The sequence below is a fragment of the Nodularia harveyana UHCC-0300 genome, assembly GCF_034931085.1.
Lineage (GTDB): Bacteria > Cyanobacteriota > Cyanobacteriia > Cyanobacteriales > Nostocaceae > Nodularia > Nodularia harveyana.
This window is the reverse complement of the sequence record NZ_JAYGHG010000008.1, coordinates 1-57,671: the sequence shown is the minus strand read 5'-3', so window position 1 is coordinate 57,671 and position 57,671 is coordinate 1. Positions and strand designations below refer to the sequence as shown.

Sequence of the window (57,671 nt, the reverse complement as noted above, 5' to 3'; positions counted from 1 at the left end):
GGGGGATTACCTTACGTGACTTAGAGCAATACGAAGAGGCTATGGAGAATTTTGAGGTAGCACTGCTTTTCGGTCAGCTAGAAGTAAATATTTGGGCAGAAAGGGGCAGAAACTATCATCTTTGGGGTGATTGGAATTGTGCGATCGCAGATTATCGTCGCGCCCTAAATCAACTCCCAAAACTAGCTCGCCAACCGGATATGTCTAGTTACCGATTGCGTTTACAACTAGAAAATTGGTTAAAAGAGCTGTTGTTTCCGGAAAACATCCACGACTAAAATAGCCAACCTAAAGGGGTTGGAGTATTTGAGTGAGAACAGGGAGAATTGGTAATTACCCAATGGTGCTGCATACAAAAATCCGTTATCTATAGGCCGTCACGCCAGTAAGCAAATGTGATTTTTCGATATATAGCAATAGCCAACAAGGTTAGGAAACAAACAGATAATTAGATAGTTTTAAGCCTGATCCCTGCTCCCGGCTATAAATTTTGAATATTGTTCTTAGGGTAATAAATCTAATACTTCAACTTCTTTACCATCTCGATTCACAAATACTACTGGAAGTTGATCAGGGTCAAATCTATAGGCTTGCTGCTGTCTAATACTCTGAGCTTGATGGGGGTCGAAGTTACGCTTAAATTCCTTTTGCAAATTATCGACTCGTGTTTCCATCAGCTTTACCTCAGTTCGGACTTCTCGTAACCTCTCTTGCTGTGTCAAGTGATAGGGAACAAGTTGCACTAGGGCAGATACTGCTGCTGTGGATATCGCCAAGTTAACCGCTATTTTTGCTGTGGTTTCCCAAGCCATAACCTGGTAAGAACGTTGACGAAGATGCCGTTTGGGTCTAGGAACAGCCCGGCGTTTTTTTATGGGTTGTAGCGGTGGTCTAGACGGTTGAATCGCGTTCATTATGCTAAAAAACCTTACTCATTGAATGGCAACATCATAGAAAGCACACTGATACTGTTAAAGCTTGATTTAGCTGCCATATTACTTCATTTTTAGCAAATTGCTACACGTATATTTTAAGTTAAAATTTAACAATATATACTTAAATAGCAGGTATGTAAAAGCTTTTGGCATCCAGTCGCCAGTATCCGCTTTGTCAGATGATTATGCTTCTCATAGCCAGTTGTAGTGATTATTGATGCCAATATTTTCTAACTCGCCATTTTTTAGCCTTGGAGTAGCGTTATATAGCTAAATACTCATCTGGCTTAACTTTCAACCTGAGAGCATCTTTGTATTTCTGCCAGAATTACGCCTATATAAACCGTAATTGACAGAAATGAATAGTTTTAAAATATACTAAAACTGGAGATTCAGAATATACAAAATAAATACAACAACCAGGACTAGCCTGATTGTTGCGTAAAAGTGGAGCGATGTTGAATATGCCCCACTTACCACGTCAGAACATGGGGTTATTTATAAAGTTCTGTGGCTAAACGCCAAGCCAGAATTCCGGGAATTAGGGCTACAGCTAGAGCAATGTACACTTGAGTGTCTGAGATAGGCACGGTTGGAACCCTCCTGAGCTAGAAATGAATATTGAACAGTTCGTTTACTACTTTTCACTGTTTTAGCAAGAATGTGGAATATCTTGTTACAAGATGCAACAAAAGCAGTGATTTACCAGTAGCTATTACTAATTTTGCGTTAAAAAAATTTATAAAACTATGAATTTTTATTTGGGGATCGATTTCGGCACATCTGGCGTTAGAGGTGTGGTGATTAATCAGGAAGGTTGCACCCAGGCAGAAATTAAGTATGCTTGGCCGTCTGAGGGTGTTTTTGACTTAGTAACGACTTGGGAGACCGCGTTATTTTGGCTGCTGAGACAAGTACCAGAACCATTGCGGCGGGAAATTGAGGCGATCGCCATTAATGGGACTTCATCCACCGTGCTGCTAACTGATGCTGCTGGTAAGCCTGTAGATGCACCTTTACTCTACAACGATGCACGGGGATCAGTTGTGCTAGAGCAGTTGAGAGATATTGCACCTCCTCATCATAATGTCTTGAGTGCAACTTCCAGCCTCGCCAAATTGTTGTGGATGATGGGACAACCGAGTTTTAAAAAAGCCAGATATTTTCTACATCAAGCCGATTGGTTAGGATTTCTACTACATGGCTATTTGGGAATTAGCGATTATCACAACGCTTTAAAGCTCGGCTATGACGTGGAACAGTTAAAATATCCCGCATGGCTAGAGAAACTGCAATTACCGATTCAGCTACCGAAAGTTTTAACTCCTGGTACTCCCATAGCCAAATTACGCCCGGAAATTGCCACTCAGTTTAATTTTCCCAATGATTGCTTAGTTTGTGCTGGGACAACTGATAGTATTGCGGCTTTTCTGGCTAGTGGGGCTAAATCACCAGGGGAAGCTGTGACTTCTTTGGGTTCAACCCTGGTAGTTAAATTATTGAGTCGGACTCGTGTGGAGGATTCACGATACGGTATTTACAGCCATCGTTTAGGTAATTTGTGGCTGACTGGGGGTGCTTCTAATACTGGGGGGGCGGTGCTAAAGCATTTTTTTAGTGCGGCTGAGTTGGAACGGTTAAGCGGCGAGATTGATGTTACTCAGACTAGTGGGTTAGATTATTATCCCTTGTTGCGGCCAGGCGATCGCTTTCCGATTAATGATCCCGATTTACCACCACGATTAGAACCACGTCCTGATGATCCTGTGGCGTTTTTACATGGTTTGCTAGAGGGTATGGCTAGGATTGAGGGGCGTGGGTATGATTTGTTGCAGGAAATGGGGGCGGATACTTTAACTCGTGTTTATACTGCTGGTGGTGGCGCGGGGAATAGTGCTTGGTCTGGGATTCGGGAAGGTGTTTTAGGGGTGTCTGTGGTTTCTTCGGTGCATACTGAGGCTGCTTTTGGTTCGGCTCTTTTGGCTATGCGGGGGGTGGATGGATTTGATTAACGAACCGCCAAGTCGCCAAGTTCGCCAAGAGAGGAGTTAGGAGGTGTGGATGATTCGTTTGATGCCTTCTTTGAGGAGGGGGACGTTAAAGTTGATCAGGAGGGCGAGTGGGTGTTTGGTCATTTTTAGGTAGGAGAGGACTTGGGCTTCGTGTATTGGGGCTAGGTTTTGGACAGCTTTCAATTCCACAATTAGACAATTGTCTATCAAAAAATCTAATCTCCCTGTACCTACTTCGTGACCTTTGTAATTTACTGTTACAGGCTTTTCAAATTCATGAGGTATCCCGCGCCTGAACAATTCTATAATCAACGCCTCCTTGTACACTTGCTCCAAAAACCCAGGCCCCAACAGTTGATGTACCTCAAGCGCCGCTCCAATCACAGCATAAGCCAGCCCATCTACTTCCTGACTTGGCTCCCCTCTCTTGGCGTACTTGGCGACTTGGCGGTTCGTTTTTTCCATCAACCCCTCTCCCCTATGGCAAAATTTACTAAAGTCCTTCCAAACTTAGTATTCCCAGCATGACCGCAAACATTACCAACCTCCCCAGCCTCTACGACCCATTTACCACCGAAGCCAAATGGCAAAAATTTTGGGAAGCAAACCAAGTCTACAAAGCCGATCCCAACCACCCCGGTGAACCTTACTGCATCGTCATTCCTCCTCCCAACGTCACCGGCAGTTTACACATGGGTCACGCCTTTGAGAGTGCCTTAATTGATACCCTCATCCGCTACCACCGCATGAAAGGACGCAACGCCCTCTGGTTACCCGGAACCGACCACGCCAGTATTGCTGTTCATACGATGTTGGAAAAGCAACTGAAAAAAGAGGGTAAAACTCGCTACGAACTGGGACGGGAACAATTCTTAGAACGCGCTTGGCAATGGAAAGCCGATTCTGAAGGTACGATTGTTAATCAGTTAAAACGCCTGGGTGTTTCCGTTGACTGGACAAGGGAACGGTTTACTTTAGATGCAGGTTTATCGAAAGCTGTTCTGGAAGCCTTTGTTAGTCTCTACGAGTCAGGTTTAATTTATCGTGGTGAATATTTAGTTAACTGGTGTCCGGCTTCTCAGTCTGCGGTGTCTGATGTGGAAGTGGATAATCAAGAAGTTGATGGGAATCTTTGGCATTTCCGCTACCCTCTCAGTGATAATTCTGGGTTTGTGGAAGTGGCGACGACTCGACCAGAAACGATGTTGGGTGATACAGGTGTAGCTGTTAATCCTAATGATGACAGATATAAACACTTGATTGGTAAAACCTTAACTTTACCAATTATGAATCGGGAAATTCCCATTATTGGTGATGAGTTTGTTGATCCCACCTTCGGTACTGGTTGCGTGAAAGTGACTCCAGCCCATGATCCCAATGATTTTGAAATGGGTAAACGTCACAATCTGCCGTCGATTAATATTATGAATAAGGACGGGACTCTCAATGAGAAGGCTGGGGAGTTCCAAGGACAAGACCGCTTTGTGGCTAGAAAAAATGTGGTTTCTCGCTTAGAAGCCGATGGTGTGCTGGTGAAGGTGGAGGATTATAAGCATACTGTTCCTTATAGCGATCGCGGTAAAGTCCCTGTTGAACCATTACTATCTACTCAGTGGTTTGTCAAAATTCGCCCGATGGCTGATAACGCCTTAGAATTTCTCGACAATCAAAATTCACCGGAGTTTGTCCCCCAACGTTGGAGTAAGGTTTATCGTGATTGGTTAGTCAAGTTAAAAGATTGGTGTATTTCTCGTCAATTGTGGTGGGGTCATCAAATTCCGGCTTGGTATGCTGTCAGTGAAACTGGTGGTGAAATTACTGATACTACTCCCTTTGTTGTCGCTAAATCAGCAGATGAGGCTTGGGAAAAAGCTAAATCACAGTTTGGTGCAGATGTCCAGCTAGAACAGGACCCAGATGTATTAGATACTTGGTTCTCTTCTGGACTGTGGCCGTTTTCGACTTTGGGCTGGCCTGAAGAAACCCAGGATTTAGCAACTTATTACCCTAACAGCACTTTGGTAACTGGCTTTGATATCATCTTTTTCTGGGTAGCTAGAATGACGATGATGGCGGGACACTTTACTGGGAAAATGCCATTTAATGATGTTTACATCCACGGGTTAGTGCTGGATGAAAATGGTCAGAAAATGTCAAAGACTAAAGGTAATGGCATTGACCCACTATTATTAATTGACAAGTATGGTACTGATGCGCTGCGTTATACCTTAGTCAAAGAAGTGGCGGGTGCGGGTCAAAATATCCGCTTGGAATACGATCGCAAAAAGGATGAATCTGCATCGGTGGAAGCATCCCGAAATTTCGCCAATAAGTTGTGGAATGCCGCCCGATTTGTAATGATGAATTTGGATGGACAAACCCCAGCCGCACTTGGTCAACCAATCCCTACAGAACTTAGCGATCGCTGGATAATTTCCCGTTATCATCAAGTAATCAAACAAACCAGTAAGGACATTGATAACTACGGTTTAGGGGAAGCCGCTAAAGGTCTGTATGAATTTATCTGGGGTGATTTTTGTGACTGGTATATTGAGTTAGTTAAATCCCGGTTACAAAAAGATGCAGATCCCGCCTCCCGCAAGGTCGCACAACAAATTTTGGGTTATGTTTTGGAAGGAATTTTAAAATTACTCCATCCTTTAATGCCTCATATTACTGAGGAAATTTGGCAAACTCTCACCCAACAACCTGCGGATTCTTTAGAAACTTTAGCTTTACAATCCTATCCTGAAGCCGATAATAACCTGATTAATCCAGAGTTGGAAACACATTTTGATCTACTTATTGGCACAATCCGCACAATTCGGAATTTACGCGCCGAGGCGGATATTAAGCCAGGGGTAAAAATTACAGCCAATTTGCAAACTGATAGTCCCCAAGAACAGCAAATCCTCACAGCAGGACAGGCTTACATTCAAGATTTGGCTAAGGTTGAGAATTTCACGATTGCTTGTACTGAGCGGAGCCGAAGTGCTGATGTTCAACAAGCCTCCGTTACCGAAGCAACCAGCCCTGAAGATGTGGAGAAAAAACCTCAGAGGGGTTTGAAAACCATTGGTTGGATAATTGTCGGGCTAGTTTTTGCCAGAATAGGTTTACTCACCGGAAGTACAATTTATCGAGTTCCTTTAGTGGGGACGTTCTTTGAAATAGTTGGTTTCGGTTATGCGTCTTGGTTTATTGTGCAAATTCTGCTGAAGGCTGAGGCTAGACAAAAGTTATTGTCTCAATATTTCCCGCAAAAGAATGAGCAAAAAATATTACCAACAGAAGCACCAGCAGCGCCAGAACCCGAAAATGCGATCGCCGGGGTTGTCGGTACTGTACAAGTAGTAATTCCCCTGAGTGGTGATGTCGTCGATATTGCTACTCTCCGTGCCAAACTAGAAAAAACCCTGAATAAAGCCGAAGCCGAGGCTAATTCTTTACGTGGGCGCTTAAGTAATCCCAAGTTTGTGGATAAAGCCCCAGCAGAAGTGGTCAAGGGTGCGAGAGAATCTTTAGCGGAAGCTGAAAAACAAGCCGAAATTTTACGCGATCGCCTACGTACCTTAGTATAGATGCAATGAGTAACAATTGATCTCAATCTTGTGGGGTGGGCATACTTCGACTAAGCTCAGTACAAGTCTTGCCCGCCCTTGTCTAAACTTAAAAAATACCTTGGCAATTACAATCAGCATCTAACACCATGCTATATCTAGCTAAAATATATAAATATCAGTTACGCTTATTAGCACGTCAGGAATCTGAAAACCTCTGGGTAGTGATGTCAGAAACAACTTTAATTCCTCTGGAAAAAGAAACTACCATGAGTGAAAAAGTTCTGGTTTTAGTGCAGCTTTCCCCTACAGGTAAAATTGAAAGTTTAGAAGATGCTAGCAGTTGGGTACTAAATTTAGTCCAAACCTACCTCACCACTGGAGTAACACCAGAACAGTTGCAAAAAGAAGCCGAACGCGCCGAAAGTTGGCGACAATCTCTAACTTTACAAAATCAAGAATTAGCCCGGCGTTCTTTAGAATTGGAAGCCCGACGAGAACAGATTCAAGCTTTAGAAGAAAGTCTTAAACGTCACAAAAATAATTCTCAGAAAAACTCAGATTAAGTTTTAGCTGGACTTCATTTTGGATTAAATCAAGCATTCTCTCAGGATATATAATCAGAGTAACAATACCACAATAGTAGCTAAAAGTTTCAGTGAATAACTCTAATCCCCAATCACAACCACATAAAGTAGACCCTGATTCTAACTCTGTGCAGAGTTATTTGAATATCTTGCAAGGGGTTATTGCACGGATGGCTAATAATAGTGCTAGCTGCAAAACTTGGTGTATTTCTCTGGTTTCAGCAACTTTAGTAGTATTAGCAGATAAGAATAAGCCTACTTATGCTTGGATATCTCTTATCCCCATACTGCTGTTCTTTTTACTCGACTCATATTATTTAGGACAAGAACGCAGCTTTCGGCAGATATATAATAATTTTGTGAACCATTTACATTCCGGTGAAGTGACTGTTAATCACCTTTTTAAGCTTACTCCACCAAAAGGGATGAATGTTGTCAGTTTATTATTCAAATCTAGTTTGTCTTTTTCTGTTTACCCGTTTTATTTAACATTATTAATCACGGTAATTATTGCTAGATATTTCATTCTATAATTCAGATACTTAGATCCCCGAATTTTTAAATAAGTGGGATATCTGATGTTTTTGCTCATTTCTCAATGAGAATTAAAAGTCGAGTTTATTTTTATTTATAGGAAGTAATTAAAAGCTTACAAATGTTCAATATTTTAGCAGTATCTCGATTTATAGCCATAGGACTACTATTTTATTCTTGAACAAACAGGTAGGGTGTGTTAGCGCAGCGTAACGCACCAAAGTCCAGCTAGTAGGGTGTGTGCATGGCTGGCGCTAGAGTGCAGCTTAACGCACCATTCATTATTAAGGCTTTGGTGCGTTACGGATTTCATCCTAACACACCCTACAAGATTGAAAAAAGGCACATTTGTATTTAAATTGGCTAGAATCATGAATAAAAGCATAGTGAGGCTATATTAGTGGCGGATTTGCGATTTCGAGTAGGACTTTCATTTCCTGGGGAAGCTAGAGATTTTGTAGAAAAAGTTGCTCAGGAATTAGCACTGGAATGGAGTAAACATAAAATTTTTTATGACAATTTTCATGAAGCTGAACTTGCCATACCAAATCTAGATATACACCTACAAAATATTTATCATAAGCAATGTGATTTAGTTGTTATTTTTATTGGTAAAGATTATGAAAGAAAAGATTGGTGTCGTTTAGAATGGCGGGCTATACGTGACTTGATAAAAACCAAAATTCAGAAATCACCATCAGCAATTATGCCAATTCGCATAGATAGTGGTGATGTCTCTGGTTTATTTTCAATTGACGGTTATATTGATATCAGAGGTCGAAAACCTCATGAAATTGCTTCTTTGATTAATCAGCGATTGAGTTCATTAGGATATTCCCATTCTTCATTCACTACGCCACCTCCTCCATCTCCTCCAGAAGAGATACCTGAATCTTCACCAGAATTACAGAAATTCGAGTTTAAATTTGCCAAATTAATAATAACTGAAGAAAAGAAATTAGGGAACGCCGATAAAATTCAGCGTAATGACTATTCAGGAAAAGCTGAAGGCTTCACAGAAGATTTAGGTCAGGGTGTAAAACTAGAAATGGTTAAGATTCCCGGTGGTACTTTTATGATGGGTGCTTCCAACAAGGAGGAAGGAAGCAGGGATAATGAACGCCCGGAACATCAAGTAACGGTTCCAGACTTTTATATGGGAAGATACCTAGTAACTCAAGCACAATGGGCAAGAGTGGCTGCATCTTTGCCACAAATTAATAGCAAATTAGATCCTCGACCATCTCATTTTAAAGGAAATGAAAATCTTCCTGTAGACAGTGTTTCCTGGGATGATGCAGTTGAGTTTTGTGCCAGACTGTCTAAAGCAACAGGTCGTGATTATCGACTACCCAGCGAAGCGGAATGGGAATATGCTTGTCGCGCTCACACCTATACACCTTTTCATTTTGGTGATGTAATTACAACTGAAGTGGCTAACTATAATGGTGAGTATAGCCCGAAAGGAGAGTATCGGCAAAAAACAACGCCTGTAGGCAGCTTTCCTCCTAATGCCTTTGGCTTGTATGATATGCACGGAAATCTGTGGGAATGGTGTTTAGATACCTGGCACAGTAATTATGATGGTGCGCCCAAGGATGGGAGTGCTTGGATTAATAATGATAATCAAGTTCTCCGGCTGCTGCGAGGTGGTTCGTGGCCTTACGATCCTGGATTCTGTCGTTCTGCCTCTCGCAACAACCTCTACCCAGACAACGCGTACAGCAATATCGGTTTTCGGGTTGTTTGTAGTAGTGAGGCGGCGAGGACTCTTTAGCCCTTTGCACTCTAACCCTCTGCTCTTTGCTCTTCTTCCTCTTTGCCCTCTCCTAGCGTAGTGAAAAGGAGCTATCAAATTATTTTTTTGAGCAGCATATACTCTTAGTATCTAAGATAGCAGATAAAATCTATTTTGTAAATAATACCTGAGCCATTTTTTGTAGGTTGGGTTAAGCGACAGCGCAACCCAACAAATGCGTTGGGTTTTATACTTCAACCCAACCTACGAATTAAGTATTGTAGGGTGCGTTAGGATAAAACCCGTAACGCACCGTTATTAAGGCTTTGGTGCTGTATTCTCCTCACTCTAGCGCCAGCCATGTCTAGACACCCTACCGGACTTTGGTGCTGTACTCTCCCCGCTCTAGATTCAGCCATGTCTAGACACCCTACTGGGCTTTGGTGCTGTACTCTCCCCGCTCTAGATTCAGCCATGTCTAGACACCCTACCGGACTTTGGTGCTGTACTCTCCCCGCTCTAGATTCAGCCATGTCTAGACACCCTACCGGGCTTTGGTGCGTTACGCTATCGCTAACACACCCTACTGGACTGACACAGCTAAAATATTGCATTATATTTCTCTTGTGGAACAGGCATATTGCCCGTTCTGGGGGGACCAGTAGCCCACCCCACAAGATTAGTCCAGGTGTTTGTTGCATCCAGCGAATCTTACGCTCTCGTAGCTAAAGAAGTCCTTGCAGATTTATCGCTGTTAATCTCTTCAGCTGCTAATAATTCCCGAATGAAATGCGCGATCGCTTTTTGTGTGAGACGATTGGTAACTTGCTGACCTAAACGGTGGACACCAGGATTAACTAACAATTGAGCCATTTGGGGTGCTAATTGCACTGGGTCAAAACCACGGGTTTCTCTGAGAATATTTAAAATATTTTTAATATGCTCTAGGGTTTGCTGTTGTTCAACTGTGGCTCTGGGGGTTTCGTTAATTGCTGTTAAACCGACTTGTTCTCGCAGAATATAAGTGAAATTGTGTAAAACATTTTTGCTGACAGCATTTAGTCCATTAACAAATTCATCTACCATTCTGTCCCGAATGAATGCACCACGATCCGATGAGAGAAAGTCTAATCCCTGGTTTAATACTAAATTGAAGTCGTAATCTTGATTTTTTTTAGCATTCTTTAACAGGTTTTCTAACCGATTCCACCTAAATTTTTCATCTTTAAAAAGTAAATTTTGCAGAGATGTTCTTAATTGTGGTGCTTGGTCGGTTAACAAGCGTTTAGCAACATAAGGATAGGCTTCGCTGAGGACTTTAAATTCTGGATCGATATATATGGCTATCCCTTCCAAAGTTACCAGGGAGCGAATAATTAAAGCGTAGTAGGGAGGAACGCGGAAAGGATATTCATACATTAAGGCTGAGAGTTCATCAGTGATGCTTTTGATGTTTAAGTCAGCAACACTGGCTCCTTGAGCATCGGCGAAGACTCTCGCAAAGGCGGGAATAATTGGTGTTAAATCTGTCTCTGGGGATAGAAAATCTAGCTTTACGTAGTCGTTGGCTAAACCTTCAAAGTCACGGTTAACTACGTGAACGATCGCCTCAATTAAACCATAACGCTGGGGTGGTTGTACCTCGCTCATCATTCCAAAGTCGAGATAAGCCAATTTTCCTTCTGGTGTGGCTAACAAGTTACCTGGGTGGGGGTCAGCGTGGAAAAATCCATGTTCTAGTAACTGGCGCAGTGAACATTGGACTCCGACTTCAATCAGATAACGAGCGTCTATACCTTGGGCGTTAATTTCGGCGGTTTGGGTTAATTTTGTGCCGTTAATCCACTCCATCGTCAATACGCGACGATTGGTATATTCCCAGTAAATTTTGGGAACGTAAATATCTTCTATATGACCATATAACTCAAAGAAGCGTTCGGCATTTTCTCCTTCATGAATATAATCCATCTCTTCAAAGATGCGATCGCCTAATTCATCGAGAATACCAACCAAATCACTGCGAATTTTCTTAACTCTATTTTGTACCCATGCAGCAAGTTGGCGCAAAATATACAAGTCAATGGTAATTCTTTCTCTGAGGTCGGGGCGCTGAACTTTAATAGCGACTTCCTCACCCGTTTTCAGTTTACCTTTATAAACCTGTCCCAAAGAAGCCGCCGCAATTGGCTGTAGCGAGATTTCAGCGTAAATATGTGGAGGTGCTGCGCCTAATTCTTCTTGAATAAATTGATAAGCAATTTCGTTGGGAAACGGTGGTAATTGGTCTTGTAATCTGGTTAATTCTTCTAAGTATGCAGGGGGAACCAAATCCGGTCTAGTGGATAAAGCCTGTCCAATTTTGATATAAGCAGGCCCCAGTTGGGTGAGTAGTTCTCGCAGTTGAACGGCGCGACGGTGGTCTTGTTTCACCACTACTCCTCGAACACTGTCCCACCACAACCCAAAGACAAAGGAAAAAGTGGGTCCCAAAACTGCAAAAATACGCTGCAAAACTGTCAGGGGTCGATGGCGATAATGTTCCCTGATTTCTTGGGGATCGTAAAGTATGGCCTCAGTCTCTAGGTGTGGCTGAGTTATGCGCTTTGGTGAACTAACAACCAAGGTTGATTGGCCATTTTCTGTTACTACTTCAGTCACTGGTGGTTTGTCCTCGGTTTTTGGGGAAGTCGGGGGGAGTGTCTTCACAATCATGGAGTCAGGCACTTTTCGCATTGACTATGTGAAGTATTGTAACAATAAGTTAGAGTACAAGCATCCATCATAGGGAAAAAAATTATGGTTTTATGACAACCAAAATTATGATTAGTCTTTATTTATAGCAGGGAGTGGCACTTCGGCTTACTTCGACTGCGCTCAGTACAAGTCGCTCAGTGTCCGGGAGTGGGTGATTGTGTACTAACCTCTTTGGTGCTTGCTCTAAATAATATCTTGATTCTCAACCTGAGCGTGGGATTTTGTCGGTAGGGTGACTTGAGGCATAAAAACCAAGTCTAGATTTCCGATGGAAAAGCGTTGTATCATCAAAATATGCACCAATAGTTGGTAACAAAAATATTGTGCTGAGTTTTGTGTAACTTAAAAGTCTCGGCATCTGCCCTCATGGAGAATTTGGCTTGATGTTGCTTTACCTGCGAATTGCAAATTTTGCCCTCATTGACCAACTGGAACTAGAATTTGGCGCGGGACTGAATGTTCTCACGGGTGAAACCGGCGCGGGAAAGTCAATTATCTTGGATGCGATTGATGCGGCTTTGGGTGGTAAAGTCTCTAGTCGAGTGATTCGTACTGGGACTAGTCGCTCTATGGTGGAGGCGACTTTTACATCTCATCCAGCTTTAACTGCTTGGTTGAGTGAACAGGAAATTGATTTAACTGAAGATAATTGTGTGGTGGTTAGCCGAGAAATTACGGCTACGGCTAGTAATATTCGCAGCCGGTCACGGGTGAATGGGGTGTTGGTAAATCGGCAAATTATGGGGGTTTTGCGCGATCGCCTGGTGGAAATTACCGCCCAAGGTCAAACTGTACAGGTGGGACAATCCGCCCAAGTCCGGGAATGGTTAGATGTCTACGGTGGTGACTCGTTACTACAACAGCGTCAAATTATCACTACGGCTTTTACTGCTTACCAACAAGCCCATCAGGTGTTAGAAAAACGCCGGACATCAGAAAGGGAACGTCTCCAGCAACTGGATTTACTCACCTATCAAATACAGGAATTAGGGGCTGCTAATCTCCACGATCCCCAAGAATGGGAACAACTGCTGCAAGAACGGGAACGCCTCAATCACGTGGTGGAACTGCAACAGATGAGTTACAAGGTGTATGAGTCCTTGTATCAAAATGATCATGAAACCCCAGCCGTTGCCGATTTATTGGGGGATAGCGAAGCCACTTTAACTGATATGGTGGAGTACGATTTCCAACTACAACCTCTGTTGGATTTGGTCAGGGATGCTCAAACGGCGATGATTGAGGTGGGCAGACAAATTAATGCTTATGGTGGTAGTTTGGAAGCTGATCCCCAACGATTGGAAGAAGTAGAAGAGCGGATTCAGGAATTGAAACAAATCTGTCGCAAGTATGGCCCGACTTTGACAGAAGCGATCGCCTACTACCAACGCATCCAAGGGGAATTAGCGGAACTGAATGATAGTGAATTATCTATTGAAAGTTTAGAACAACAGGAAACAGCCTGTTTTGTAGAATTAAATCAAGCTTGTGCAGAGTTAACAAAGTTGCGTCGTCAAACCGCCGCATATTTAGAATCTCAATTGCTGGGTGAATTGAAGCCTTTAGCGATGGAAAAGGTAAAGTTTCAGGTGGAGATAGCCGCAATTTCCCCCACAGCCACAGGTGCAGACAAAATTACCTTTATGTTTAGCCCGAATCCTGGGGAACCTCTGCAACCTTTAATTGCGATCGCCTCTGGTGGTGAAATGAGTCGGTTTTTACTAGCACTAAAAGCCTGTTTTTGTCAAGTGGATGCCGCCGAAACTATGGTATTTGATGAAATTGACGTGGGAGTTTCTGGGAGAGTTGCTCAGGCGATCGCCGAAAAGTTACATCAACTTAGTCAAAAAAACCAAGTATTATGTGTCACCCACCAGCCCTTAGTTGCAGCTATGGCGGACAGACATTTCCGTGTAGATAAACAAACAATTACTCAGGGTAATAATACTGAGCAGCGTACTGTGGTCAGAGTCACGAATTTAGAAAATCTCAGTCATCGCCGAGAAGAACTAGCCCAGTTAGCTGGGGGTAAATCTGCCACAGATGCGATCGCCTTTGCTGAGTCCTTATTATTACAAGCTGCCCATCATCGTCGCCAAGAAATAATTTAGCTCAAATTCTCCCCTCCTCGCTTGCGGGGAGGGGCTGGGGGTGGGGTTCACCTCCTGGTCATCAATCCCCTAGATTGTTCCACCAAGCGTATAAACTCAGCCCGATAGCCCTCTTCATCTTCTCCTCTGGCTTGACTTGCCAAATTCATCACCAAATCTAAATCTGCATTCCCCTTGTATTCAGAATCACGCAGTACCATGCCAAAAGTCGCCACCGCAGCCGCAAATCTCAGATTACGGGAGGGTGATTGGTTAGCTTTAAAGTCACGATCTGAGATAGTTTGGGTAATCAGTTGACTGGTGCTATCCTCTGGTAATTTATACCGGAGTTTTACCAACATCATTTCATTATCGGCTGGAGTAGTCACAGCAGGACGCTGATATCTTAACGAGTCCACCTCCGGGAGTTTTACATCACTATCCACACCAGTAGGAATCACCTCATACAGTGCAGTCACAGAATGACCAGACCCAATTTCCCCTGCATCTTTTTTATCGTCATTGAAATCTTGGTTTTGCAGTAGGCGGTTTTCATAGCCAATCAAGCGGTATCCTTGGACTTTAGCGGGATTAAACTCTACTTGAATTTTTACATCCTTAGCAATAGTAAACAGAGTTCCCCTAATGTCATGAACCAAGACTTTTTTCCCTTCTAATAAGGTATCAATATAGGCGTAATTGCCATTACCCTTATTAGCTAGTTGCTCCATTTTGCCATCTTTGTAGTTACCAGTCCCAAATCCCAGAACTGTGAGAAAAATTCCCTGATCTCGCTTCTGTTCAATTAATCTGGTCAACTCGCCATCACTGGAAATCCCGACGTTAAAATCTCCATCCGTAGCTAAAATTACGCGATTATTTCCAGACTTGAGGAAGCTTTCTTTAGCAATTTTGTAAGCTAATTCAATCCCCTGACCACCAGCAGTAGAACCCCCAGCTTCCAAGCGGTCAATGGCCGCCAAAATTTCTGCTTTTTCATCCCCAGAAGTAGCAGGTAAAACTAATCCCGCATTCCCAGAATAAACTACCAAACTTACCCGGTCTTGAGGACGCAGTTCATTCACTAATAATCTCAGCGACTGTTTGACCAAAGGTAATTTTGCGGGTTGGTTCATAGAACCAGAAACATCTATCAGAAATACTAAGTTACTGGCTGGTAAGTTTTCACTCTCCAAACGTTTACCTTGCAAACCTACCTGTACTAGCTTGTGTTGGGGATTCCAGGGAGCAGTAGTCACCTCGGTATTAACAGAAAAAGGGCGATTCCCTCTGGGTTGAGGATAATCGTAGCTAAAATAGTTAATCATTTCCTCTATCCGCACAGCATCTTTGGGTGGTAATTGTCCTTGAGTAATAAAGCGTCGCATATTACTGTAGGATGCTGTGTCTACATCTATGGAAAAGGTAGAAAGAGGTTCATCACTCACCCGATGAAAGGAATTATCCTCAATGCGGTTATAGTTCTCTGTGTTGAATGTAGTACCCGTTGGCGGTTCCGGTACGGGGGCGACCATGCGAGGTTCAATGTTGCTACTACGATTTTGGCGAGGACTACTTGAACTACCAAAAGCTTGATCTTGGGCAGATGTAGAGGAAGGCATACCAGAGGGTCGAACCTTAGAGACAGAGGGAGCTTGAATGGCTTCTCTAGTTGGGCTGGAAGTAAGATTACTATCAGCTTGTATCTCATTTATGGAGTTGTTGAGGGTTGCTAACTCTGATGTAAATTCCCTTTGTAAGCGTTGCAGAATTTTTTGGTCGGCTTCAGCAACTGTTGTAGAGTTAGTTGCGTCTAAACAACTATTCAAGACTGTAGCAAACTCTGTCCGGGTGATAGGAGAAGTGCCAAAGTTTTGGACGGTGACGACACAACTATAATTGTTTACTAATGCCTGGAGTGCTTGATAGTCGGGGTTATTAGGTAGAATGGATTTGTTGGCAGAACTTCTATTAGCTGGAATGGCAATTGTCCCAGACTGATGTAAAACAGCAAGTCCTACTGACGGTATTAACAAAAATAGTGCTAAAATACTAACTCGCTGCCACATTTTGGACGGAATGGGATAAGACATTGGTAAATCCTCACACTCAACTTGTTTTGTGATCTTTGCCCTGTTGCATTTACCCAGAATAGTCCTTAATAGCCTGATCTTTTATTACTGTTACAGTTTTGGTAACTGTAATAGATACAACGCTTCAACTACAAACTCACTTGCCAATATTGTCTTCGCTACTTTTACCCCTAAGTGGTTAACGCTGTTGAGCCGCAATAATTAATGCCATTAATTATTGTGTATATACTTACCTGCTGGGCATAAATATACTAGGAATTTACAAACCATCTTGCAGTTTTTTTTGTCTATTTCGGCTCAATCCCATGCTAAGTTCTTCAATTGTTATGTTTTTGATTATCACCCTAATTACTTTTGGGGCTTGGATATTGGGATTATCCATTCTCAGGACTCAAAAAATTCTCCAATTATTCAAGACAGAACCAGAAAGACTGAGTTGGCGAATCATGTTTTTCCTCATGATTTTTTTTCTGGGCGGTTATTTGTTATGCATCTATTTAACAGTTGGAAAGCTGATTGAATGGATACCATTGCTCACTGGCATGGTTTTCTTTTTTGGAGCATTATTTGTGTTTTTTAGCGTTACTATCTACTATCAAACACTGGAACGACTGTTTTTAGTACAGGAAAAATACCGCAAAGCTAAAGAAAAGGCAGAGTCAGCTTTATTTCAATTACAAGAAAATCAGCAAACTCAAATGCAATTAATTCAACGTGAAACTATGTTAGCCTTGGGAACAATGATTGCTGGTATTGCCCACGAAATTAATAATCCAGTGAGTTTTATTCATGGTAATTTAGAACATCTTCATCAGTACACCGATGACTTACTAAATATTCTAGAAATTTATGCTTCTGTATATCAAAATCCAGATATAAAAATTGTCCAAGCTATTGATAATAGCGACCTGACATTTATCAAGAGCGACTTGCCAAAGCTGCTAAATTCGATGGAAGTTGGCACAATTCGGATTGGAGAAATTGTACAATTGCTCTCAAATTTCTCACGTTTGAATGAAGCTGACTATAAAAAAGCTGACATACACGAGGGTATTGATAGTACACTCCTTATTTTGCAGCATCGGCTTAAATGTTCTTATGGTAAGAGTAAACCTATTGTAGTGATTAAGGAGTACGGGGAAATTCCTCCATTTTTTTGTAATCCTCGCTGCTTAAATCAAGTATTTTTAAATATAATTAATAATGCCATTGATGCATTGATTAAAAAAGCAAAAATTATTTATCCAACTACAGATACAACACCAACTATTTGGATTCGGACATTTAATTTTCAGGATAATCAAATCGTGATCTCAATTACTGATAATGGTTGTGGTATGAGTGACGAGATTTGCCAATCTATTTTTCAACCTTTTTTTACTACTAAGCCTACTGGTCAAGGAACTGGTTTAGGTTTATCTATTAGCTATCAAATTATCGTTGAGCAACATGGAGGTTCTATCAAATGTACTTCCATTCCTGACCAGGAAACCAAAATCGATATTAGACTTCCGATTAAACAAATATAAAATAACAATTTGGGCAATGTCTGGAAAATTATTACTTCCTGATAATATAAAAATACATAAATAAAATTGAGCCAGAAATCCATTTAACCTCTTCCCTTGCGGAGAGAAGTCACAAGTAGGTTTTCCCTCCGGGTGAGGTTCTATACAACTGGTAAAGCCACATTCTGCAAAATTGTCATTGGCCCTTGTTCCTTGATTGTCTGCATTTGTTGTTGATTCCGCACCAGCAACGCCCCTGCAAATCCCAAGGAGTTGATAGATATAGAATCAAAATGCTCGTGCGATCGCGGTACAATTAACATCCATTCTCTTGTAGCTAAAAGATTGTAAGCCCCAGATGCTCTATTATCCTCTAATGTTGCTAAATCTACAGCACTTAATAGGCTCTGATATAGCTCTAGTGTCGCTGCTGCGGCTTCTAAGGGGGAATTATTAAAATTTGGGTCTAACTTCCCTAAAGCATGAATAAAGGGCAATTCCGGTATAGTGGTTACAGAGTCGGTAAATTTTGCCGATTTAATTAGCGGTGCTATCGGTATTTCCACTGCGGAAGGTGTGAGTGGTAAGGGTACTATTTGCAGATGTTTATGTGGCTGACTTGCACCAGCAATTTTACCACCATTGTAAAATACTAAACCGTCAAACTCACTTAGACAGGCACACATCGCGGCAAAGTCTGCCAGGGTGAGTAGTGTTTCCTGTTCTTCAAAGGCGCGAGTAATAATTAGCAGATGATGGTCAACAACGTTAAATTTGTTCAATATAGAAACATGAGTCGGAGAAATATCTGCAACAAATAAATCTTCTTCGTAAGGAAGAAAGGGATTAGTTTTTTTACTTGGTGGCTGGGCGGTATCTTTGCGAGTAAGATTAGATAAAATTCTGACTAAAAATTTGATGCTATTCTGCTCGACAAATTCAAAATCTGTCGGTATTGATAGCAATGCTCCACATTCTAAGGCATATTTAGTCTGCTCTTGGATTCTATTCCATAAAGTACCAGGTCGCAGTGATATTTTACTCTGTGCTATTTCTATTTTTTTGCTCATGGTGAAGTGAATGATGATTTATATCTAGAAAGTTACTCTTTAAAAGAACATGAGTTCACCTAATTCTAGAAACAGTTCTTCAAACATATCATCCTCAGAATCTTCATCCGTATAACGCAGATTTACGGGTCCTGAGAGAAACTCTTTAATAGTGATTTTTTGCTCTCGAAAATCTTTGACAAAATCCCGAATGGCTTTAATAGTGTTAATTTCTGCTTCTACTTGTTCCGCCATCGTTCCAATGGGGTCTATTCCTAATTTTGTGGCTTTACGACAATCAGAAACCATCGCGCCTTCTGGGGTGTTTTTCACTTGGCGGAGTTCCTGTTTTAATGTCTCATATTGATTTTTGAGGATTTGATTTTGCTGTTCTACGCTCATGCATTGACGAGTTAAATCGTCTACGCTATCAAGATTAATATAGTTACCTATTTGATGTTGCTGTTCAATTTCCAACAGTCTAGCTAAATCACCATCTTGGTAGGCTTTATTGATTTCCTTCATGATTTCGGTATGATGCTTTTGAGTTTCGCTATCTTTTACCTTGTCTGGGTGAAATATTTCGGCTAAACTCAAGAATGTCTGACGAATTTTCCTAGCAGCATCTGATTTTTTATCAACAGAAAAGTCTGTCTCTTGTGGTGCGGCTCGATATTGATAATTTTCTTCTGTATGTGTATCTGAAAAGTTATCTTCCTGAGTATCATTTCCAAAGATTTCGTTTAAATCTATGTCTTCATCTTCCGGATCATGTTTGGGTTTGGGTGTGATAATTCTGGCTAACTGGAGTTGATAATAAATGGCTGTAATATCTTTTCTAGTCTGTTTACCCAATTTTCTGTGGGAGAAGATTTCATCAAATAGGGTATGAATTTCTCGGTCGATATCTATCAGGTTTTCAAATTTGGGATGACAGCGATTAAAGATATCTGTGGCGACGGAACGCATCTGTTCAACAAAATTGTTGAGTTCGGTGCGTTTTCTTTTAATTTGTTTCAATAGCCACTGATGTTCTTTGTCTAAAGTTTCTAGGCGGATATGGATAGATGAAAGCGCCAGTGATGTTGTGGTTGGGGACTGGGAGGAAGATGTGGATTTTCTGGGCATAAGAGAGGCCAGTTTGATTAAGTTGACATCTTATACAGATCCTACAGCGAAAACATTCAGTTAACTAACTTAATCTGTGCGATCGCATGGGTCACAATTGCGAGAAACTGAAAGCAGATGATTAAGAAAGGAAAACCAAACCCATGAGTTGGACTAAAGTTTTGTCTGCGGATGCGCTAGCGCCAGAAGGGAGACAGGTGGTAAAAGTTGGTACACGGAAAATTTTGCTGGTGAACCACGACAATCAGGTTTATGCTGTGGATAATACTTGTCCTCATTTAAAAATGCCGATGAAAAATGGCAAAATTACGGAAACCGGGGCGATTGTTTGTCCTATACATCGCAGTGCTTTTGACTTAGGTACTGGTGAGGTACAATCCTGGTGTCCTTGGCCGCCTGTTGTCGGTAAAGTTTTATCTAAGATTTCAGCAGAAAAGTCACTACCAGTATTCCCGGTGCGTGTAGAGGAAGGTAGTATTTGGATTGATGTAGAAGAATAGTCGTTGATGGTAAGCGATCGCTGTTGCTACTCTAACTTAAACTTAGGGCGATCGCTTACCCCTGTAGCCTGAATTCCAGTTGCTATAGTAAAAATGCCCAAATTATCAGTGGAGAATTAAATTATGCTGGAAAATCGAGACTATACCTTAATTATTGACAAAAGCGGGAGCATGGCTACCCCAGATCAAAAAGGTGGTAGAACTAGATGGGTCTCAGCACAAGAATCTACCTTAGCCTTAGCAAGTAAGTGTGAGCAATTTGACCCCGATGGTATCACTGTATATTTATTTTCCGGTAGATTCAAGCGCTATAACAATGTCACAGCAGCTAAGGTGACACAAATCTTTCAGGAAAATGACCCCTCTGGTTCTACAGACTTAGCAGGTGTCTTAAAACACGCCACTGATGACTACTTTCAACGCAAAATTACAGGTCAAACTAAGCCCAATGGCGAAATTATCTTGGTAGTTACAGATGGGGAACCGGATGACCGCAAAGCAGTAATGAAAGTAATAATTGAGGCTTCTCGCCGGATGGATGTCGATGAAGAACTTGGTATTTCTTTCATTCAAGTGGGGACAGATGCACAAGCTACGCGCTTTCTCAAGGTTTTAGATGATGATTTGCAAAGTGCTGGCGCAAAATTTGATATCTGCGACACCATTACAATGGAAGATATGGAAGATTTGAGTTTATCGGAAGTGCTACTCAATGCCATTATGGATTAGTATGGCTGGGCGGTAATGAAACAGATAAACACCGATTTCCACTAGGAACTTATTGACGCTGTGACTTACTAGTTTAAAACTATGGATTTTCTTGATAAGCTGCTAGATGAACTCAGAACTAAATATAATCCGACTAAACCCAAAGCATCACAACCACAGAGAAATGTAGCGCCATCTTTCATCTCCAAATCACCAAAATCTTTACCTTTAGAGGATAGTCTTTTGGCAGAAGTTAGGGCAGATTTTGCAGAACTAGATGCAAATGAAGAGTTAAGAAAACAGGAAGCATTAAAACGGGAAAAATTACGACAAGCCCAACTGAAATCTCAAAAATTGGTAGCTTTGCAATTAGAAGCCGAAACATGGTTAAAAACATTAGATCGGTTTTCTTCTGAAGGTCTGTGGTTTGCAAGGTTTGCGGAAACTTACCCCTCAGAATTAGAGGCGGCGATCGCATATTTAGAAACCAACAAATAAACTAAAATTTAACTTAATTTAACTGGACTGTTGTGCTAATCATTAACTTGCAAAAAGTGATCAACAGCCCATTTATGCATTGCATATAAAATTGGAATTAGACTTTTTCCTAAAGTTGTTAATGAATATTCTACCTTTGGGGGGATTTGTGCATACACTTCACGATGTATAATACCGTCTTCTTCCATTTCTCGAAGTTGCTGAGTTAGCATTTTTTGGGTAATTCCCGGTAAGCTACGCTGTAATTCCCCAAAGCGTTTGACCTCTGAGATTAATTCTCTAATAATCAAAACTTTCCAGCGTCCGCCAATTACTTTTAATGTAGTTTCAACTTCGCAAGTGAGTCTGCTATCTGTTTGCGCTTCAGCTTTCATAGTTACTTTTTAGTAAGTACCGTACTTTTAAGTGCCTACTTTTCATCTTAACTATACTTGATTTAAAGTCTATGTAGTAAGTTTTTTCGACATTGGTTTTCAGGCTGTTTCATATCCATCACTATAGTTTGTATAGCATAATTTTTTTATGACAAATCTCCTTCACATTGATGCTAGTCCCCGTGGTGAACGTTCAATTTCTCGTGGACTTTCCTCTGAGTTCGTCACATCTTGGAAAAATACTCATCCTGGGGTGAACGTTAATTATCGGGATTTAGGTCGCAATCCTGTTCCCCATGTAGATGAATCCTGGATTGCTGCTGCTTTTACACCACCTGATACCCGCACACCGGAAATGAATGCAGCAATTAAGCTATCTGATGAATTAGTTGATGAGTTCTTGGCTGCTGACTACTATGTTTTTGGTGTGCCAATGTATAATTTGAGTATACCCTCTACTTTTAAAGCTTATATTGATCAGATTGTCCGGGTTGGTCGGACTTTCGCTATGGCTGAGAATGGTTACAAAGGTTTAGTAGATAGTAGCAAAAAGGTACTAATTATTACTTCCCGTGGCGGTACTTTTCCTCCAGGAACTCCTGCTGAAGCCTATGATCAGCAAGTACCCTATCTTCGCACTATTTTGGGTTTTGTCGGACTCACAGATGTGACTTTTATCCATGCTGATAGTCTGAACATGGGTGATCAACCGCGACAAAATTCTCTAGCCGCAGCTAAAGACGCGATCGCCCAAATCGTCAGTAATTGGTGAAAATTAGCACATATTTATGATGTAGAGTACAATCTCTGTGAAGCAATTATGTGATTGTACATACTCATTCAGGTAATTTATGAAACTTTTGTTAACTGGGACATTTATGGGTGCAGCGATCGCACTCACACCCCTAGCAGCTAATGCAGCAGTTTTTAACTTCACCAGTGTTCTCAATGGTGATCAAGAGGTTCCTTCAGTAAATACCACAGGTATGGGTACAGCCACAGGTACACTATCTGGTGATCCTGGTAGTTGGGTTTTTGACTATGCAATCAATTACTCCGATTTGCAAGGTGTCATAGTCGCACCCTTCGCACACATCCACAACGCCCCCGCAGGTGCAAACGGTCCGGTGGTTCACTCCCTTGATAATGCCGACATCCCTCCCATTGCAGGTAGCAGTGCGGGGACAATTAACGGAGATTGGCGGTTTGATGATGCTACCTCACCTTTGACAGATGTGCTAGCACAAGAACTAATAGATGGTAACGCTTACTTCAATATCCACACAGATATTTTTCCTGGTGGTGAAATTCGCGGACAAATTCTAGCCGCCCCTGTGTCTGTTCCTGAACCAACATCAATGTTAGGTTTATTGGCCTTTGGTGCTTTGGGTGCTAGTTGGCAATTAAAAAATCAGAAAAACAAGCATAAGGTAATTGGCTAGGTTTAAGCTTTAGCATAAAACCAAATTAATTATATATTGTACCTCTAGATAGTTTCTGGAGGTTTTTTCAATAATTAAACTCGGTTGCTATAACTAAATTTGCAAAGCTTTAAACCACTTACTGAAAACGGTGTTAATGGTTTTTTTGATTTGGTGTTTACGATGCCACTTTTGAAAAGCCATTTCGTACTCTTCACCTTGAGTTTGGAAGGTATTCCAAATATCTAAACCTAATGTCAAGCTGCAAAATAGTAAAAAGTACAATGACCAAGAAAGAGTACTGCCGCCGATAAAATCTAGCACTATTAAAAAAGTGTTAATAATTGCATAATTACCAAGACGTTTCTTAAATCTGCCGATGCGGTAGGAATGAAAAGCTTGTCTTTGTTCAATTTCACTACGTTGCGATCGCCAGTCAATTTCTGCTAAGTTCAAGGAATCTGGTGATATATCTAACTCTTTAGCAATTTCTAACAATTCTGCATAGGAAAATTCCTTATTTTGGTCATCAGCTTGACGTGCGATCGCTAACTGAAGAATACGCTGCACATCTTCTTGGCTATAAGAACGAAGGCTGTGAGGTTCAAATGCCGTCATAATTATGATCTCTGAATGTTAACCTGGACTCAAAATTTGCCAACTGGCACTACCATTACTACATCTACACTAACAAATTTCCATAATTACTAGTGGGGTTTTAGTGGCTGAAAATTGTAAATATCTTGAATAGCTTGCACCCAACCATTGGATACAGATTCCAAAATGCGATCGCCTTTTTCCTTAGTGGCGGTTGTTGCATCCCCAATCACCCCAGATTTACTGATATCTTTAGTTGCCCAAGACACAGGTAAATTTCCCTCTAAACTTAGTGAACTGCTTTGCTTGGGTATTGGTGGATACTCCGCCACAGCTGCTGCCATTTTCACCTGTTCTGGTAACAGTGACAGCATAATGCTAGTTTCCGCATCTCCCGCGTGCATACCTTCGGCTGCTTCCTTGAGTGTCAATAATTCTTTAGTAATATTTGGCACACGCCAAGTAAACAAGGGAAACACCAAAAAATCATCATACTGAATATGCAAATCTCGCGCCACCATTTGCATAACTTGGGGTTGTCCACCGTGGGAGTTCATCAACACCAATTTTCTAAACCCAGCCCGGTAAATACTTTCGCCCATTTCCATAATTACTGCTGTCAGGGTGGCGGTACTCAAGGTAATGGTTCCGGGAAAGTGCCAATGCTCATTGGATTTACCATAATACAGAGTGGGTAATGCATAGGCGGGGATACTTGCATCAAGTTTTTTTAGGGCTTCCCCCAGAACTCCCACACCAATAGCAGCATCCACAATCAAAGGTAAATGGGGTCCATGTTGTTCAATTGCGCCCACTGGTTGAATAATCACGACATTTTCTTTATTTGGCATAGCTTGGATGTCGGTCCAAGTCAGGTAGGGAAAAAATCTTTCTGGGGGAATGAAACTGTGCATCTTATTACTAGCGCGTCATTTTCATGTTAGCGAGATTTGAGGAAATAAAGTATTTTGTCCCCAGTCTCTAGTACACCAAGCAGTAAGTCCTAACTAACACTATATGTTTCGATATAATGAATGTATTAATTGGGCTAAGTTGATATATGGCGATCGCAACCAACCGACCAATTCAACAGAAAGCACTCAGCTTTGATGAGTTTCTCGTCAGTTATCGTGACGATAACCGTTATGAACTTATTGATAGAGATATATTTGACTTGGAACCAACAGGCTTGCATGAAGAAGTTGCAGCCTTTATTACCACAAAGGTATGCGTCCAGATCGACCAAATGAGATTGCCTTGGTTTGTGCTTCAGCGAGGACTTATTCGCCCTGCTAACATTGGAATGACTGCATTATAATAAACTTTAGAAGATGATTGTTAAGGCGATGCCTGCGGCGAGCGTAGCTATCGCATATTTATTAATTTCTTAACAACGCCCGAAATCCTGCTTGATTGAAATGTTCATCCGCAGTGAGGGCTTCGGCAATTCCTCGATTTTGCATCACAACAAATGATACACAGTCAACCAGTCCCCATTCTTTGTCTTGGCGATTTCTAAATAATTCAAAGGCAGCGCAATACAATTCATTTGTCAAAAGCACTATTTCAACATTTGGGTCTGATTCAAGAGATTCAAGAAGTTGAATTGCGGCAGTCCTATATCTTTGCTTTGAAAGTGCATTACCAATTTCCAGCAAAATTGCTTGAGTTGTGACGAGATAGAGATTTTGAAGTTCTATCTGTTCAGCAAGATTAACTGCTTTAGCATGGTTTTGATCAGTGGTTGCAGATAAGGCAATCGCAAAGGATGTATCTAAAAAAACTTCATGCATTTTCTGACTTGCTTTCTCCATACAGATATTGGTCTATGTTTTCTGACCAGTCTGGATTGCCTTGCAATTTTAAAGATTTGGCAGTTTGTAAGAATGATTTTCTGGTTGCTTTAGTCTCAGGTAATAGGCTTTCAACAATAATCCTTACTCTTGTCCCTGGTTTGATATTTAAAGGTGTTGCAGGAATAAGGGTTTCGCCATCGAACAGCGCATCTAAGATTTGGAGCATAGCATTTTATCAAATATTGCTTCTCTATCATTGTACTATTTTCAAGCTTAATATCAAGAATAGATCGCCTATCACCATAGCTATAGACTGATCGATCGCACCTCATAGTAACAAAACAGTGCGATCGCCTTTAGCAAACTTGAGAAGATGATTGTTCAGGCGATAAAGTTAAGAGTTTAGAAGTGATCGAGGCATAACAAATCATTGGATCTGACAAAATTGTGCTACTTTGTAGGAATACAACTTTATAATCCTTGAACTATATTTATGACTCTTTGTATTTCATACAAGTCGAAATCTCCTTATGATGATATTCCCAGAGCAGTCTGCTATGCAGATTCTCGTATCACTATTCTTGGATCTAGTGACAAGCAAACCGCTACAGGAGGATTTCTAGCGTCAAATGCAGAAATCAGGCATCAGACTGATAGCGGAATTAAAATTCAAATAGTGTCTGCTATAAGAGATGACAATGAGAGTTCCCGTGATTTTGTGTTTTCTATTGCTGGGGCTGTTTCTCTTGGGCTACAAAGCTTAATTCATTTAGACTCGGTTTTTAAAACATTCTATGAAAATTACAGTTTTGAAGAATATATAGACAGGATAAAAATTACACTTCATGAATTTTGGAAAGATGCATGGGATCAAAAAATTGAGTATTTGATGACAGCAACAGATGATAGTGGAGAAATAAGAATAATTAAAATCAGGGGATCAGAACCAAAACCAGAATCAGAATCAGATTTCGTTTTAGAGGAGGTTCAGGAGGAAAATGAGTTGCTGTTTTCTGTTATTGGGAATAATGCTGAAAAAGCCCGCGAAACGATTCTTGGTGAGACGAATTCTCTCATGTGTGGGGGGATGGAAATGGATTCAGCATTAGATGTAGCTTGTTTGCGTATGATGAGACGTGCAGTTGAAGATCCAACTCAAATCTTTATTGGAGGAAATATACAATCTTGTTATTTAAAAGATAAGAGCGCTAAATATGTCACTCTAGACGACGGATGTAACTTGCTGTTTCGAGGTGTGAAGTATTCACGAGAGTACGGTGATTATCCAAGCAAATTGAATAGAGAAGAATATCTACCTTTATTTTTAACGTCAAGTATTGACCAAGATATGTGCGATCCTCAAAAAAGCATTCAAGAGATTATGGAGCAAGCCCGAAATAGGTTGACTAAGTATTATAAATAGGTGGACTAAGTAGTCTAACAATTCAAATGTAGAGGACAGTTGAAAGCTGCTGGTTATGGCTTTCGGATTGCTCACTGCCACTTATTTGAGGTGTTATTCGGAAACGATCGCTCCGTTGAGGTTGTATGATTTCATCCGAGATTGGGCAAGCAAAAATAGTTGGCTTCATTGTTGAGTTTGGAGTGATTATTGGCGATCTCAAGAACGGGCAGGACAATTCCAAGACGTAGCGCGTGTTCTCCCAAGAATCCAGAAAGTAGAATGACATCAGCACAGCCTTTTTTTATTTATCACTCCCTTAGTTCTGTAATCTGGTCTTGAACTGAACCCAGGCTTGTGTAAAACTGAGGATCTTTCGCTTCCAAGCCTACATCAGAGGAACTAAAACATGGCGCGTCTAGCACTGCTGAGTGTATCTAACAAAACTGGTATAATTGACCTGGCCCGGCGCTTGGTCGAAGAATTTGACTTTGATTTAATCAGCAGTGGGGGAACCGCCCAAACCCTCAAGGATGCGGGGCTACCTGTCACCAAGGTTTCTGATTACACTGGTTCACCTGAAATTTTAGGTGGTCGAGTTAAAACCTTACATCCCCGCATTCATGGCGGAATTTTGGCGCGGCGAGATATTCCCCAACATTTGACAGATTTAGAAAATAACCAAATTCGTCCCATTGATTTAGTGGTAGTCAATCTTTATCCTTTTGAGGAAACTATTGCTAAACCTGGGGTGAGTTTATCTGATGCGGTGGAACAAATTGATATCGGTGGCCCGGCGATGTTACGGGCTGCGTCGAAAAATTTCGCCCACCTGACGGTATTATGTAACCCAGCACAGTATGAGGAATATTTACAGGAATTAGGGCAAAATAACGGTTCTGCATCTCTGGAGTTTCGCCAAAAATGTGCTTTAAAAGGTTTTTCCCATACGGCTAGTTATGATCAAGCGATAGCGCAAGCGCTGACTTGTCAGTTCGCAACTTATCTCAGCCAACAAGATTCCGATACCCTACCCCAAGAATACAACCTCTCTGGTCAGCAATTGCAATCTCTGCGTTACGGCGAAAACCCCCATCAACCTGCTGCTTGGTATCAAACTGGTAGTACTCCCACTGGTTGGGCTGCGGCGACGAAGTTGCAAGGTAAGGAATTGAGTTATAACAACTTGGTGGATTTAGAAGCCGCCCGCCGGATTATTGCGGAGTTTACTGATAGTCCCGCCGCTACGGTGATTAAACACACAAACCCCTGTGGTGTGGCTGTGGGTAATAGCCTGGTGGAAGCATATCAAAAGGCTTTTAATGCTGATTCTGTTTCGGCTTTTGGGGGAATTGTCGCCCTGAATCGCCCCATTGATGCGGCGACAGCCCAGGAGTTAACTAAGACGTTTTTAGAATGTGTAGTTGCGCCTAGTTGTGAACCCGCAGCCCAAGAAATTCTGGCGGCGAAATCGAAACTCCGAATTTTGACATTAGCAGATTTGAGTAGTGGTCCTGAAGATACCGTGAAAGCGATCGCCGGCGGTTTTTTAGTCCAAGCTGCTGATGATCAAATCGCTGATACTAATAAATGGCAAGTCGCCACCGAACGTCAACCCACCCCGGACGAACTAGCCGAGTTATTGTTTGCTTGGAAGGTTTGTAAACACGTAAAATCCAATGCTATTGTGATTACAGGCGATCGCACTACACTGGGCGTAGGTGCAGGTCAAATGAATCGGGTCGGTTCAGTTAAAATAGCTTTAGAACAAGCCGGCGCAAAAGCCCAAGGTGCAACTCTCGCCAGTGATGGATTTTTCCCCTTTGATGATTCTGTGAGAACCGCCGCCGCCGCCGGAATTACCGCCATTGTCCAGCCAGGAGGCAGTTTGCGTGATCAAGATTCCATCAAAGCCGCAAATGAATTGGGTTTAGTCATGGTGTTCACTGGTGTACGCCACTTTCTACATTAAATCTCTACACTAGAATTTGTGCCACTTGAATAACTGTCACATATCACACCTGCTTTTTATCAGACCTACAGTACTATCTAGTTGTGTGTGAGGAGCAAAGTTACAAATAAGAAGCGCTTGGGGTGGAAACACGGCAACACTCCCAGGCGCTTTTTGTTTTGTTCTGAAAAATTCTACTACAGCAAATAGTTATTCAAAATACTTGCAATTACAGAAAAAAGATGGTATCCTTCACTTGTGTGTGAGGAGCAAAGTTACAAATAAGAAGCGTTTGGGGTGGAAACACGGCAACACTCCCAGACGCTTTTTAGTTTTTAACCCACCGAAGTTATGCAGATTGGCTTTCCAGTGCATTAGCGATAAAAAGTATTTTTAATAAATTAAATAGTTTTAAACATTAAAAACCCGCTACAGATACTACCAATAGGGTAGTACCGATGCGTGGAATTTAACAAATTAGTATTTAGCAGCTAGTTAAAAAATTAGACACTGCGACGGTTAGTGAAAAGTCCCCATAAATAAATAGCAATAATTGACCCAATAACCGCAACGAACAGACCAGGAATACTTAAAGTCGCAGCCGTTAATTGTATTTGTCCCGTTTGTAGCAGGGTGAAGATGCTACCGCCGAGAAATGCACCAATAATGCCCAAAATCATGGTTGAGAGAATACCGCCACCTTGACTACCTGGATAAATCGCTTTTCCGATCGCACCAGCTAAAATTCCTAATATTGCCCAAGCAATAATATTCATAAATATCCTCGAAAATTTCAACTGTAATCAGCTTATCAATTGCTATTTAGAATTGTTTCTATCAGAAGAAAGAGTTCTTAAAATCAAAAGGTAGAGAAACTTTTTTGTTATATATTTTCCTGGATTACCAGATACCCGACCTCTTGAAGAAATCGGGAAACAATCATTTTATATATGTGTGTAAAAGTTAACCACTTAATATTTATATCTGTGGTTATTTATATCCTGACCTACTCAGGTACAATATCAATTTTTAGCTAGTGATTACCATCATCAACTCAAATTGAACGAGAGAATCGCTGTTCTTTAGTTTGATGATAACTATCAAACTTTACGGCAATATTTCTCACCAATAATCTACCGATATCTGTAATCTGGATATGATTATTTGAGATGTTAACCAGTCCATCGGTTTGCAGTTGTGCTAAGGCTGCTAATTCATCGGCAAAATATTCATCGAAATTGATCTGATATTGTTCAGAAATATTTTGCTTATTGAGATGGAAGTGAGACATAATCGACATGATTACATCCCGTCTGATGATGTCATCTTGATTTAGTTTAATCCCTTTACTCAGAGGGATAATATCTGCGGAAATTGCTTGATAATAATCCTTTAACTTCTTGTGGTTTTGGATGTAAGCATTATGCAGCATACTGATGGATGTCGCCCCAAAGCCTAATAGTTCTGTGCCGGCGTGGGTCGTGTATCCCTGAAAGTTGCGCTGGAGGGTGTGATTTTGTTGGGCGATCGCTAATTCATCATTATTTTTAGCGAAATGATCCATACCAATAAACAGATACTGGTTACTGGTCATTTCCTCAATGGTCATTTTGAGAATTTTTAACTTTTCCTGGGGTTCAGGTAATGCGGCTTCGGGAATATTTTTTTGGGTCGGCTTCATCCAGGGGACATAAGCAAAATTGAACACACCAATCCGGTTGGGATCTAATTTAATAGTTTTGTGGATTGTTTCCTGAAAAGTCTCCAGAGTTTGATAAGGTAAACCATAAATTAGGTCAACATTCACACTCTCAAACTTGGCTGCTCTAATCCAACTCATTGTATCAAACAATAGTTTTTCTGGCTGGATGCGATTTACAGCTAGTTGGACTTGGGGGTTAAAATCCTGAATCCCAAAACTAATGCGGTTAAACCCTACCTCACGCAAAAAGAAAATATATTCTTGATCAATGTAACTGGGATTAATTTCAATAGAAATTTCTGCTTCGGGGTCAATATTAAAGTTTTCTCTAATCTGTTCCCACAAGAATTTTACTTGGTCTTGATTTAAATAGTTTGGTGTACCACCACCCCAGTGAACTTGTAGGACTTTTCTGTCTTGATCAATCAAGCGCGCCATGTTCTTGATTTCTCGCACCAAATGCTCTATATAAGGTTTAGCAATATTTTTATTTCTAGAAATAACTGTATTACAGCCGCAGAAATAGCAAGCACTTTCACAAAAGGGGATGTGAAAATATAAAGACAGGGGAGATTTACGGTAATTTGAGGCCGCGATCGCCGCGTGAAAATCACCTGTAGTAAATTCTGTATTTAACTCCGTCGCCGGCGGGTAACTCGTGTATCTGGGCGTAGGAGTATCATACTTTTTGATCATCTCTAGATCAAATTTAACACCGGGCAAGACAAAAACCATCAAAACCTCCAAGAAACTGTGATCATCCCGCCTCATGTAGCGCGGCAGAAATGTATACTTTTTCTGTTGTCTATTACTACTTACCGAAATTCGGAATTAGGATTTTAGGCATTTCCCACAGTGGCTGATTCATGCCAACTTGTACTAGTGTAGAGAGTAGTTGTCGTGCGTAATGTGTTGAGTTCAACCAAACAGCCTAAATAACAGAAATGATAGGATTTTTTGGTTTTGCATCATTTTTCTCTCCCAAAACTATTTAACTATCAATATTTGCCTAACTACAAAATTTACTAATATTTCTTTAGATTTTCCTGCTTTCCCCTACCTCTTATCCCCCATCTGACATCTTTCACCAAGCCCTGGAACCCTTAGAAATCGCGGAACCACCCAAACTAAGTCCGCCTACGCGGACTCACGGAAAAAGAAGGGTTTTGAACCCACCTACGTGGGTTTCGCCTGTGTAGCAATGACTTCCAGTCGCCCGGTGCAAGATATGAGGTACTCCCGAAAATTTTAATATTTTATCTCTTGTGTAATTAATATAATTTATGCTTATATAACTATACAAAGATAAAGCATGAAAGCAGTCTCATGGTTAAGTCTGTTCAAACTCCCGAACCTCAATTACTGAAGCCTGGGATTAAAGCCCCAGTTCAGGAAACCTTATTAACGCCTCGGTTTTATACCACTGACTTTGACGCAGTAGCTAATTTAGATATTTCCGCCAATGAGACTGAGTTACGGGCGGTGATCGAAGAGTTGCGTGCTGACTATAACCGCCATCACTTTGTCCGCGATGAAGAGTTTAAGCAGTCGTGGGATCACGTTCAAGGAGAAAAACGCCGCGCTTTTATTGACTTTTTAGAGCGTTCATGCACTTCCGAGTTTTCCGGATTTTTGCTGTTTAAAGAATTATCCCGGCGACTCCAAAAGAAAAATCCCCTTTTGGCTGATGCTTTTAATTATTTAGCACGGGATGAAGCGCGCCATGCGGGATTTCTGAATAAATCTATGGCGGATTTTAATCTGTCTCTGGATTTAAGCTACTTAACGAAACACCGCACATATACTTTTTTCCCGCCAGAGTGGGTAATTTACACTGTTTACCTCTCGGAGAAAATCGGTTACTGGCGCTATATTTTAGTTCATCGCCATATTGAGAAACATCCGGAATATCAATTTTATCCCTTGTTCCGCAAGTTTGAAAGTTGGTGTCAGGATGAAAACCGACATGGGGATTTCTTTAAAGCCTTGTTGCGATCGCAACCCAAATTATGGCAAAGTTGGAAAGCCCGGTTGTGGGTGCGTTTTTTTCTGCTGACTGTATTTGTCACCCATACCATTACAGTATTTGAACGGGCGACATTTTACGAAGCCATTGGCATACATCCCCGCCAGTACAATAATACAGTGATTCAGGAAACCAATAATACCTCTGCCAGAGCATTTCCTCTGATTTTGGATACTAGTCATCCAGACTTTTTCTGGCGATTAGAACAGTGTTTCCTCGGTACTCAGAGATTAGCAGAGATCAAAGAGAGTAAGGCTTGGGGATTGGTCAAGTTCTGGCGAAAAATCCCGCCAATGTTCTCGATTTTCTCTAATATGTTGCGGCTTTACCTGATCAAGCCCATTGACACAGAATCAACACGCGGTACTGTTCGTTAACAGCAGTTTGTATTCTTAATACTATAAATCTTGTGGGGTGGGCATACTTCGATCAACTGAGTACAAGTATTGCCCGCCTTAGAGGATATTTTAAATATCTCCATCGCTGACCTTCCCCTCATATATGAAAACTTTGTATCCTAAACTTAATAGGACTTAATATTTTTTTGAAAAACTTGTGCAAGAAGATTTTAGATTAATCGTTGATTTAGTTTCAGTTCTCGCCGTCGCCGCTTGTGGTGGATTATTAGCTTCACTATTACGCCAACCTGTGCTGTTGGGATATCTCATAGGGGGGATGATTGTCGGACCCACTGGACTGGGAGTAATTAAAGAAGTTATTCAAGTAGAAACTTTAGCTCAATTTGGAGTCGCTTTTTTATTATTTGCCTTGGGTGTAGAATTTTCCTTTGCAGAACTAAAAAAAGTCAAGGCGATCGCCTTGGGAGGTGGGGGACTACAAATTCTCTTAACGATTTTGTTCACTGTTGTAGTGTGCGGAGTCACAGGTGCTTGGGACGATTTACCTGCTAAAGGTGTGTTTCTGGGGTCAATTTTATCCCTATCTTCCACCGCCGTTGTCCTCAAATGCTTAATGGAACGCAACGAAACCGAAACCCCCCACGGACAAGTAATGCTGGGGATTTTGGTAGTCCAGGACTTAGCCCTGGGATTAATGATTGCAGTCTTACCAGCCCTGAATCAACCAGCAGAAACCATCGGAATCGTCATCCTCACAGCCTTGCTGCGGTTAGCTTTATTTGCGGGGGGTGCAGTAGTAGCGGGAATTTGGTTGATTCCGCCTTTGTTACGTATCCTCGCCCGTACCGAAAGCCGAGAATTATTTTTATTAGGGGTAGTCACCCTGTGTTTAGGAATTGCACTGCTGACAGAACATTTAGGACTCTCCATTGAGATGGGGGCGTTTGTCGCCGGTTTAATGATCTCAGAGGTGGAATATGCTGACCAAACCTTAACCTATGTCGAGCCAGTCCGAGATATTTTTGCTAGTTTATTTTTCGCCGCCATTGGGATGTTAATTGACCCGGTGTTTTTGTGGAATAATCTAGAATTGATTTTGGTATTGGTAGCGCTGGTATTTGTCGGTAAGTTTTTAATTATTACGCCTCTGGTGAAACTGTTTCGCTACTCGTTGAAAACAGCTTTAATCGCTGGGTTAGGTTTGGCGCAGATTGGGGAATTTTCCTTTGTATTAGCCAGTGAAGGTCAGGCTTTGGGGTTAGTTTCCCGGCGAATATATTTGCTGATTTTAGGAACTACAGCCGTGACTTTGATTCTGACTCCCTTTGTGTTGCGATTAGTGCCATTTCTATTTAACTTTGCCGAATCAATGCCTTGGCTGCAACCGTATTTAGAAGAAAATTATCCCCGTGATGTCTCAGAAAATTTACCTTCAACAAGCCATGTTGTGGTTTGCGGTTATGGGCGAGTGGGTAAGAATTTGGTGAAGTTGTTACAAAAACATGATTTACCTGTGGTGGTCATCGACCAATCAGAAAGCCGGATACAGCAATTGCGGGAGGAAGGAGTAGCTTATGTTTATGGTAATTGTGTGAGTCTCCACGTTTTGGAAACTGCGGGGGTAAATAATGCTCAAGGAATGGCGATCGCACTTCCTGACCCCATGAGTACCCGTCTGGCTTTGAAACGAGCTTTAGAACTGTGTCCAGAATTAGATTTGGTTGTCCGCGCTACCAAAGATAAAAATATTGAATTGCTTTATCAATTAGGGGCGAAGGAAGTAGTACAACCGGAATTTGAAGCTAGCTTAGAAATGGCTAACCATTTATTAACAGGCTTAGGGTTTTCTTCCTTGGTGGTGGAAGAAGAAATGAGACAAATTCGCAACGATCATTATTTAGCATTACGACCAGAGCAAACACCATCAGAAGTTTCGCGGAATTTACAGCAAGCCACTCGTGATTTAAATCGCCGTTGGTATACTCTCCCATTCACTTCACCCCTGATTGATATGAGTTTAGGAGAGGCGGACATCCGTTACTTAACAGGTGCAAGTTTGATGGCTATTCGTCGGATTAACGAGGCCGAAATAGATTATCCCAATGCTCAAACGAGATTAGAAATAGGCGATCGCTTACTCTTAGTCGGTACAGCTGAAGAATTAGCAGCTTTAGAAGAATTTGCTCAGGGAAAGGTGGCTATTCCTGGGTTAAATAAAGCTTGTCAGTGGATTACAGTCAATACAGATGCTCCGGTTCTGAGTATGAGTATTGCAGACTTGCATCTTCACCAACAATCTGGATTTCAAATCCCAGCGATGCGGCGCGATCGCAAATTCATCCGCAGTCCTGATCACAAAACAGATTTACGAGTTGGTGATCAATTGCTGTTGTGCGGTCAGGTAGGGAGTTTAAATGAATTGCAACCATTGTTTGCTAGCAGCACACCTCTGAGCAAATCCTATTCCTAATTCACAACTACTTAGGCTGGTAGTAGGCGATCGCCTGTTTAAAAATGGTTATTTGGCGATTACGATCATCCACAATACAAACACAGTTATTATCTTGCCAAGCTAACTTACCAGTCAGTAGATCACCGTTTAACAGTTTCCACTCTACTAGTGTTTTTTGTTTAATTAGTTCTTGTAGTTGGCGAATGCTGGGTAGTGACGTATTAAATTCAGTTGTAGCCATTTTTAAGTTATAAGAAAGTAGGGAGTAGGGAGTAGGCTTGCCCTGAGCGAAGCCGAAGGGGAGTAGGAACTGGGAAAATTATTTACTCTGATTTAAAACTTAATATCAGATACCCAATACTCTATCCCTAATCATTCATAATTGATCATCAGAAAAATGGCAATCGAATTTACTAAGTATCACGGTTTGGGAAATGATTTTATTTTAGTTGACAATCGCGCGTCATCCTCACCAGTGTTGACTCCTGAGCAAGCTATTCAGTTGTGCGATCGCCACTTTGGTATCGGTGCAGATGGTGTGATTTTTGCCCTCCCTGGAGAAAACGCTGCTGATTACACCATGCGGATTTTTAATTCCGATGGTTCGGAACCAGAAATGTGTGGTAACGGGATTCGCTGTTTAGGTAGATTTATCGCCGACTTGGAAGGGGAAGAGAGAACCAAAGACACATATAAAATTCATACTCTAGCCGGTATGATCACACCCCAACTCATGGCTGATGGTCAAGTAAAAGTAGATATGGGTTTACCGAGATTACTAGCCGGGGAAATTCCCACTAATCTAGGTTCATCTGACACCAAAGTGATTAATCAACCCCTAGAAGTAGCCGGGAAAACCTGGGAAGTCACCTGTGTAAGTATGGGAAATCCTCACTGTATCACCTTTGTCGAAGATGTCGCCGCCATTGACTTAGAAAATATCGGCCCCAAATTTGAACATCACCCCGCCTTTCCCCAACGGATAAACACCGAATTTATTCAAGTAGTTAATCGGAACTATGTAAAAATGCGGGTATGGGAACGTGGTGCAGGTATCACTTTAGCCTGTGGGACAGGGGCTTGTGCATCCTTAGTGGCTGGTGTATTAACTGGAAAATGCGATCGCACCGCCACAGTAGAATTACCTGGGGGTCCCTTACAAATTGAATGGTCAGAACTCGACCAAAGAGTCTACATGACAGGGCCAGCCCAAAAAGTATTCACAGGAAAACTCTAGCTTTTAGTGAGGGCTTCAGCCCTCCTGCTGATCTTAATTCTGCAAATTCACACTCTCAGGTATTAGGAAATCACCAGCTAGATTAGATATATTTTCGGCTGCTATTACTGATGGACGGGGTAGAAAACTCCATGAACGTTTATATGTGGTGCAGACAGAATTAGATGGAACAATGACTCTACGTCAACCAACTTTATTTTTAGATTTACTCCCTGCTAATAGTATAGAGTCCACTATTGAGAATCATACATCTACCCTGTCTGCCAACAGGCAGGGGGAAGCTGGGGACTAGTGACTGGGTTAAAACCCTTTTTGTGTTTAGGTTTTATCATCCGTTTATGTCCTAACCTCCTTGGCGGTTGCCATACAATATAAATATATTGATAATGTAAGTAAATAAATCTATGAAATTACAAACTACTACCCAAGAAATCAAAATAGTTAAAGCTTACTATACCCCAGAAGAATATTTAGAACTAGAAGCAAAAGCTGATGATAAAAATGAATTTCGAGATGGAGAAATTGTTTCTGTGACTGGTGGAACTACTAAGCATAATAAGTTAGCGTTAAATCTAGCAACTAGCTTAAATTTAGCATTAGATGATTTAGAATACGAAGTTTATATTGGTGATGTGAAATTGTGGATACCACGCTATCGGCAATTTACCTATCCTGATATCATGGTAATTGAGGGTGAACCTGTTTATTACAGTACAAACACTACAACGGTTACAAATCCTTTCTTAATAGCTGAAGTTTTATCTAAATCGACCAAAGATTATGACCAGGGTGATAAATTTCTCTATTATCGTTCAATTCCTGAATTTAAAGAATATGTTTTAATTGACCAAACTCAATATTATGTAATGCAGTACGTAAAAAATAATGAGAATCAATGGGTTTTGACAGAGTATGAAACAGAAGATGCTATTTTAAATTTGGCATCAATTAATCTGAAATTATCATTAAAGCAATTGTATAAAAAGATTAACTTTTTGGCAACAATCGAGTAAAAAGAGTAAGAATTTACAAGATAATGTCTGCCAACAAACATCCTATAAATCCTAATTATAACAATAATAACCACCAAATACCCTAAACGCCTAATCGAAGTTGACCTACCCATTAAACGCATTTCTGCCCACGCAAGACGGGAGAAATAGCTACCCAAAAGATTGAAGAAACTAAAGTTGCACTGGCTGAGTTAGGACTAAATAATGATGTTGAGACTGATATCAGTTAAATTACTGAAACAATATGATAATTAAATCAAGGTTTGCTATCCCCTCCTCTTCCAAGGAGGGGCTGGGGTAGAGTTTAAATTTAATCTGAGATGATATTACACATTAAATCGGAATAACATTACATCCCCTTCCTGCACAATATATTCTTTACCTTCACTACGCACTAAGCCTTTTTCCTTCGCCGCACTCATCGAACCGTGGGTAACCAAAGCATCATAAGCAACAGTTTCAGCCCGAATAAATCCCCGCTCAAAATCAGTGTGAATTACACCTGCTGCTTGGGGTGCAGACATTCCGGCGTTAATTGTCCAAGCGCGAGTTTCTTGGGGACCAGAAGTAAAATAGGTTCGCAAGCCTAAAAGGGTGTAAGTCGCCCGAATCAAAGACTTTAAACCACCTTCTTCGACACCTAAAGATTCCAGAAAATCAGCCTTATCTGCTTCTGGTAACTCCACTAATTCCGCTTCCACCTGCGCCGAAACCACCACAACTTGGGCATTTTCATTAGCTGCAACTTGACGGACTTTTTCTACAAACTCATTACCCGTGGCTAATTCATCCTCAGAAACATTAGCAGCATAGATAATTGGTTTATTTGTCAGTAATTCCAGTACCTTAATAATCTCAGTTTCTTCTTCAGTTAAACTCACCTGACGTACAGATTTACCGTCATTTAAAGCCGTAGCTAATTTTTCTAAAACTGTGATTTCAAACTGTGCATCTTTGCTAGTCCGGGCTTGTTTACGAGTCCGTTCAATACGCCGTTCAATTTGGGCTAAATCTGATAAAGCCAATTCTAAATTAATGATTTCAATATCTCGCGCTGGGTCAATAGAACCGGCGACGTGGATAATATCGTCATTTTCAAAACAACGCACCACATGGATAATTGCATCAACTTGGCGGATGTGGGACAAAAATTGATTACCTAGTCCTTCTCCTTGACTAGCACCTTTCACCAAGCCGGCGATATCGACAAACTCGACCCGCGCGGCGATAGTTTGTGCAGAACTAGCAATCTTAGCTAGAACATTTAAGCGCTCGTCCGGTACTGAGACAACGCCCACATTCGGTTCAATCGTGCAGAAAGGAAAGTTAGCTGCTTCGGCTTTGGCGTTAGCAACGACAGCATTAAATAAAGTAGATTTTCCGACGTTGGGAAGTCCGACAATTCCGGCTCTTAGCATTTTTGATTAGAGATTTTGTTAACTACAAAGTCAATTTAAGCAGTTTCAGGTATGGTTTGGGGAACTGGTATTGGTTCCGGTACAGAAATCGCTGTGGGATAAATCACCTTAACTCAATTCCATTATTCGACTTTCCCAAGCTAAATGACAACCCAGAAAACCGACATCTCCCAAAATACCGAGACTGAAGATACACGCCTAAAATTGTTCCTACTAATTCTATGTCAGCTACAAAATTATCTGCGTTTAATTCTTTCTGAGAGTACCTAACTGGAATGGGAATTTACTGTAAGGTAGCAATGATATCCAAAAGTTAAATTTTTGCTGCATTTATAGGATCTAAAATACTGAAGATTTCCTATTTCATGGCTCGTTTTCTATAAAATGCTCAATCAAAACCAAACCCCTTTATTAGATGCCTTACAAGCTTGTACAACCCATGAACACGCGCCTTTTTATACCCCAGGACATAAGCGAGGAGAGGGAATTTCTCAACCCTTGGTTGATTTATTAGGGAAAAAAGTCTTTCGGGCTGATTTAACGGAATTAGCAGATTTAGATAATTTGTTTGCACCCCAAGGTGTGATTTTAACGGCGCAAGAGTTAGCAGCAGAGGCTTTTGGGGCGGAAAAAACTTGGTTTCTGGTGAATGGTTCTACCTGTGGAATTGAAGCGGCAATTCTCGCTACTTGTGGTGTGGGGGATAAAATTATTATGCCCCGAAATGTGCATTCGTCTGTCATTTCTGGATTGATTCTTTCTGGTGCTATCCCGATTTTTATCAATCCTGAATATGATCCAGTATTAGATATTGCCCACAGTTTAACACCGGCATCTGTACAAACTGCACTAGAAAAACATCCTGACGCTAAGGCAGTATTTATTGTATATCCTACATATTACGGTGTTTGTGGAGATTTACAAGCGATCGCCCAAATAACTCACCAATATCATATCCCCTTACTGGTAGACGAGGCACACGGGGCGCACTTTGCCTTTCATCCGAAACTACCCACCCCAGCCTTAGCCGCAGGTGCAGATTTAACAGTACAATCTACCCATAAAGTCCTCGGTGCTATGACACAGGCATCAATGTTACACCTCCAAGGCGATAGGATAGACATTGACCGAGTAAATAAAGCTTTGCAACTTGTCCAGTCTACCAGTCCCAGTTATCTACTTTTAGCTTCCCTAGATGCCGCCCGTCAACAAATGGCACTACAGGGAAAAACGCTGATGTCTCGCACCTTAGAACTTGCAGAGATAGCGAGAACTAGAATTAGCGAAATTCCGGGATTAACGGTATTAAATCTGCCGAATTTAGATCCCACCCGGTTAACAGTCACCGTTTCTGGCTTAGGTTTCACCGGCTTTACAGCCGAAACCATCTTAGATGAAAAACTTGGTGTCACAGCTGAGTTAGCATCATGGCAACATCTAACATTTATTATTAGTTTGGGCAATACTTTATCTGATATTGAGCAATTAGTCCAAGGTTTTATATCTTTGGCGCAGATGAAACCAGATTTTCATCCCCCAAGTCCGCAGAAATTCATTTTCTGGGATGATTTAGCGAGTATTTCCCCCCGTGAAGCCTTCTTTGCTATCAGTGAAATTGTACCTTTGGATGAGAGTTGCGATCGCATCAGCGCCGAAATCATCTGTCCTTATCCCCCCGGAATCCCCGTTTTAATGCCAGGAGAACTAATTACTCAACAGGCTTTACAATATTTACAACAAATTCAAGCAATGGGTGGATTTATTACTGGTTGTGCAGATACAAGCCTCAAAACTTTAAAAGTCGTTAAGATAATTCGTAATTCGTAATTGTTCTATGAGGGTTTGAGAAATTTTTACTAATTCAATCTCCCTGTTCCCTGTTCCCTGTTCCCTATTCCCCATTCCCTATGTCACTTTTTATTCAAGTTTTTATATGTTTCCTAGCGGTAATTGCTGTAGGAATGCGCCTTTCCCAAAGTGCTGATGTTGTAGCCGAGAAAACTGGACTGGGGCGTACCTGGGTAGGTGGACTACTCTTAGCTGGTGTAACATCTTTACCAGAATTAGCCACAGGCGTAAGTGCAGTAACCGTATTAAACGCCCCAGATTTAGCCGTGGGAGGCATTTTGGGCAGTTGTCTCTTCAATTTGATGATTTTGGGAATGCTCGATATTATCAGTGGACGAGAGCCACTACTCAAAAGAGCGCCAGTCAGCCTGGGATTAGCTGCTAGTCTAGGCTGTGGAATGTTAGGAGTCACCGCAGCTGGGATGTTATTGACTCAGGAAGACATTCCTCTAACTTTGGGATGGGTTGGTGTTCCCAGCTTATTATTAATCTTGCTCTATGTCGTCAGCGCTAAGATTATGACGCAGTTTGAAACTAGACGACGTACCCATATTTTAGAAGTAGAACCAGAAGCTGCTCAATACCAACACATTAAACCCGCACAGGCTTATCTGACTTTTACAGCACTTTCGGTCATCATCGTACTTCTCGGTGTGTGGCTAGCGTTTTTGGGCGACCAGGTATCCACTGCTACTGGACTAGGACAAAGTTTTGTCGGCGCACTGCTACTAGCTGCTGCGACTTCACTACCGGAAGTGGTGGTATCTGTGGAAGCAATTAGAATGAATGCAGTAGAAATGGCAGTTTCTAATATTTTTGGCTCCAATCTCTGGAATTTAGCCATTTTAGGAATTTACGATGTGGTCTACCTGAAAGGGAATTTGTGGTTAGACATTAGCGAAGTGCATCTATTTACTGCCATTATTGCTATGATTATGACTTCAGTAGCAATTGTGGGATTGATATATCATGCTGTCAGTCGCTCCCAAATCTATGTTACATGGGATGGACTCACTCTCATTGCTCTCTATATTGGCGGAATGTATATCATATATAGCAATTGAGTAGCCATTGTTGTGAATTACTATTCAACATCTTGATTTATCGGTGTTTATCCGCGTAACTTAAGGAAAACCGCAGAAACATCGATATCGGTGGTTAATTCTTCTTATCTAAACTGCATAAACTTTTTTAGGGATTTTTGCCTAAAAATTCCTAATTTATCTTTGTTAATTTGTCGTCACTTAATTGGAAAATATCCAAAAATTACTATATTTTTCAAACATTTATTTTTAAAATCTAAAATCACAGCCGGACACTTTGCAAACAACCTCTAATGATATAGATGTAGATTAGAGTTATGCCAGGAGATGGATGAAAATATTTTATATAAATGTGTAAATAAAAGTATTGATATCAACTTAGTAAGTGTAACTCCAGGTGAAAAGATGGAGGCAGTATAAACTGCAAAATTACATAAAACTTAGCCGATATTAAATATATTTGATCAGGAGATTTTAAAATGGTTCTTACCGTGCGTAGACTAGCTATAGGTACTTTTGCTAACCGCAGAGACATAGAAAAAGCGTTGCATGAATTGAAAAGTTCTGGATTTTCAATGGATACAGTTTCTGTTATTGCTAAAGATGCAGAGCATGGAGGTGATATCGCAGGAACTCACATACAAGAAAAAGTAGGTAATAAAGCCGATGAAGGCGCAACAAACGGAGCATTTTCTGGTGGTGCTGTGGGCGGTATAACGGGTTTGTTAGTTGGTTTAGGAACCTTAGCAATACCTGGAATTGGTCCAATTATGCTCGCAGGTGCGACAGCAACAACCTTGGCGACAACTTTGGCTGGGGCTGGTATTGGTGCTGTTGCGGGTAGTTTAATAGGTGCATTAATTGGGTTAGGAATTCCTGAAGAACGTGCCAAAGTTTATCATGACCGATTTGAACGAGGAGATTGTTTAGTGATTGTGGAAGGAACAAACACTGAAATTGCCGCAGCTGATGAAGTTTTTAATCGCTATGGTGTGGAAGAGTTTGGTGTTTATGACTACTCCAATAATCAAGGAGGACATCATCTAGAACCTGATGCTGGGAGATATCAGACGACACCAGTTGTCGATACGATTTCTACTAATTACTCCGCAACAGGCGATCGCAATCAGCCAAATGTAGTCCTTGTTGACCGTCGTGATCAAAAAGTCTAATCCCATTTAGTTGGTTATCAATTACACTCTCTGTATTTAATGAGGAGTAGGAAGAGTATCAAAAACTGGCTCCTCGCTACTCCTACAAGCGCCAATATAATATTTTCCCAAGTTGATAGTGAGGATGACAAAAATGCAAAAGCTAACTCCTTTCCTAATTAGTTGTGTTTTATTGCTCGGTGCGACTGCTTGTACTGATAATGTTGCGAAAACAGACTTCGCAGCACCGTCTCCTGGAGAAGTTGTAGAAGCGCCAACCTCAGAAGAAAGACAAGAATCCTTGGAAGAGTCTCAAGGTGAAACCCGCAGAAGACAATTAGATGCAGATATTCGCGCCCGTGAAGAACGCACTGCTGCGTTAAATGATGGTCTGAGAAATCCAGAAGACGTAGCCAGTGAAGTCCGTTCTAAGTTGGAGGCTAATATTCCTGGTGGTTTGCTGACGATTGAGGCGACAAAAGAAGGTCTAGTAACTGTATCAGGAAGTGTTAGTAATAAGGATCAGTTATCTAAGATTGAACCATTAGCAAAAGAAATTGATGGCGTTAATAATGTAGTTGTGGATGCAGTTGTTGTTCAACCACGAGGCTAACTTACTGCATCTCAAAGGCAAGTTAAGTAGGTGGTTATCATTAAATATACAGCGAATTGTAGGTTCGGTGTCGTTCCTTAAACCAACGTTCGCAAGGGTTAACGATAGTTTAACTTATCCTACAAATCATTAAGCTCACCTACTTACCAGCGCCGGAGTTAATTAAATGAAAAATTTTAAATCAAATCACTAAGTAGATTGTGATATGTATTCATATCAAGTAATTTAGAAGGTATGCTATATCTACTAAAATCCAAAAACTATGGAAATCGAAGAAAAGCAACTAGAACCAGTCCAATCGAAGGCACCTGGTGGAATGTTACCAGCAACTGGGGGAGAAACTGACACGTTATCTCAGTTACCGCCGTCTGATACAGGGGAAGCTGAATGGCGACAAGTTGCTAACAAAACAACTGACTTTTTAGCAGAACTTCCTGAATATTTAACTAGCTTTTTTCAGGGAAATCAACGCTCTTTAACTAACCTGGCTTTAATTTTGTCGGCAATTATTACATTTAAGGTAGTAATCGCAATATTAGGAGCAATTAATGACATTCCTCTCCTAGAGCCATTTTTCGAGTTGATTGGTATTGGTTATTTCGCTTGGTTTAGTTGGCGTTATCTGATTAAAACTGAACTTCGTCAAGAGTTAAATCACAAAATCAGATTATTTAAACAAGAAATTTGGGGAGAGTAATTTTCCTAAGCGTAATATCTGTTTTTATAAAATGTTTGCAGTGAGTGAGGACTGGAGTCCTCAATTTTTTTATATTTTTACTCTGTCTAAAGGCATAAAAAAGGTAATTTTCAGGTAATTTTTAAATTTCAATTACTTCTTAAGACAGTAGTTTTATCATCTATATCAGTTTAATCTGGTTCTGTCAGTTATTTAAACAAGGCATAATCATATATGGCTAATCAAAATCCAGATTCTCAGAAACGTGTAGATGTAGATACTTATGATCGAGGAATAATACCCGCCGAAACGGTGGCTCGTCAACAGAGAGAAGGTGAAAACTATAAACATCTTCCGACAGAGGCTGGTGTACCTACAGATGGCCAAAGCAATGCAGACAGCATCAATACCACTGATGGCTACACTATGGATCAAGAAGGTTTATTGAATAATTATGCTGTTGAGCCGGAAATGTATTATGAGAAACCGGGAGATGCTCGTCAAGCCGCAGCTAAAGACACCGCAGAACGTGTGGAAGAACTCCAAGAGGTCAATCAGGACAATGAGGGTAAGTTGACTGAAAAGGCTGATAACCGGGGTAAAGGCCCAGGTAGAATTTAGTAGTGGTCAAATTCGACCCAAAACTCTGTTTTTATGGGTACACCAAGTGAAAAAAGCTGATGTAAGTAGGGTGTGCTATGGACTTTAGTGTTCCCTGTTCCCTGTTCTCTGATGTATATTGGCGGAAAAAAAAGAATTTTAGATGGTGAAAGGTTCTATTTCGTAATTATGCCATTGTCTTTGATACCATTCGGCAATTGAAGGACGGAGAATAAATTTGGGATGGCGATCGCCTGTAACATCTATGCGTAAACTTGAATAAGGTCGTCTTTTTTGAGAGCCTTGACCATTACGACCGATAAACAAATGCGATCGCGCCACTAATTTACTGCTATCTCCTACGGTTTCTCTTAAATCTCCCCCTTCGCTTCTTTGGCGACGTAGGCTATAGCCACTACCGCCACACACTACCCAATGAATATTAGCGTCTCCGTGTCCTGTATCCATTGTTTGCAGATGTTCTAAGCAATGAGCATGACCATTTAAGACTAAATTTACTAGGGGTCTTCCCTGTGTAAAATCACCGACTTCGGCGGCTACGGCATTCAGTACACCACGTAGGCGATCGCGTACTGCTAAAGTTTGGGCTTGTTGCCATTTTGTCGCTTCAGTCACATAGGGCGGATGGTGAAAATAAATGACTCTCCCCCGAATATCTGCATTATTCCAAGATTTAATTAATCTCTGTTTTAACCACTCCAGTTGTTCAATATCCGTCACGGTTTTCATATCCGTGTTTAATTGTTTTTCAATATCAACAATCAGTTCCTCAATTTGGGATATCTGACCCTGTAAATCATCTAGTTTCTCCGCATCACTGGGATTTTCCAGATTTAGTTGGGCGGAAGATTCAATGATTTGCAGCTTTTCTTGCTCAAATTCCTGAAGGTGTTTTTCTAAACGTCTGCGGTGTTCTCTTCCTTCGCGGGTTTTCGGGATTGGTGCTGGTTCATTAAATGTATTGGAATCTAGAGCAAAAAAGTCAATCCCGCCGTAGCAAAATTGATAATAGCGATTTGGTAAGCGGGTAAAGCTTCCTGGTTGATAATTCAAACACCGACCTGTATCTGTTTGCGCCGTATAATATTTATCTAAATGTTGCGCTAATTCATTGGGAATCTGCAAGGCTTTGAGATAGTCTAAAAATGCCTTTGCATAGGCGCTACCTTTTCTCGAACCATGTAAACCGACATCTAGATCTAATTGCGATCGCAATAAACGCCGCAGGGGTAAAGTAGTCAAGGAAAGCAAACTTAAAATAACTGGTAAGTCATAGTAATCATGATTTCCCGGTACTGGTAAGATGGGCAGATTAAACACCATCTGGTCATAATCAATCTTTTCTGGATCTTCTCCACCCACCAGAAACTCTCGGTATGGCTGGATAAAGTTCTGCTGGTAATATTCACTCGACCCCACCAAATAAATGACATCCCCTGTGTGCAGCATAAAACTACATTCAGAATGATGGGGTAACATTTGTTCTGCAACCCGTCGCTGGGGATTATGTCCCCGATGACTACGAGTACCACTGTCACCCACCACCAAAAAGGAAAATTCCGGATGATCACAGTGATTATCCGCCAAAACCAGCCGAGTTTGGTCGATACCCCGCTCCAAAATTAACGGATCTCGCCATTTTACCCTCTGCTGCATCTTACTAATTTTTTTAGCGATCGCGGGATCAGAAACCAGTTTCAAAACAATTTACTCCTCAATGTTATTTTCCATTACCTCTTCTTCCTGAGAATTTTTCATCTCCACAGTCAAATTCGGAAGTCCCTCTAGCTTTTCCATAGGACTAGTGGCTTGATCTCGGGGGACAAAAATTTTCAATCCTGCTGGTACACAATAAATTTCGACGGGAGTTGTACCGATGATTTCACCGTCTAAAACCACTTTTTGGGGCGGTTCGGCTGTGATTTTAAACTTATTTCCACGCAAGTAGCCAATATCATCTCGTTCTGCGGCGCTATTCATAGAGGCTGTTTGCAATAAATGAAACGTCGCAGCGATCGCACCGGCTTTGTTTTCTGGAGCCACTATTGTTAAATCTAACAATCCATCATCATAAATAATCCCGGCTGGCCCCTGGGCTAACACCGAACTAGGAGGAGCCGCATTCGCCACGGTGACAGCTGCGGCTGAGGTGCTAATGATTCTGTCCTCAGTCTCAATTTCTACATCAAAATTAGATAATTTCCGCAGTTGTTGCACCCCAGCTAAAACATAAGCCATGATCCCAAAGCGTTTTTTAGCTTCCCGGTCTGCCATTTCCACAGTTTCCGCCTCAAAGCCAATACCTACTAGGAGTACCATCGGCTTACCATTACAATAAGCTGCATCTACAAATCGAGTTGATCCCTCTAAAATCGTCTCACAAGCCGCCTCAATGGTATCAGGTATTCTCAACGCGGCGGCGAAAGCATTGGCTGTTCCCCGTGAAATTATTCCCAAAGGAATCTCCGTACCTACTATAGCCATAGCTGCGGCTGACAAAGTACCATCTCCCCCAGAAGCAATAATTGCTTCCACACCCCGTTCTACAGCTGCTTGAGCTAATTCATCAGCACCAACTTCCTTGGTGGTTTGATAAATATCTAAGTCAATTTCTGGCTCTAATAATGACCGAATTATCGCCAGTTCTTCTTCAGGATCACCTTGACCTGCTACCGGATTAAATATAAGGCAAGCGGAACGCTTCATAGGGGGGAATTAAGTTTTATTAATCAAGATATCAAATTATATTCAATTAGGAAAAATGTAAACAAATGTAAAAAAACCAGAATAAAGTTTACTTGAATTAGAAAATAACAATCCGGAGACTTACCCACTGCGGTAGTCTAGATGAGAATAAGTTTATCGCCTGGTTTGACATATTGTTTTATGACTTCAGTTGTTTCCACTGCTGCACGCACTATCCGCATTGGTTCTCGTAAAAGTCAACTGGCCCTAGTTCAGACTTACTGGGTACGAGACCAACTCCAAAAAAGTTTTCCTGACATCACTTTTGAAGTCCATACCATGTCTACCCAAGGCGACAACATCCTGGATGTAGCGTTAGCGAAAATTGGCGACAAAGGACTATTTACTAAAGAATTAGAAGTGGGAATGCTAAATCAAGAAGTTGATTTTGCAGTTCATTCTCTCAAGGATCTGCCTACTAATTTACCAGAAGGTTTAACTCTGGCAGTAATTACAGAACGGGAAAACCCAGCCGATGCCCTGGTGGTACATGATAAATATAAAGATAAACAAATTGAAACTCTGCCAGCAGGTGCTGTCATTGGCACATCATCTTTAAGAAGATTAGCGCAGTTACGCCACAAATTCCCCCATTTCACCTTTAAGGATGTCCGGGGAAATTTAAATACACGCTTGAGAAAATTGGATGATGGCCAATATGATGCTCTGATTTTAGCCGCCGCCGGTTTACAGCGCTTGGAAATGAGCGATCGCATCCATCAAATTCTCCCCCAGGAAATTTCCCTCCACGCCGTCGGACAAGGGGCTTTAGGGATAGAATGCCGTGCCGATGACACAGAAATCATCTCCATCCTCAAAGCTATTGAACATACTCCTACACGCGATCGCTGTCTCGCTGAAAGATCATTTTTACGCATACTTGAAGGCGGTTGTCAAGTACCCATCGGCGTAAATACAGAAATAGATGGTGATCAATTAACCCTCACCGGCATAGTCGCCAGCATCGATGGTCAAAAACTCGTAAAAGACACCGTTACAGGTGCGGCTGAAGATGCCGAAAAGCTAGGCGCAGAGCTAGCAGACTTGTTAAGAAAACAAGGCGCACAGGAAATCTTAGAAGAAATATTTACCGAGATCCAACGGGGTTCCTAAGATATTCGGTAAAGAGATGTGATTAGATAAGTAATCAGTAAGCAGTAAGCAGTCAATAGTGAAAAACTGATAACTGATAACTGATAACTGATCAGCAGAACCAGGGAATAAAAACTACCATGCGGATTCTATTCGTTGCAGCAGAAGCAGCTCCGGTTGCAAAAGTCGGAGGAATGGGGGATGTTGTCGGCGCATTACCCAAAATCTTGAGACAAATGGGGCATGATGTTCGCATTTTCTTACCTTATTACGGCTTTCTCCCAGACAAAATGGAGGTTCCTGAAGCACCGATTTGGAAGGGATCTGCCATGTTTCAGGACTTTGAAGTTTACGAAGGCATTTTACCTGGTACTGATGTTCCCTTGTACTTATTCGGACATCCTGCCTTTTTACCCCGCCGCATTTATGGTGGTGAAGATGAAGACTGGCGCTTTACTTTCTTTGCCAATGGTGCAGCTGAATTTGCCTGGAACTACTGGAAACCAGAAATTATCCACTGTCACGATTGGCACACAGGCATGATTCCGGTATGGATGCACCAAGACCCAGATATCAGCACTGTCTTTACCATTCATAACCTCGCCTATCAAGGGCCGTGGAGATGGTATTTAGAAAAAATTACTTGGTGTCCTTGGTATATGCAGGGACACAACACTATGGCGGCGGCCGTACAATATGCCGACCGGGTAAATACAGTTTCTCCCACCTATGCAGAACAAATTAAAACCCCTGCTTACGGCGAAGAACTAGAAGGTTTGCTGTCTTTTATCAGTGGTAAACTATCCGGAATTATCAACGGTATCGACCTTGATATTTATGACCCGGAAAAGGATAAAGCCATTAACCAAAACTTTACCATTGATACCTTGGATAAACGCAAAGCCAACAAAATTGCCCTCCAAGAAGAAGTAGGTTTAGAAGTTAACAGCAAAGCCTTTTTAATTGGCATGGTAACCCGGTTAGTAGAGCAAAAAGGCATTGATTTGGTCGTGCAAATCCTTGACCGTTTCATGGCTTATACAGATGCTCAATTCGTGTTATTGGGAACAGGCGATCGCAACTACGAAACCCAAATGTGGCAGTTAGCATCCCGCTACCCCGGACGGATGGCCACTTATCTGCTATACAACGATGCCCTATCTCGGCGGATTTATGCCGGTGCTGACACCTTCTTAATGCCTAGCCGCTTTGAACCCTGCGGTATTAGTCAAATGATGTCTTTGCGTTATGGTTGTCCCCCCATTGTTCGCCGTACAGGTGGATTAGTTGACACTGTACTCCACCACGACCCCATGAACGCCGCCGGTACTGGTTATTGCTTTGACCGTTATGAACCCCTAGACCTGTTCACCTGTATGATTCGGGCTTGGGAAGGCTTCCGTTTTCAACCCCAATGGCAGCAATTACAACAACGTGGTATGAGCCAAAACTTCAGTTGGCATAAATCTGCCAAGGAGTATGTGAAGTTATATAAATCGATCTTAGGCTTACCAGAAGCAGATGAGCAGCCACAACCAGAATTAGTCAAACAGTAACCAATCGACAAATCTTCATTTTTTCCTAGTTTTATCACTCATGACGCTACTGTGGTGTTCATGAGTTTTTTTTAACGCAGAGTTTCGCAAAGGTGAACGCAAAGGTACGCAGAGGTTTCGAGCAAATTATGTTTCTTATAGCAGGGAACAGGGAACAGGGAACAGGCTTAAAACTCGCTAATTGAAAGGGTTTCATGATTGATTTTTGTCCTAACGTCCTTGGCGGTTGCTATAACTGATAACTGATAACTGTTAAAAGTTGCCAATTTGACATATCTATTTTCCTGATGTTGACAATATTTGGTTGAAATAACACTTAGTCATTAGGTGTGTAATTGATCATGTTGATAAGAAAAATTAATCTTCTTAGCTATGGATTGATTAGTTTAATTAGTTTAATTATTGTCCTCACCTTTAATATTTCTGCTTCGTCTCAGTTAGTCGTAGTTTCCCCCAGTGAGTATCTTAATATTACGTCTGATCAGTTGATCTGGCCGACTCAAGGGTTGATTTCTCAAGGCTTCCACGAATATAAACATGAAGGAATCGATATTGCTGGATCTGCGGGAACTCCTATTTTTGCGGCTGCATCCGGTGTGGTTGTGAAAGCGGGTTGGGATAATTGGGGATTAGGAAATGCTATAGAAATTAAACATTTTGATCAAAGTGTCACAGTCTATGGCCACAATCGGCGTTTATTGGTTACTCTGGGTCAACAGGTTACTCAAGGTGAAATTATTGCCCAAATGGGTTCTACTGGTAATAGTTCAGGACCTCATCTGCACTTTGAATTTTATCCTAATGGTCGGGTAGCTGCTGATCCGATGAAACTCTTGGCCTCTGTCACAACAAAACAGCAAGTTTTACCACCACAAGCACCAACAAGGGTTACTACTCAATGCAGTGGAATGACAATTCTGGAAGGTGAAACTACCAGTAATCTGATTAAAATTTGTCAAGAAAATGCTGAGTTATTTTATATCGGGCAGTTAAAGGCAAATTCAACTACACCCATTAAAATTCCAGCTTGGAATATTGGGAAAGATAAATATCGGGCTGATAATGGTACTTTTACTTACTTGGTTAATCCCTCTAGTATTGAAGTCTGGCGCAATGGTGTACAAATTCGGACTGATATGTTTTCTGCTGCCAATTCATGGGAAAATTGAACTTTTTTAGTAATGGGAATCGGACTATTATTGTAATTTTAAATAATCTAAAATTAAATAGGGCAAAATTAAATAGTTCTAGACAAATTTTCGATTGATTTCATCAAGGAGTAAATTATGGACTACATGGCTTATTCTCATATGTTCATGGCTAACGAAGCCGCTAATGAGGATGTTGAAGATAATCTTCCTAATTTTGAATTGGAGTGGAAAAAACTCTTTGGTCTTTCTACAGTAGTTACAGGTAATGCAAATGATCTGCCCAAGTTTACATTTCACTGGCTGAATTTTCTCAAATCTTCTGCTTGGTTAGCTTTAGCTGGCATGAGTATCTTTTTTGCTACAGTCTCCCACGCTCAGACAGCTTCAGTAGCATACGTAACAACTAACGGTAGTTGTCTACGTGTCAGAGAAGATGCCAACCTCTACTCACGAGTTTTGGATTGTATCCCTAATCGTACCCAAATAACGACTACGGAAACTATCAATGGTTTCGCTCGGCTATCTCCTAGTGGATTCGTTTCTAGTAAATGGATTGGTAATACACCAAATAATCGACCTGTTAACACTGGTAGTAATACAGGTGGGCGAGTTCTTTTAAGTTTCGGATCTCGCGGTTCGGCGGTGAGTGAGGTTCAAAGAGCTTTAGGTGTCCAACCCACTGGTTATTATGGCTCTACTACTACTCGTGTAGTCCGACAATTTCAGTCTCGGAATAATTTACGTGTTGATGGTATTGTCGGCCCCCGCACTCGCAATGCCATCTTTAGAAATAACAACTACGGTGGTACAGGTGGTCAAGTTCTTTTGAGCTTCGGATCTCGCGGTCCGGCGGTGAGTGAGGTTCAAAGAGCTTTAGGTGTCCAACCCACTGGTTATTATGGCTCTACTACCACTCGTGTAGTCCGACAATTTCAGTCTCGGAATAATTTACGTGTTGATGGTATTGTCGGCCCCCGCACTCGCAATGCTATCTTTAGAAATTACTAGAAATAATTTTGCACAATTTCTAAAATACGTTCGGCTGCATGGCCATCGCCGTAAGGATTTATGGCGTTTGCCATTGCTTGGTAGACTTGGGGGTAACTGAGCAATTCACCAGCAGATTTAACAATTTTCTCGGTGGTAGTTCCCACAAGTTTAGCTGTACCAGCAGTCACAGCCTCTGGCCTTTCAGTAGTATCTCTGAGAACCAATACTGGTTTTCCCAGGCTAGGGGCTTCTTCTTGTAAACCACCAGAATCAGTTAATAAGAAATGCGATCGCTCAATTGCTCCCACCAGTTCGCCATAATCTAAAGGTTCAATCAAAAAGATACGCGGATGATTTCCTAAAAGTGCTTGTAACGGTTCTCTGACTGTGGGGTTACGGTGCAGTGGTAAAAGTAAGGCTGTATCAGGAAACTCATCTAATATCCGTAAAAATGCTTGCGCGATCGCTTGCAGTGGTTCTCCCCAATTTTCCCGCCGATGGACTGTAGCTAACAATGTGCGATATGAGTTCCAGTTTAAACCCGGTACATTACAGGCGGGTTTGCTGGCAGCCACATTTAACAGCGCATCAATGACAGTATTACCTGTGATATGGATTTCTCCCAACACCCCAGAACGTTTTAAGTTCTCCGCCGCCCAAGGAGTAGGGGCAAAATGCAACTGAGTCAGTTGAGAAATCAGTCGCCGATTCGCTTCTTCTGGATATGGATTCCATAAATCATCAGTTCTTAACCCCGCTTCCACATGACCAACCGGGATTTTTTGATAAAATGCTGCCAAAGCAGCCGCGAAAGCCGTAGTCGTATCTCCCTGGACTATGACTAAATCCGGCTGACTTTTTTGGAATAACTTTTCTAAACCTTGTAAACTGCGACAAGTAATATCATTTAAAGTTTGCTGAGGCTGCATAATCTCTAAATTATCATCAGCCTTCAAATTAAATAACTGCATCACTTGCTCAACCATCTCACGATGCTGTCCAGTTAAAATTACCTGCAAGTCAAATTCCGGCGACTTTTGAAATACTTGAATGACTGGAGCTAGCTTAATCGCTTCCGGACGTGTACCCAAAATAATGCCAATTTTCTTTTTAATAGTCATTTTTTAACAAAATATAAATATACAAAAATAGTAAAACTACACTTTGTGGGATATATCTACTCAAAACTATAGCAATCTTAGTTAAAATTACCAATTTTAAAATTCCCTACCTCCAAGATAGCGGGATTATAAATAAAAAAAAATATGAAAAAACCCGGCTTAACCGGGCAGACGCTCTGTTTGTCGAATTGATGAGAATGAACTATGCCTTGATATCACAAGTTAAAGGACAAGCTGCATATACAGAAGTCTGCATTTGCTCCGCTTCTCCATGCAACCAGCTCAACCACTTGACTTCCTTCGGATGTACACCTTTAAAAGTCAACACTCCAGCAGCAATCATTACCGCCAAGACATTAAACATGATTAAACAGCCTGATACGAGCAAAACTGCACTAACAGGCATTACAGATTGCAACACAATTGACAACAAGCATCCCACCGTAGCCATCAAAAAGACTAATGGAAAACCGACAACCAGCAAGCATACTGCCAATGTGAAAGTCCAAATCAAAAAACTTTTGATCATCATCAAGGAGTAGGTCTTTCCTAGATTAGAGCTTTGAGCCGAAACCATGACTTTTCCTCCCAAAAATATATAGCAAGGTTTTAATTTCAGTCATATATCGTTTTTAAGGATTTAACTGAATTCTCTAATTGAAGTTCCAGTATATAAAAACCTATTTATAAAATGAGCATTTTTTTACTAAACTTTACACTTGGTTTTTTAGAATGATCAATGTGAAGTGAATTTAACATTTAATTTATGACCTAGCTGATGGCATATACCTTGAGGAATAGAGCAGGATACAGCTTTCCTCTGCCAGCACGTTTTCGACTGCTCTATTCAGTTTTTGTTAACATTTCTTATAAAATAGACTACTAGCTCTCATAATTCTCAGGAAAGGTTGACAAATTTCCTAACTCCCTAGAACCCTTTTTACTTGCTATGCTTTTTTTCCTTTCGCGCCTACGTCATTTCATAATTTTGTTTGCCTAAGTTATGATTCTGCGCAACTTCATTTCCTCTGATTTGAAACGCAATTTACTTACGTAGAAAAACTCATATATAAATATACTTTTAATTATCGTTATATATACTGTAGGAGTTATGTGGATGTAGTGTGTTAAACAAGTCTATATAAGGAGAAATGAAAAACACTTTTTTTGAGGCTTAAAAATATACAAATGGAAAATATAATTTAACGGATTTTTTCCAGGCAATTATTCAGTAGCTTTTTTATCGGCTCTAGAGTAGCCACAAGAGATTTTTCTGATTTTCAGTTGACTAGTCCCCAATTTTAAAGTTATATGACAGAATCCAAGGTTCCACCAAATTCAAATTCTGCTGTTACCCAAAAGGTGCTGATACCGCCACCTCCTCCAGCGTTTGTTCCACCACGTCAATCTACACAAACGTTGGATATGTCAGAGAATAAAAATTCCAGCCATCGTCCTGGTACTGCGCCACCAATGCCTAGTTCTGTAACTGCCAAAACTACTACCGGTCCGAAGATCACTTTAGCAGAGATTATTAGAAAAGCTTATGATTTAGAGTATTCTGATGTTCACTTGGGAGTAGATGAAATCCCTCGTTTCCGCAACCGGGGAGAAATTCAAACCACTGATTATCCCAAAACCGATGCAGATACTTTTATGAGTTGGTTGCGGGAGATATTGACAGATCCAGAAATTCAGCATTTTCAAGAACATTTAGAGTTTGACGGAGCAACTCAGTACGATTTTGCCCGTGTGCGGATTAATGTTTTTGGCTCCCTGAAAGGCTATGCAATGGTGCTGCGGTTAATTCCTCTGAAAATATTGTCTATGGAACAGTTGAGATTACCGCCAATTTTTCGGGATATTTGCCACTACCACAAAGGATTAATTTTAGTTACTGGGCCAACTGGTTCTGGTAAATCGACGACGATGGCGGCGATGATTGACTACATCAATCGAGAGATGCCTAAACATATCATCACCATTGAAGATCCTATTGAATTTGTCCACCAAAGTCGCAAATCTTTAATCAGACAACGGGAAGTAGGAATGCACACCCGTAAATTTGACAATGCTTTAAAAGCAGCTTTACGGGAAGATCCAGATTTGATTCTGGTGGGGGAAATGCGCGATAAGGAAACGGTGAATACTGCCCTGAAAGCTGCTCAAACTGGTCACTTGGTCATGGGAACTCTGCATACCAATAGTGCGGTGAAAACTATTGAACGGATTCTCAATCTTTATGCAGGTGAAGAACAAGACGCAATGCGGGTGGCAATTTCTGAGTCTTTGGTATCAGTAATTGCTCAAGGTTTATGCCGCACAACTGATGGTAAGCGGGCGGCTTTTCACGATGTCCTGATTAATACTGAGGCTATTAAAGAATGGATTAAAGATGGTAAGTATGATGAAATTACTGAGCTGATGAAGCAAGCCAGTTTTGACGGTATGATTACTATGAATCAATCTTTGCTTAATCTTTACCAAGAAGGTCGGATTACAGAAGAAACGGCTTTGGAAATGTCGCCGACTCCTAATGAAATGGCACAGTTCCTCCGAGGACGAGTTTAGGTAAAATGGGGGGTGAAACAAAGTTTTCCCTCAACCCTGTACCTGACTTGACCACAGATAAACTATCTAAACCCCAATTGTTTAAAGGGATTGCCCTTTTTACACCAGGAGGAGATTTAATTTACTGCATCGACCCTAATAAGCAGGGTCGATGGCATTTGCATTTGTGTTCTGCTTTGCAGGAAATCTTAGATTTACCAGAACCACCACATTTTTTAGTACCTTGTTATACTGCAACTGTTGATCACTGGTTAGATCCACAGACGCATCAAGTCCGAACTTTTGCTGAAGCGTATCCCTCTGTGATCCGACATCAGGCTGTACTTAACGCTATTTTTGGTAAGGAGTTAGTTTGGCAAACAGCACCTTGGCCGGAGGGTTTGTGCGATCGCATGGTATTATCCACTTATCGCTCTACTTTTCCTCAACTCTGGGAAGACCATGATTTAATTGTAGATTTGGATTGTTCCCAAGCGAAACCAAAGTATTATCCACCTGTGATACCGACCGAAAAGTTACAATTAGAAGCAGAATGTTATGTTTTGCGCCTATTTGTGGCTGGACATAGTATGAATACCCAACGCACTCTTCACAATCTCCATGAAGTTTTAGAGCGATCGCTAGGGTATCCTTACACAATGAAAGTTATTGATGTTTTAACGAATCCTGAACAGGCGGAAATAGACCAAGTTTCGGCAACTCCGACTCTGGTTAAGGTCTGGCCGCAACCAATTCGGCGCATTGTTGGGGATATAGATAATGTGGATAAACTTTTACAGATGTTAGGTGCTACGGAAAAAATTTGACACTCCTCAGCCTAAAGGCGAGAGGATTCTTCATTCATAGACCCAACTTGCTCATACAGGATTTCTCCAGTATGAGTAGAGGTAGAATCTCCTGAAGCGTTCACCTCGACTACGCTCAGTGAGCGAAGCCGAACCGAAGTTCCCGTATGCCCTACGGTACTCAAGGCTAATTGCAGAATGTTGATAGCAGCATTCCAATCTCTATCCAAACTAAAGCCACATTCACAAACATGAGTTCTCGTTGA

The 57,671-nt window shown here is 41.3% G+C and carries 54 protein-coding genes (1 of these 54 running past the window's edge); 32 read left to right on the top strand and 22 right to left on the bottom strand.

Going from position 1 to position 57,671, the window contains the following annotated elements; genetic code table 11:
• Positions 1-278, top strand: the 3' end of a protein-coding gene (locus VB620_RS07520) for a tetratricopeptide repeat protein (RefSeq protein WP_323195521.1). The gene continues 448 nt to the left of window position 1, outside the view; 278 of the gene's 726 nt are visible here — the last part of the coding sequence; the start codon falls outside the window, past its left edge; it ends in the stop codon at positions 276-278.
• Positions 279-503: 225 nt separating this feature from the next.
• Here the strand turns inward: VB620_RS07520 and VB620_RS07515 are convergent, their stop codons facing one another.
• Complete coding sequence (locus VB620_RS07515; protein WP_323195520.1) at positions 504-914, bottom strand: slr1601 family putative cell division protein; 411 nt, start codon at positions 912-914, stop codon at positions 504-506.
• 515 nt (positions 915-1,429) lie between these two features.
• Positions 1,430-1,525 (bottom strand): photosystem I reaction center subunit XII, encoded by a 96-nt coding sequence (gene psaM, locus VB620_RS07510; RefSeq protein ID WP_006196319.1) that lies wholly within the window; start codon positions 1,523-1,525, stop codon positions 1,430-1,432.
• A gap of 159 nt (positions 1,526-1,684) precedes the next feature.
• Between psaM and VB620_RS07505 the strand changes: the two genes are divergently transcribed.
• On the top strand, positions 1,685-2,947 hold the full coding sequence (locus tag VB620_RS07505; protein WP_323195519.1) for an FGGY-family carbohydrate kinase: 1,263 nt from the start codon (positions 1,685-1,687) through the stop codon (positions 2,945-2,947).
• Between the two features lie 36 nt (positions 2,948-2,983).
• Here VB620_RS07505 and VB620_RS07500 read toward each other — a convergent pair whose 3' ends face one another.
• Positions 2,984-3,412 carry a GxxExxY protein gene (locus tag VB620_RS07500; RefSeq protein ID WP_323195518.1) on the bottom strand — a complete coding sequence of 143 codons (429 nt, stop codon included), beginning with the start codon at positions 3,410-3,412 and terminating at the stop codon, positions 2,984-2,986.
• A gap of 59 nt (positions 3,413-3,471) precedes the next feature.
• On the opposite strand from VB620_RS07500, the gene VB620_RS07495 reads away from it, so the two are divergent.
• The 4 genes from VB620_RS07495 (at position 3,472) to VB620_RS07480 (ending at position 9,405) form a co-directional block, all read left to right on the top strand.
• Entirely contained in the window at positions 3,472-6,528 is a 3,057-nt protein-coding gene (locus VB620_RS07495) for a valine--tRNA ligase (RefSeq protein ID WP_323195517.1), read from the top strand.
• A 128-nt stretch (positions 6,529-6,656) separates the two neighbouring features.
• The gene (locus VB620_RS07490; protein WP_323195516.1) at positions 6,657-7,073 is read left to right on the top strand and encodes a hypothetical protein; all 417 of its coding nucleotides are present in this window, start codon (positions 6,657-6,659) and stop codon (positions 7,071-7,073) included.
• A gap of 92 nt (positions 7,074-7,165) precedes the next feature.
• Complete coding sequence (locus VB620_RS07485; RefSeq protein WP_323195515.1) at positions 7,166-7,627, top strand: hypothetical protein; 462 nt, start codon at positions 7,166-7,168, stop codon at positions 7,625-7,627.
• Between the two features lie 401 nt (positions 7,628-8,028).
• On the top strand, positions 8,029-9,405 hold the full coding sequence (locus VB620_RS07480) for an SUMF1/EgtB/PvdO family nonheme iron enzyme (RefSeq protein WP_323195514.1): 1,377 nt from the start codon (positions 8,029-8,031) through the stop codon (positions 9,403-9,405).
• A gap of 251 nt (positions 9,406-9,656) precedes the next feature.
• On the opposite strand, the gene VB620_RS07475 is transcribed toward VB620_RS07480, so the two are convergent.
• Together VB620_RS07475 and VB620_RS07470 are read right to left on the bottom strand one after the other, a co-directional pair.
• Positions 9,657-9,899, bottom strand: a complete 243-nt coding sequence (locus VB620_RS07475; protein ID WP_323195513.1) for a hypothetical protein — start codon at positions 9,897-9,899, stop codon at positions 9,657-9,659.
• Positions 9,900-10,077: 178 nt separating this feature from the next.
• Positions 10,078-12,078, bottom strand: a complete 2,001-nt coding sequence (locus VB620_RS07470; RefSeq protein WP_323195608.1) for an ABC1 kinase family protein — start codon at positions 12,076-12,078, stop codon at positions 10,078-10,080.
• 425 nt (positions 12,079-12,503) lie between these two features.
• Here VB620_RS07470 and recN point away from each other — a divergent pair, with 425 nt between their 5' ends.
• Positions 12,504-14,231 carry a DNA repair protein RecN gene (gene recN, locus VB620_RS07465; RefSeq protein WP_323195607.1) on the top strand — a complete coding sequence of 576 codons (1,728 nt, stop codon included), beginning with the start codon at positions 12,504-12,506 and terminating at the stop codon, positions 14,229-14,231.
• Between the two features lie 47 nt (positions 14,232-14,278).
• Here the strand turns inward: recN and VB620_RS07460 are convergent, their stop codons facing one another.
• The gene (locus VB620_RS07460; RefSeq protein ID WP_323195512.1) at positions 14,279-16,303 is read right to left on the bottom strand and encodes a YfbK domain-containing protein; all 2,025 of its coding nucleotides are present in this window, start codon (positions 16,301-16,303) and stop codon (positions 14,279-14,281) included.
• A 305-nt stretch (positions 16,304-16,608) separates the two neighbouring features.
• Here VB620_RS07460 and VB620_RS07455 point away from each other — a divergent pair, with 305 nt between their 5' ends.
• Positions 16,609-17,832 (top strand): sensor histidine kinase, encoded by a 1,224-nt coding sequence (locus VB620_RS07455; RefSeq protein WP_323195511.1) that lies wholly within the window; start codon positions 16,609-16,611, stop codon positions 17,830-17,832.
• Positions 17,833-17,972: 140 nt separating this feature from the next.
• Here VB620_RS07455 and VB620_RS07450 read toward each other — a convergent pair whose 3' ends face one another.
• Together VB620_RS07450 and VB620_RS07445 are read right to left on the bottom strand one after the other, a co-directional pair.
• Entirely contained in the window at positions 17,973-18,863 is an 891-nt protein-coding gene (locus VB620_RS07450) for an ATP adenylyltransferase family protein (RefSeq protein ID WP_323195606.1), read from the bottom strand.
• Between the two features lie 57 nt (positions 18,864-18,920).
• Positions 18,921-19,988 (bottom strand): J domain-containing protein, encoded by a 1,068-nt coding sequence (locus VB620_RS07445; protein ID WP_323195510.1) that lies wholly within the window; start codon positions 19,986-19,988, stop codon positions 18,921-18,923.
• A 143-nt stretch (positions 19,989-20,131) separates the two neighbouring features.
• On the opposite strand from VB620_RS07445, the gene VB620_RS07440 reads away from it, so the two are divergent.
• The 3 genes from VB620_RS07440 to VB620_RS07430 all read left to right on the top strand — a co-directional run bounded on the left by VB620_RS07440 (position 20,132) and on the right by VB620_RS07430 (position 21,694).
• Positions 20,132-20,488: a Rieske (2Fe-2S) protein gene (locus tag VB620_RS07440; protein WP_323195509.1), complete on the top strand. Its 357-nt coding sequence runs from the start codon at positions 20,132-20,134 to the stop codon at positions 20,486-20,488.
• Positions 20,489-20,611: 123 nt separating this feature from the next.
• The gene (locus tag VB620_RS07435) at positions 20,612-21,217 is read left to right on the top strand and encodes a vWA domain-containing protein (protein ID WP_323195508.1); all 606 of its coding nucleotides are present in this window, start codon (positions 20,612-20,614) and stop codon (positions 21,215-21,217) included.
• An 81-nt stretch (positions 21,218-21,298) separates the two neighbouring features.
• Positions 21,299-21,694 carry a salt stress protein, Slr1339 family gene (locus VB620_RS07430; RefSeq protein WP_323195507.1) on the top strand — a complete coding sequence of 132 codons (396 nt, stop codon included), beginning with the start codon at positions 21,299-21,301 and terminating at the stop codon, positions 21,692-21,694.
• Between the two features lie 35 nt (positions 21,695-21,729).
• On the opposite strand, the gene VB620_RS07425 is transcribed toward VB620_RS07430, so the two are convergent.
• Positions 21,730-22,068 (bottom strand): winged helix-turn-helix transcriptional regulator, encoded by a 339-nt coding sequence (locus tag VB620_RS07425; RefSeq protein ID WP_323195506.1) that lies wholly within the window; start codon positions 22,066-22,068, stop codon positions 21,730-21,732.
• A gap of 148 nt (positions 22,069-22,216) precedes the next feature.
• Between VB620_RS07425 and VB620_RS07420 the strand changes: the two genes are divergently transcribed.
• Both VB620_RS07420 and VB620_RS07415 read left to right on the top strand, forming a co-directional pair.
• Positions 22,217-22,840 (top strand): FMN-dependent NADH-azoreductase, encoded by a 624-nt coding sequence (locus tag VB620_RS07420; RefSeq protein WP_323195505.1) that lies wholly within the window; start codon positions 22,217-22,219, stop codon positions 22,838-22,840.
• Positions 22,841-22,919: 79 nt separating this feature from the next.
• The gene (locus VB620_RS07415; protein WP_323195504.1) at positions 22,920-23,510 is read left to right on the top strand and encodes a CHRD domain-containing protein; all 591 of its coding nucleotides are present in this window, start codon (positions 22,920-22,922) and stop codon (positions 23,508-23,510) included.
• Between the two features lie 93 nt (positions 23,511-23,603).
• Here VB620_RS07415 and VB620_RS07410 read toward each other — a convergent pair whose 3' ends face one another.
• Both VB620_RS07410 and VB620_RS07405 read right to left on the bottom strand, forming a co-directional pair.
• The gene (locus tag VB620_RS07410; protein WP_323195503.1) at positions 23,604-24,107 is read right to left on the bottom strand and encodes a 2TM domain-containing protein; all 504 of its coding nucleotides are present in this window, start codon (positions 24,105-24,107) and stop codon (positions 23,604-23,606) included.
• Between the two features lie 89 nt (positions 24,108-24,196).
• Positions 24,197-25,000, bottom strand: a complete 804-nt coding sequence (locus VB620_RS07405) for a creatininase family protein (RefSeq protein ID WP_323195502.1) — start codon at positions 24,998-25,000, stop codon at positions 24,197-24,199.
• A gap of 146 nt (positions 25,001-25,146) precedes the next feature.
• On the opposite strand from VB620_RS07405, the gene VB620_RS07400 reads away from it, so the two are divergent.
• Positions 25,147-25,404 carry a hypothetical protein gene (locus tag VB620_RS07400; RefSeq protein WP_323195501.1) on the top strand — a complete coding sequence of 86 codons (258 nt, stop codon included), beginning with the start codon at positions 25,147-25,149 and terminating at the stop codon, positions 25,402-25,404.
• Between the two features lie 61 nt (positions 25,405-25,465).
• On the opposite strand, the gene VB620_RS07395 is transcribed toward VB620_RS07400, so the two are convergent.
• Both VB620_RS07395 and VB620_RS07390 read right to left on the bottom strand, forming a co-directional pair.
• Entirely contained in the window at positions 25,466-25,900 is a 435-nt protein-coding gene (locus VB620_RS07395) for a type II toxin-antitoxin system VapC family toxin (RefSeq protein WP_323195500.1), read from the bottom strand.
• Positions 25,872-26,108, bottom strand: coding sequence for an antitoxin family protein (locus VB620_RS07390; RefSeq protein WP_323195499.1), 237 nt, complete (start codon positions 26,106-26,108; stop codon positions 25,872-25,874). Before VB620_RS07390 ends, VB620_RS07395 begins: the two co-directional genes overlap by 29 nt.
• A 267-nt stretch (positions 26,109-26,375) precedes the next feature.
• Between VB620_RS07390 and VB620_RS07385 the strand changes: the two genes are divergently transcribed.
• Together VB620_RS07385 and purH are read left to right on the top strand one after the other, a co-directional pair.
• Positions 26,376-27,305: a hypothetical protein gene (locus VB620_RS07385; protein WP_323195498.1), complete on the top strand. Its 930-nt coding sequence runs from the start codon at positions 26,376-26,378 to the stop codon at positions 27,303-27,305.
• Positions 27,306-27,693: 388 nt separating this feature from the next.
• Positions 27,694-29,256, top strand: a complete 1,563-nt coding sequence (gene purH, locus VB620_RS07380; protein WP_323195497.1) for a bifunctional phosphoribosylaminoimidazolecarboxamide formyltransferase/IMP cyclohydrolase — start codon at positions 27,694-27,696, stop codon at positions 29,254-29,256.
• A gap of 482 nt (positions 29,257-29,738) precedes the next feature.
• Here the strand turns inward: purH and VB620_RS07375 are convergent, their stop codons facing one another.
• Together VB620_RS07375 and hemN are read right to left on the bottom strand one after the other, a co-directional pair.
• Complete coding sequence (locus VB620_RS07375; RefSeq protein WP_323195496.1) at positions 29,739-30,011, bottom strand: GlsB/YeaQ/YmgE family stress response membrane protein; 273 nt, start codon at positions 30,009-30,011, stop codon at positions 29,739-29,741.
• A 278-nt stretch (positions 30,012-30,289) separates the two neighbouring features.
• Positions 30,290-31,672 carry an oxygen-independent coproporphyrinogen III oxidase gene (hemN, locus tag VB620_RS07370; protein WP_323195495.1) on the bottom strand — a complete coding sequence of 461 codons (1,383 nt, stop codon included), beginning with the start codon at positions 31,670-31,672 and terminating at the stop codon, positions 30,290-30,292.
• 591 nt (positions 31,673-32,263) lie between these two features.
• Between hemN and acsF the strand changes: the two genes are divergently transcribed.
• Positions 32,264-33,340: a magnesium-protoporphyrin IX monomethyl ester (oxidative) cyclase gene (gene acsF, locus VB620_RS07365; protein ID WP_323195494.1), complete on the top strand. Its 1,077-nt coding sequence runs from the start codon at positions 32,264-32,266 to the stop codon at positions 33,338-33,340.
• Between the two features lie 178 nt (positions 33,341-33,518).
• The gene (locus tag VB620_RS07360) at positions 33,519-35,792 is read left to right on the top strand and encodes a cation:proton antiporter domain-containing protein (protein ID WP_323195493.1); all 2,274 of its coding nucleotides are present in this window, start codon (positions 33,519-33,521) and stop codon (positions 35,790-35,792) included.
• A gap of 7 nt (positions 35,793-35,799) precedes the next feature.
• Here the strand turns inward: VB620_RS07360 and VB620_RS07355 are convergent, their stop codons facing one another.
• On the bottom strand, positions 35,800-36,015 hold the full coding sequence (locus VB620_RS07355; RefSeq protein ID WP_323195492.1) for an Hfq-related RNA-binding protein: 216 nt from the start codon (positions 36,013-36,015) through the stop codon (positions 35,800-35,802).
• 156 nt (positions 36,016-36,171) lie between these two features.
• On the opposite strand from VB620_RS07355, the gene dapF reads away from it, so the two are divergent.
• Positions 36,172-37,011: a diaminopimelate epimerase gene (gene dapF / locus VB620_RS07350; RefSeq protein WP_323195491.1), complete on the top strand. Its 840-nt coding sequence runs from the start codon at positions 36,172-36,174 to the stop codon at positions 37,009-37,011.
• Between the two features lie 404 nt (positions 37,012-37,415).
• Positions 37,416-38,024, top strand: a complete 609-nt coding sequence (locus VB620_RS07345; protein WP_323195490.1) for a Uma2 family endonuclease — start codon at positions 37,416-37,418, stop codon at positions 38,022-38,024.
• Between the two features lie 326 nt (positions 38,025-38,350).
• On the opposite strand, the gene ychF is transcribed toward VB620_RS07345, so the two are convergent.
• A complete protein-coding gene (gene ychF, locus VB620_RS07340) occupies positions 38,351-39,442 on the bottom strand; it encodes a redox-regulated ATPase YchF (RefSeq protein ID WP_323195489.1) in 1,092 nt (363 codons plus the stop codon).
• 384 nt (positions 39,443-39,826) lie between these two features.
• Here ychF and VB620_RS07335 point away from each other — a divergent pair, with 384 nt between their 5' ends.
• The 6 genes from VB620_RS07335 (at position 39,827) to VB620_RS07310 (ending at position 45,394) form a co-directional block, all read left to right on the top strand.
• Positions 39,827-41,269 carry an aminotransferase class I/II-fold pyridoxal phosphate-dependent enzyme gene (locus tag VB620_RS07335; protein WP_323195488.1) on the top strand — a complete coding sequence of 481 codons (1,443 nt, stop codon included), beginning with the start codon at positions 39,827-39,829 and terminating at the stop codon, positions 41,267-41,269.
• Positions 41,270-41,349: 80 nt separating this feature from the next.
• Positions 41,350-42,354 (top strand): sodium:calcium antiporter, encoded by a 1,005-nt coding sequence (locus VB620_RS07330; protein WP_323195487.1) that lies wholly within the window; start codon positions 41,350-41,352, stop codon positions 42,352-42,354.
• Positions 42,355-42,812: 458 nt separating this feature from the next.
• The gene (locus tag VB620_RS07325; RefSeq protein ID WP_323195486.1) at positions 42,813-43,505 is read left to right on the top strand and encodes a general stress protein; all 693 of its coding nucleotides are present in this window, start codon (positions 42,813-42,815) and stop codon (positions 43,503-43,505) included.
• Between the two features lie 133 nt (positions 43,506-43,638).
• The gene (locus tag VB620_RS07320) at positions 43,639-44,097 is read left to right on the top strand and encodes a BON domain-containing protein (protein ID WP_323195485.1); all 459 of its coding nucleotides are present in this window, start codon (positions 43,639-43,641) and stop codon (positions 44,095-44,097) included.
• A 262-nt stretch (positions 44,098-44,359) separates the two neighbouring features.
• Positions 44,360-44,794: a CAAD domain-containing protein gene (locus VB620_RS07315; RefSeq protein WP_323195484.1), complete on the top strand. Its 435-nt coding sequence runs from the start codon at positions 44,360-44,362 to the stop codon at positions 44,792-44,794.
• A gap of 213 nt (positions 44,795-45,007) precedes the next feature.
• Positions 45,008-45,394 (top strand): hypothetical protein, encoded by a 387-nt coding sequence (locus tag VB620_RS07310; protein WP_323195483.1) that lies wholly within the window; start codon positions 45,008-45,010, stop codon positions 45,392-45,394.
• A gap of 138 nt (positions 45,395-45,532) precedes the next feature.
• Here VB620_RS07310 and VB620_RS07305 read toward each other — a convergent pair whose 3' ends face one another.
• Positions 45,533-47,095 carry a metallophosphoesterase family protein gene (locus VB620_RS07305; RefSeq protein WP_323195482.1) on the bottom strand — a complete coding sequence of 521 codons (1,563 nt, stop codon included), beginning with the start codon at positions 47,093-47,095 and terminating at the stop codon, positions 45,533-45,535.
• Positions 47,096-47,101: 6 nt separating this feature from the next.
• Complete coding sequence (locus tag VB620_RS07300; protein WP_323195481.1) at positions 47,102-48,100, bottom strand: YegS/Rv2252/BmrU family lipid kinase; 999 nt, start codon at positions 48,098-48,100, stop codon at positions 47,102-47,104.
• A gap of 180 nt (positions 48,101-48,280) precedes the next feature.
• On the opposite strand from VB620_RS07300, the gene hemC reads away from it, so the two are divergent.
• From hemC to VB620_RS07280, 4 genes are all read left to right on the top strand, one after another.
• Positions 48,281-49,252 (top strand): hydroxymethylbilane synthase, encoded by a 972-nt coding sequence (gene hemC, locus VB620_RS07295; RefSeq protein ID WP_323195480.1) that lies wholly within the window; start codon positions 48,281-48,283, stop codon positions 49,250-49,252.
• 119 nt (positions 49,253-49,371) lie between these two features.
• Entirely contained in the window at positions 49,372-50,787 is a 1,416-nt protein-coding gene (glgA, locus tag VB620_RS07290; RefSeq protein ID WP_323195479.1) for a glycogen synthase GlgA, read from the top strand.
• A gap of 341 nt (positions 50,788-51,128) precedes the next feature.
• Entirely contained in the window at positions 51,129-51,956 is an 828-nt protein-coding gene (locus VB620_RS07285; protein WP_323195478.1) for a M23 family metallopeptidase, read from the top strand.
• 117 nt (positions 51,957-52,073) lie between these two features.
• Positions 52,074-52,946 carry a peptidoglycan-binding protein gene (locus VB620_RS07280; protein WP_323195477.1) on the top strand — a complete coding sequence of 291 codons (873 nt, stop codon included), beginning with the start codon at positions 52,074-52,076 and terminating at the stop codon, positions 52,944-52,946.
• Here VB620_RS07280 and wecB read toward each other — a convergent pair.
• A complete protein-coding gene (gene wecB, locus VB620_RS07275; RefSeq protein ID WP_323195476.1) occupies positions 52,943-54,049 on the bottom strand; it encodes a non-hydrolyzing UDP-N-acetylglucosamine 2-epimerase in 1,107 nt (368 codons plus the stop codon). The genes VB620_RS07280 and wecB overlap by 4 nt on opposite strands.
• 202 nt (positions 54,050-54,251) lie before the next feature.
• The gene (locus VB620_RS07270) at positions 54,252-54,626 is read right to left on the bottom strand and encodes a hypothetical protein (RefSeq protein WP_323195475.1); all 375 of its coding nucleotides are present in this window, start codon (positions 54,624-54,626) and stop codon (positions 54,252-54,254) included.
• Between the two features lie 734 nt (positions 54,627-55,360).
• Between VB620_RS07270 and VB620_RS07265 the strand changes: the two genes are divergently transcribed.
• Both VB620_RS07265 and VB620_RS07260 read left to right on the top strand, forming a co-directional pair.
• A complete protein-coding gene (locus VB620_RS07265) occupies positions 55,361-56,620 on the top strand; it encodes a type IV pilus twitching motility protein PilT (RefSeq protein WP_323195474.1) in 1,260 nt (419 codons plus the stop codon).
• Between the two features lie 5 nt (positions 56,621-56,625).
• Positions 56,626-57,426 carry a circadian clock KaiB family protein gene (locus tag VB620_RS07260; protein ID WP_323195473.1) on the top strand — a complete coding sequence of 267 codons (801 nt, stop codon included), beginning with the start codon at positions 56,626-56,628 and terminating at the stop codon, positions 57,424-57,426.
• A gap of 11 nt (positions 57,427-57,437) precedes the next feature.
• On the opposite strand, the gene VB620_RS07255 is transcribed toward VB620_RS07260, so the two are convergent.
• A partial coding sequence (locus tag VB620_RS07255) for a zinc ribbon domain-containing protein (RefSeq protein WP_323195472.1) occupies positions 57,438-57,671 on the bottom strand: 234 nt, incomplete at its 5' end.

What these genes read in the sequence shown, in the direction of transcription:
- VB620_RS07515 (WP_323195520.1), bottom strand. Translation starts at nt 914, where the DNA reads ATGAACGCGATTCAACCGTCTAGACCACCGCTACAACCCATAAAAAAA.
- VB620_RS07505 (WP_323195519.1), top strand. Translation starts at nt 1,685, where the DNA reads ATGAATTTTTATTTGGGGATCGATTTCGGCACATCTGGCGTTAGAGGT.
- VB620_RS07500 (WP_323195518.1), bottom strand. Translation starts at nt 3,412, where the DNA reads ATGGAAAAAACGAACCGCCAAGTCGCCAAGTACGCCAAGAGAGGGGAG.
- VB620_RS07495 (WP_323195517.1), top strand. Translation starts at nt 3,472, where the DNA reads ATGACCGCAAACATTACCAACCTCCCCAGCCTCTACGACCCATTTACC.
- VB620_RS07490 (WP_323195516.1), top strand. Translation starts at nt 6,657, where the DNA reads ATGCTATATCTAGCTAAAATATATAAATATCAGTTACGCTTATTAGCA.
- VB620_RS07475 (WP_323195513.1), bottom strand. Translation starts at nt 9,899, where the DNA reads ATGGCTGAATCTAGAGCGGGGAGAGTACAGCACCAAAGTCCGGTAGGG.
- VB620_RS07470 (WP_323195608.1), bottom strand. Translation starts at nt 12,078, where the DNA reads ATGATTGTGAAGACACTCCCCCCGACTTCCCCAAAAACCGAGGACAAA.
- recN (WP_323195607.1), top strand. Translation starts at nt 12,504, where the DNA reads ATGTTGCTTTACCTGCGAATTGCAAATTTTGCCCTCATTGACCAACTG.
- VB620_RS07460 (WP_323195512.1), bottom strand. Translation starts at nt 16,303, where the DNA reads ATGTCTTATCCCATTCCGTCCAAAATGTGGCAGCGAGTTAGTATTTTA.
- VB620_RS07455 (WP_323195511.1), top strand. Translation starts at nt 16,609, where the DNA reads ATGCTAAGTTCTTCAATTGTTATGTTTTTGATTATCACCCTAATTACT.
- VB620_RS07445 (WP_323195510.1), bottom strand. Translation starts at nt 19,988, where the DNA reads ATGCCCAGAAAATCCACATCTTCCTCCCAGTCCCCAACCACAACATCA.
- VB620_RS07440 (WP_323195509.1), top strand. Translation starts at nt 20,132, where the DNA reads ATGAGTTGGACTAAAGTTTTGTCTGCGGATGCGCTAGCGCCAGAAGGG.
- VB620_RS07435 (WP_323195508.1), top strand. Translation starts at nt 20,612, where the DNA reads ATGCTGGAAAATCGAGACTATACCTTAATTATTGACAAAAGCGGGAGC.
- VB620_RS07430 (WP_323195507.1), top strand. Translation starts at nt 21,299, where the DNA reads ATGGATTTTCTTGATAAGCTGCTAGATGAACTCAGAACTAAATATAAT.
- VB620_RS07425 (WP_323195506.1), bottom strand. Translation starts at nt 22,068, where the DNA reads ATGAAAGCTGAAGCGCAAACAGATAGCAGACTCACTTGCGAAGTTGAA.
- VB620_RS07420 (WP_323195505.1), top strand. Translation starts at nt 22,217, where the DNA reads ATGACAAATCTCCTTCACATTGATGCTAGTCCCCGTGGTGAACGTTCA.
- VB620_RS07415 (WP_323195504.1), top strand. Translation starts at nt 22,920, where the DNA reads ATGAAACTTTTGTTAACTGGGACATTTATGGGTGCAGCGATCGCACTC.
- VB620_RS07410 (WP_323195503.1), bottom strand. Translation starts at nt 24,107, where the DNA reads ATGACGGCATTTGAACCTCACAGCCTTCGTTCTTATAGCCAAGAAGAT.
- VB620_RS07405 (WP_323195502.1), bottom strand. Translation starts at nt 25,000, where the DNA reads ATGCACAGTTTCATTCCCCCAGAAAGATTTTTTCCCTACCTGACTTGG.
- VB620_RS07400 (WP_323195501.1), top strand. Translation starts at nt 25,147, where the DNA reads ATGGCGATCGCAACCAACCGACCAATTCAACAGAAAGCACTCAGCTTT.
- VB620_RS07395 (WP_323195500.1), bottom strand. Translation starts at nt 25,900, where the DNA reads ATGGAGAAAGCAAGTCAGAAAATGCATGAAGTTTTTTTAGATACATCC.
- VB620_RS07390 (WP_323195499.1), bottom strand. Translation starts at nt 26,108, where the DNA reads ATGCTCCAAATCTTAGATGCGCTGTTCGATGGCGAAACCCTTATTCCT.
- VB620_RS07385 (WP_323195498.1), top strand. Translation starts at nt 26,376, where the DNA reads ATGACTCTTTGTATTTCATACAAGTCGAAATCTCCTTATGATGATATT.
- purH (WP_323195497.1), top strand. Translation starts at nt 27,694, where the DNA reads ATGGCGCGTCTAGCACTGCTGAGTGTATCTAACAAAACTGGTATAATT.
- VB620_RS07375 (WP_323195496.1), bottom strand. Translation starts at nt 30,011, where the DNA reads ATGAATATTATTGCTTGGGCAATATTAGGAATTTTAGCTGGTGCGATC.
- hemN (WP_323195495.1), bottom strand. Translation starts at nt 31,672, where the DNA reads ATGGTTTTTGTCTTGCCCGGTGTTAAATTTGATCTAGAGATGATCAAA.
- acsF (WP_323195494.1), top strand. Translation starts at nt 32,264, where the DNA reads ATGGTTAAGTCTGTTCAAACTCCCGAACCTCAATTACTGAAGCCTGGG.
- VB620_RS07355 (WP_323195492.1), bottom strand. Translation starts at nt 36,015, where the DNA reads ATGGCTACAACTGAATTTAATACGTCACTACCCAGCATTCGCCAACTA.
- dapF (WP_323195491.1), top strand. Translation starts at nt 36,172, where the DNA reads ATGGCAATCGAATTTACTAAGTATCACGGTTTGGGAAATGATTTTATT.
- VB620_RS07345 (WP_323195490.1), top strand. Translation starts at nt 37,416, where the DNA reads ATGAAATTACAAACTACTACCCAAGAAATCAAAATAGTTAAAGCTTAC.
- ychF (WP_323195489.1), bottom strand. Translation starts at nt 39,442, where the DNA reads ATGCTAAGAGCCGGAATTGTCGGACTTCCCAACGTCGGAAAATCTACT.
- VB620_RS07335 (WP_323195488.1), top strand. Translation starts at nt 39,827, where the DNA reads ATGCTCAATCAAAACCAAACCCCTTTATTAGATGCCTTACAAGCTTGT.
- VB620_RS07330 (WP_323195487.1), top strand. Translation starts at nt 41,350, where the DNA reads ATGTCACTTTTTATTCAAGTTTTTATATGTTTCCTAGCGGTAATTGCT.
- VB620_RS07325 (WP_323195486.1), top strand. Translation starts at nt 42,813, where the DNA reads ATGGTTCTTACCGTGCGTAGACTAGCTATAGGTACTTTTGCTAACCGC.
- VB620_RS07320 (WP_323195485.1), top strand. Translation starts at nt 43,639, where the DNA reads ATGCAAAAGCTAACTCCTTTCCTAATTAGTTGTGTTTTATTGCTCGGT.
- VB620_RS07315 (WP_323195484.1), top strand. Translation starts at nt 44,360, where the DNA reads ATGGAAATCGAAGAAAAGCAACTAGAACCAGTCCAATCGAAGGCACCT.
- VB620_RS07310 (WP_323195483.1), top strand. Translation starts at nt 45,008, where the DNA reads ATGGCTAATCAAAATCCAGATTCTCAGAAACGTGTAGATGTAGATACT.
- VB620_RS07300 (WP_323195481.1), bottom strand. Translation starts at nt 48,100, where the DNA reads ATGAAGCGTTCCGCTTGCCTTATATTTAATCCGGTAGCAGGTCAAGGT.
- hemC (WP_323195480.1), top strand. Translation starts at nt 48,281, where the DNA reads ATGACTTCAGTTGTTTCCACTGCTGCACGCACTATCCGCATTGGTTCT.
- glgA (WP_323195479.1), top strand. Translation starts at nt 49,372, where the DNA reads ATGCGGATTCTATTCGTTGCAGCAGAAGCAGCTCCGGTTGCAAAAGTC.
- VB620_RS07285 (WP_323195478.1), top strand. Translation starts at nt 51,129, where the DNA reads ATGTTGATAAGAAAAATTAATCTTCTTAGCTATGGATTGATTAGTTTA.
- VB620_RS07280 (WP_323195477.1), top strand. Translation starts at nt 52,074, where the DNA reads ATGGACTACATGGCTTATTCTCATATGTTCATGGCTAACGAAGCCGCT.
- wecB (WP_323195476.1), bottom strand. Translation starts at nt 54,049, where the DNA reads ATGACTATTAAAAAGAAAATTGGCATTATTTTGGGTACACGTCCGGAA.
- VB620_RS07270 (WP_323195475.1), bottom strand. Translation starts at nt 54,626, where the DNA reads ATGGTTTCGGCTCAAAGCTCTAATCTAGGAAAGACCTACTCCTTGATG.
- VB620_RS07265 (WP_323195474.1), top strand. Translation starts at nt 55,361, where the DNA reads ATGACAGAATCCAAGGTTCCACCAAATTCAAATTCTGCTGTTACCCAA.
- VB620_RS07260 (WP_323195473.1), top strand. Translation starts at nt 56,626, where the DNA reads ATGGGGGGTGAAACAAAGTTTTCCCTCAACCCTGTACCTGACTTGACC.